This is a genomic window from Aeromonas media (genome assembly GCF_000819985.1).
In the GTDB taxonomy this organism is placed as follows: domain Bacteria; phylum Pseudomonadota; class Gammaproteobacteria; order Enterobacterales; family Aeromonadaceae; genus Aeromonas; species Aeromonas media.
The window spans coordinates 920-48,779 of record NZ_CDBZ01000006.1 but is presented as its reverse complement, the minus strand read 5'-3'; the positions used below and the strand labels follow the sequence as shown (position 1 = coordinate 48,779).

Annotated in this window: 41 protein-coding genes and 1 riboswitch; of the genes, 26 read left to right on the top strand and 15 right to left on the bottom strand. The window is 60.9% G+C overall.

Annotated features, from left to right (window positions below; genetic code table 11):
- Nucleotides 1-288: 288 nt before the first annotated feature.
- From BN1127_RS00480 to BN1127_RS00465, 4 genes are all read left to right on the top strand, one after another.
- Nucleotides 289-738, top strand: a complete 450-nt coding sequence (locus tag BN1127_RS00480; protein ID WP_041206375.1) for an early set domain-containing protein — start codon at nucleotides 289-291, stop codon at nucleotides 736-738.
- Nucleotides 739-945: 207 nt separating this feature from the next.
- Nucleotides 946-3,093, top strand: coding sequence for an adenosylcobalamin-dependent ribonucleoside-diphosphate reductase (locus tag BN1127_RS00475; protein ID WP_005323871.1), 2,148 nt, complete (start codon nucleotides 946-948; stop codon nucleotides 3,091-3,093).
- Nucleotides 3,094-3,102: 9 nt separating this feature from the next.
- Nucleotides 3,103-3,786, top strand: a complete 684-nt coding sequence (locus tag BN1127_RS00470; protein WP_005323870.1) for a TSCPD domain-containing protein — start codon at nucleotides 3,103-3,105, stop codon at nucleotides 3,784-3,786.
- Nucleotides 3,787-4,008: 222 nt separating this feature from the next.
- Nucleotides 4,009-5,379: a PhoH family protein gene (locus BN1127_RS00465; RefSeq protein WP_041206373.1), complete on the top strand. Its 1,371-nt coding sequence runs from the start codon at nucleotides 4,009-4,011 to the stop codon at nucleotides 5,377-5,379.
- Between the two features lie 69 nt (nucleotides 5,380-5,448).
- On the opposite strand, the gene thiQ is transcribed toward BN1127_RS00465, so the two are convergent.
- The 3 genes from thiQ to thiB form a co-directional block, all read right to left on the bottom strand.
- Entirely contained in the window at nucleotides 5,449-6,153 is a 705-nt protein-coding gene (thiQ, locus tag BN1127_RS00460) for a thiamine ABC transporter ATP-binding protein (RefSeq protein ID WP_005323866.1), read from the bottom strand.
- Nucleotides 6,154-6,231: 78 nt separating this feature from the next.
- Nucleotides 6,232-7,860: a thiamine/thiamine pyrophosphate ABC transporter permease gene (thiP, locus tag BN1127_RS00455; protein ID WP_082029904.1), complete on the bottom strand. Its 1,629-nt coding sequence runs from the start codon at nucleotides 7,858-7,860 to the stop codon at nucleotides 6,232-6,234.
- Nucleotides 7,836-8,816 (bottom strand): thiamine ABC transporter substrate binding subunit, encoded by a 981-nt coding sequence (gene thiB / locus BN1127_RS00450; RefSeq protein ID WP_005323861.1) that lies wholly within the window; start codon nucleotides 8,814-8,816, stop codon nucleotides 7,836-7,838. Before thiB ends, thiP begins: the two co-directional genes overlap by 25 nt.
- 99 nt (nucleotides 8,817-8,915) lie before the next feature.
- A riboswitch (TPP riboswitch) is annotated at nucleotides 8,916-9,006 on the bottom strand.
- A 91-nt stretch (nucleotides 9,007-9,097) separates the two neighbouring features.
- Here thiB and BN1127_RS00445 point away from each other — a divergent pair.
- Nucleotides 9,098-9,388 carry a PilZ domain-containing protein gene (locus BN1127_RS00445; RefSeq protein WP_005323856.1) on the top strand — a complete coding sequence of 97 codons (291 nt, stop codon included), beginning with the start codon at nucleotides 9,098-9,100 and terminating at the stop codon, nucleotides 9,386-9,388.
- A gap of 104 nt (nucleotides 9,389-9,492) precedes the next feature.
- Here the strand turns inward: BN1127_RS00445 and BN1127_RS00440 are convergent, their stop codons facing one another.
- The 5 genes from BN1127_RS00440 to leuA form a co-directional block, all read right to left on the bottom strand.
- Nucleotides 9,493-10,419 (bottom strand): transglutaminase-like domain-containing protein, encoded by a 927-nt coding sequence (locus tag BN1127_RS00440; protein WP_005323854.1) that lies wholly within the window; start codon nucleotides 10,417-10,419, stop codon nucleotides 9,493-9,495.
- A gap of 112 nt (nucleotides 10,420-10,531) precedes the next feature.
- Entirely contained in the window at nucleotides 10,532-11,131 is a 600-nt protein-coding gene (leuD, locus tag BN1127_RS00435; protein ID WP_005323852.1) for a 3-isopropylmalate dehydratase small subunit, read from the bottom strand.
- 12 nt (nucleotides 11,132-11,143) lie between these two features.
- Nucleotides 11,144-12,541 (bottom strand): 3-isopropylmalate dehydratase large subunit, encoded by a 1,398-nt coding sequence (gene leuC / locus BN1127_RS00430; protein ID WP_005323850.1) that lies wholly within the window; start codon nucleotides 12,539-12,541, stop codon nucleotides 11,144-11,146.
- Between the two features lie 32 nt (nucleotides 12,542-12,573).
- Complete coding sequence (gene leuB / locus BN1127_RS00425; RefSeq protein WP_005323847.1) at nucleotides 12,574-13,659, bottom strand: 3-isopropylmalate dehydrogenase; 1,086 nt, start codon at nucleotides 13,657-13,659, stop codon at nucleotides 12,574-12,576.
- A gap of 198 nt (nucleotides 13,660-13,857) precedes the next feature.
- Nucleotides 13,858-15,420, bottom strand: coding sequence for a 2-isopropylmalate synthase (leuA, locus tag BN1127_RS00420; protein ID WP_005323845.1), 1,563 nt, complete (start codon nucleotides 15,418-15,420; stop codon nucleotides 13,858-13,860).
- A 406-nt stretch (nucleotides 15,421-15,826) separates the two neighbouring features.
- Here leuA and BN1127_RS00415 point away from each other — a divergent pair, with 406 nt between their 5' ends.
- From BN1127_RS00415 to ilvN, 6 genes are all read left to right on the top strand, one after another.
- A complete protein-coding gene (locus BN1127_RS00415; protein ID WP_005323843.1) occupies nucleotides 15,827-16,450 on the top strand; it encodes a TetR/AcrR family transcriptional regulator in 624 nt (207 codons plus the stop codon).
- A gap of 140 nt (nucleotides 16,451-16,590) precedes the next feature.
- Entirely contained in the window at nucleotides 16,591-17,094 is a 504-nt protein-coding gene (locus tag BN1127_RS00410; protein WP_005323841.1) for a phosphatase PAP2 family protein, read from the top strand.
- On the top strand, nucleotides 17,091-18,200 hold the full coding sequence (locus BN1127_RS00405) for an MJ1255/VC2487 family glycosyltransferase (protein ID WP_005323839.1): 1,110 nt from the start codon (nucleotides 17,091-17,093) through the stop codon (nucleotides 18,198-18,200). The genes BN1127_RS00410 and BN1127_RS00405 overlap by 4 nt, the downstream gene beginning before the upstream one ends.
- A gap of 35 nt (nucleotides 18,201-18,235) precedes the next feature.
- Nucleotides 18,236-18,388, top strand: a complete 153-nt coding sequence (locus BN1127_RS20970; protein ID WP_005323837.1) for a hypothetical protein — start codon at nucleotides 18,236-18,238, stop codon at nucleotides 18,386-18,388.
- 389 nt (nucleotides 18,389-18,777) lie between these two features.
- Nucleotides 18,778-20,496, top strand: a complete 1,719-nt coding sequence (locus tag BN1127_RS00400; RefSeq protein WP_005323836.1) for an acetolactate synthase 3 large subunit — start codon at nucleotides 18,778-18,780, stop codon at nucleotides 20,494-20,496.
- Nucleotides 20,496-20,990: an acetolactate synthase small subunit gene (ilvN, locus tag BN1127_RS00395; protein WP_025328160.1), complete on the top strand. Its 495-nt coding sequence runs from the start codon at nucleotides 20,496-20,498 to the stop codon at nucleotides 20,988-20,990. Before BN1127_RS00400 ends, ilvN begins: the two co-directional genes overlap by 1 nt.
- A 399-nt stretch (nucleotides 20,991-21,389) precedes the next feature.
- Here the strand turns inward: ilvN and pta are convergent, their stop codons facing one another.
- Entirely contained in the window at nucleotides 21,390-23,543 is a 2,154-nt protein-coding gene (pta, locus tag BN1127_RS00390) for a phosphate acetyltransferase (RefSeq protein WP_041206371.1), read from the bottom strand.
- A 69-nt stretch (nucleotides 23,544-23,612) separates the two neighbouring features.
- Nucleotides 23,613-24,815: an acetate kinase gene (locus tag BN1127_RS00385; RefSeq protein WP_005323830.1), complete on the bottom strand. Its 1,203-nt coding sequence runs from the start codon at nucleotides 24,813-24,815 to the stop codon at nucleotides 23,613-23,615.
- Between the two features lie 302 nt (nucleotides 24,816-25,117).
- On the opposite strand from BN1127_RS00385, the gene yfbV reads away from it, so the two are divergent.
- Nucleotides 25,118-25,558, top strand: a complete 441-nt coding sequence (yfbV, locus tag BN1127_RS00380; protein WP_042648098.1) for a terminus macrodomain insulation protein YfbV — start codon at nucleotides 25,118-25,120, stop codon at nucleotides 25,556-25,558.
- Nucleotides 25,559-25,603: 45 nt separating this feature from the next.
- On the opposite strand, the gene BN1127_RS00375 is transcribed toward yfbV, so the two are convergent.
- From BN1127_RS00375 to BN1127_RS00365, 3 genes are all read right to left on the bottom strand, one after another.
- Nucleotides 25,604-26,104: a YfbU family protein gene (locus BN1127_RS00375; RefSeq protein WP_005323826.1), complete on the bottom strand. Its 501-nt coding sequence runs from the start codon at nucleotides 26,102-26,104 to the stop codon at nucleotides 25,604-25,606.
- Nucleotides 26,105-26,323: 219 nt separating this feature from the next.
- Nucleotides 26,324-26,788: a thioredoxin-dependent thiol peroxidase gene (bcp, locus tag BN1127_RS00370; RefSeq protein WP_005323824.1), complete on the bottom strand. Its 465-nt coding sequence runs from the start codon at nucleotides 26,786-26,788 to the stop codon at nucleotides 26,324-26,326.
- 23 nt (nucleotides 26,789-26,811) lie between these two features.
- Nucleotides 26,812-27,345 (bottom strand): glycine cleavage system transcriptional repressor, encoded by a 534-nt coding sequence (locus tag BN1127_RS00365; RefSeq protein WP_025328154.1) that lies wholly within the window; start codon nucleotides 27,343-27,345, stop codon nucleotides 26,812-26,814.
- Between the two features lie 199 nt (nucleotides 27,346-27,544).
- Here BN1127_RS00365 and dapA point away from each other — a divergent pair, with 199 nt between their 5' ends.
- The 3 genes from dapA to BN1127_RS00350 all read left to right on the top strand — a co-directional run bounded on the left by dapA (nucleotide 27,545) and on the right by BN1127_RS00350 (nucleotide 30,822).
- Entirely contained in the window at nucleotides 27,545-28,432 is an 888-nt protein-coding gene (gene dapA, locus BN1127_RS00360) for a 4-hydroxy-tetrahydrodipicolinate synthase (protein ID WP_041206370.1), read from the top strand.
- Nucleotides 28,425-29,549: an outer membrane protein assembly factor BamC gene (gene bamC, locus BN1127_RS00355; RefSeq protein ID WP_081805774.1), complete on the top strand. Its 1,125-nt coding sequence runs from the start codon at nucleotides 28,425-28,427 to the stop codon at nucleotides 29,547-29,549. The genes dapA and bamC overlap by 8 nt, the downstream gene beginning before the upstream one ends.
- A gap of 169 nt (nucleotides 29,550-29,718) precedes the next feature.
- Nucleotides 29,719-30,822, top strand: a complete 1,104-nt coding sequence (locus BN1127_RS00350) for a phosphoribosylaminoimidazolesuccinocarboxamide synthase (RefSeq protein WP_041206365.1) — start codon at nucleotides 29,719-29,721, stop codon at nucleotides 30,820-30,822.
- A gap of 127 nt (nucleotides 30,823-30,949) precedes the next feature.
- Here the strand turns inward: BN1127_RS00350 and BN1127_RS00345 are convergent, their stop codons facing one another.
- Nucleotides 30,950-31,552 (bottom strand): short chain dehydrogenase, encoded by a 603-nt coding sequence (locus BN1127_RS00345; RefSeq protein WP_005323815.1) that lies wholly within the window; start codon nucleotides 31,550-31,552, stop codon nucleotides 30,950-30,952.
- 98 nt (nucleotides 31,553-31,650) lie between these two features.
- Between BN1127_RS00345 and BN1127_RS00340 the strand changes: the two genes are divergently transcribed.
- The 4 genes from BN1127_RS00340 (at nucleotide 31,651) to BN1127_RS00325 (ending at nucleotide 34,573) form a co-directional block, all read left to right on the top strand.
- Nucleotides 31,651-32,550, top strand: coding sequence for a LysR family transcriptional regulator (locus BN1127_RS00340; protein WP_005323813.1), 900 nt, complete (start codon nucleotides 31,651-31,653; stop codon nucleotides 32,548-32,550).
- Nucleotides 32,551-32,627: 77 nt separating this feature from the next.
- A complete protein-coding gene (locus tag BN1127_RS00335) occupies nucleotides 32,628-33,242 on the top strand; it encodes a DUF2057 domain-containing protein (RefSeq protein WP_005323812.1) in 615 nt (204 codons plus the stop codon).
- 70 nt (nucleotides 33,243-33,312) lie between these two features.
- Nucleotides 33,313-33,759 (top strand): HIT domain-containing protein, encoded by a 447-nt coding sequence (locus BN1127_RS00330; protein WP_041206363.1) that lies wholly within the window; start codon nucleotides 33,313-33,315, stop codon nucleotides 33,757-33,759.
- Nucleotides 33,760-33,877: 118 nt separating this feature from the next.
- Entirely contained in the window at nucleotides 33,878-34,573 is a 696-nt protein-coding gene (locus BN1127_RS00325; RefSeq protein ID WP_005323808.1) for a DUF3334 family protein, read from the top strand.
- A gap of 68 nt (nucleotides 34,574-34,641) precedes the next feature.
- Here the strand turns inward: BN1127_RS00325 and BN1127_RS00320 are convergent, their stop codons facing one another.
- On the bottom strand, nucleotides 34,642-35,640 hold the full coding sequence (locus BN1127_RS00320; protein ID WP_005323806.1) for a DUF2860 family protein: 999 nt from the start codon (nucleotides 35,638-35,640) through the stop codon (nucleotides 34,642-34,644).
- A 202-nt stretch (nucleotides 35,641-35,842) separates the two neighbouring features.
- Here BN1127_RS00320 and arcB point away from each other — a divergent pair, with 202 nt between their 5' ends.
- The 7 genes from arcB to BN1127_RS00285 all read left to right on the top strand — a co-directional run.
- Nucleotides 35,843-38,155 carry an aerobic respiration two-component sensor histidine kinase ArcB gene (gene arcB, locus BN1127_RS00315; RefSeq protein ID WP_005323804.1) on the top strand — a complete coding sequence of 771 codons (2,313 nt, stop codon included), beginning with the start codon at nucleotides 35,843-35,845 and terminating at the stop codon, nucleotides 38,153-38,155.
- Between the two features lie 33 nt (nucleotides 38,156-38,188).
- The gene (dgt, locus tag BN1127_RS00310; RefSeq protein WP_041206361.1) at nucleotides 38,189-39,559 is read left to right on the top strand and encodes a dGTPase; all 1,371 of its coding nucleotides are present in this window, start codon (nucleotides 38,189-38,191) and stop codon (nucleotides 39,557-39,559) included.
- Nucleotides 39,560-39,851: 292 nt separating this feature from the next.
- Nucleotides 39,852-40,055 carry a hypothetical protein gene (locus BN1127_RS20965; protein WP_005328210.1) on the top strand — a complete coding sequence of 68 codons (204 nt, stop codon included), beginning with the start codon at nucleotides 39,852-39,854 and terminating at the stop codon, nucleotides 40,053-40,055.
- Nucleotides 40,056-40,968: 913 nt separating this feature from the next.
- On the top strand, nucleotides 40,969-41,634 hold the full coding sequence (locus BN1127_RS00300; protein ID WP_148304712.1) for an EAL domain-containing protein: 666 nt from the start codon (nucleotides 40,969-40,971) through the stop codon (nucleotides 41,632-41,634).
- Nucleotides 41,635-41,851: 217 nt separating this feature from the next.
- Nucleotides 41,852-46,117 carry a transporter substrate-binding domain-containing protein gene (locus BN1127_RS00295; RefSeq protein WP_042648096.1) on the top strand — a complete coding sequence of 1,422 codons (4,266 nt, stop codon included), beginning with the start codon at nucleotides 41,852-41,854 and terminating at the stop codon, nucleotides 46,115-46,117.
- Nucleotides 46,110-47,321 carry an EAL domain-containing response regulator gene (locus tag BN1127_RS00290; protein ID WP_041206355.1) on the top strand — a complete coding sequence of 404 codons (1,212 nt, stop codon included), beginning with the start codon at nucleotides 46,110-46,112 and terminating at the stop codon, nucleotides 47,319-47,321. Before BN1127_RS00295 ends, BN1127_RS00290 begins: the two co-directional genes overlap by 8 nt.
- Before the next feature lie 37 nt (nucleotides 47,322-47,358).
- Nucleotides 47,359-47,860: MCP four helix bundle domain-containing protein (locus BN1127_RS00285; RefSeq protein WP_042648095.1), on the top strand; the 502-nt coding region annotated here is incomplete at its 3' end.

The window sequence follows — 47,860 nt, the reverse complement described above, 5'->3', positions numbered from 1 at the left end:
GACACTGCCAGGCACCCAATACAAGAAACCCCGCTCAATGAGCGGGGTTTTTTATTTCCTGAAAATTAGCGCATTGACTGATAATTGACCTCTAACTTTGACGGCATGTTCCCTCGGTCCAAAAACCTCGACCATCTTCTGTTCGATATTTATCCATTATCACCACGTGCTGGATATAAAAAGCACAGAATGTGATGACTCTACCTTTCTTGTGATGCCTGCTCTGCTTTAATTCGTCTGCCCACGTTCGATGGGCCAAGGAATCACAATAATCTGAGGAATGGACACATGTTCAAAAGAACAGTAACGATGATGCTGGCGGCGGGAACCCTGGTATTAGGCGGTTGCGCATCCAATGGTGGTGCAGAGCAGGCGGCAGACAACAGCGACTTCGACGGCAAGTCCATCTACCTGCGCGGTGAGATGAACGACTGGATGGCGACCGATGAGAGCAAGGTGGTCAAGGTGGCAGACAAGCTCTACATGGCCAAGGGCACGCTCAAGAAAGAATGGGCTCCCTACAAGTTCAAGTTCGCCGATTCCGGCTGGAGCTGTGGTACCAACTTCGGCTACAAGAGTCCGAGTGACGGCGTTGCCGTGCTGGGCGGAGAGCCTGTGCCGGTCAACCCCTGCTCCAAGTATGAGGACATGAAGTTCTCGCCGGATGCCGACGGTGTCTACGAGTTCTATCTGAACATGGCGGGTGAGACGCCGAGCGTGTACGTCAAGAAGCCCTGAGAACTCACCTCCCGTTAAATTCATCGGGAAATGAACCGGTTAAATGCCCTGGCCCAAATATCTGCTGGCCGGGGCATTTTTTTAGGATAGAATCGGCGCCCCGTGAGAGAGATACTATATATAGTGTTATCTGGTTTATATGAAACCTATTAGTTGTGTTTTTAACTCTGTCATGACGTTGTTGCATTCACATAAGGTGGCTTGAAAATGGCTAAATCCAACCCTGTTCTGGAGAGTGGACCCGGTTCTGCCCTCATCCCCATGCAGGAAACCTCCCTCGAGATCTGGGACAGCAAGTATCGCCTCAAGAGCAAGGATGGGGCGCCCATCGATGGCACCATAGACGAGACTTATCAGCGGGTTGCCCGTGCGCTGGCGGCCCAGGAGAGCGAGCCCGATGCCTGGTATGAGCCCTTCCTGTGGGCCCTGCGCAATGGCGCCATCCCGGCGGGTCGCATCACTTCCAATGCCGGGGCCTTCGAGCACAAGCCGGCCACCTCGACCATCAACTGCACCGTCTCCGGCACCATCGAAGATTCGATGGACGACATTCTCGGCAAGGTGCACGAGGCCGGCCTGACCCTGAAAGCGGGCTGCGGCATCGGCTATGACTTCTCGACCCTGCGCCCGCGCGGTGCCTTCGTCTCCGGCGCCGGGGCCTATACCTCGGGCCCGCTCTCCTTCATGGATATCTACGACAAGATGTGTTTCACCGTCTCGTCAGCCGGTGGTCGTCGCGGCGCCCAGATGGGCACCATGGATATCCGGCATCCCGACGTGATCGAGTTCATTCAGGCCAAGCGGGAAGATGGTCGCCTGCGCCAGTTCAACCTCTCCCTGCTGATCACAGAAGAGTTCGTCAAGGCGGTGAAGGAGGATGCTCCCTGGCAGCTGATCTTCCCCTACACCGCCAAAGAGGTGGAGCAGGACGGCATAGCCCTGGATGATCCCGCTCAGGTGCTCTGGGCCGACTGGCCGAACAAGGAAGGAGTGGTGATCAATGCACTGGGGCAGGTGGCCTGCAAGGTCTACAAGACCCTGCCAGCGCGCAAGCTGTGGAACGTCATCATGACCTCCACCTATGACTATGCGGAGCCCGGTTTCATCTTGATCGACAAGGTGAACCAGATGAACAACAACTGGTTCTGCGAGGAGATCCGCGCCACCAACCCCTGTGGTGAGCAGCCCTTGCCCCCCTATGGCGCCTGCCTGCTGGGGTCGGTCAATCTGACCAAGTTTGTCCGCGAGCCCTTCACCGAGCGTGCCGCCTTCGACTGGCAGGCGTTTCGCAAGGTAGTGGCCATATTCACCCGCATGCTGGACAACGTGGTGGAGATCAATCAATTGCCGCTCCCTAAGCAGCGCGAGGAGATCACCGCCAAGCGCCGCCACGGCATGGGCTTCCTCGGCCTGGGATCGACCCTCACCATGCTGCAGATAAAGTACGGCTCTGCCGCTTCTGTCGCCTTCACCGAGCAGGTCTCCCAGGAGCTGGCGATGACCGGCTGGCAGGAGTCCCTGGCGCTGGCGAAAGAGAAGGGCCCGGCTCCCATCATGGAGCAGGAGTTCGAGGTGACCGGCAAGATGCTGCGGCTGCGCCCCGAGATGGTGGCCGATGGCATCAAGCTCGGCGACAAGGTGAAGGGCAAGGTGCTGCATGCGCGCTACAGCCGCTACATGCAGCAGGTGGCCGAGGTGGCTCCCGCCCTGGTGGCCGCACTGGCCGAGGTGGGTGGGCGTTTCACCCACCACAGCAGCATAGCGCCGACCGGTACCATCTCCCTGTCGCTTGCCAACAATGCCAGCAACGGCATAGAACCGAGCTTCGCCCATCACTACAGCCGCAACGTCATCAAGGCGGGCAAGAAGAGCAAGGAGAGCGTGGATGTCTACTCCTTCGAGCTGCTGGCCTACCGGGAGCTCATCAATGCTGGCGCCATGCCCTACACCGAGGATGAAGCCTGCCGTCTGCCGGATTACTTCATCACCGCCGACGACATCAGCCCGGCCCAGCACGTGGACATTCAGGCCGCGGCCCAGCGCTGGATAGATTCGTCCATCTCCAAGACGGCCAACGTACCGACCGACTTCCCGTTCGAGCAGTTCAAGGACATCTACATGTATGCCTCGGACTCCGGCCTCAAGGGCTGCACCACCTTCCGCTTCAACCCTGAGGCCTTCCAGGGGGTGCTGGTGAAGGAGAAGGATCTGGAGAACACTCAGTACGAGTTCACTCTGGAGGATGGCTCCGTCATCACGGTGAAGGGGAACGAAGAGATCGAATACGATGGCGAGCTGCACACCGCCGCCAACCTCTACGACGCCTTGAAAGAAGGCTATTACGGTAAATTCTGAGAACAGATTATGGTCAAGAAGATCGACAGGAAAATCGTCGCCTACAAGGTGAAAACCCGGGATGAGCCGCAAGAAGCGCCGGCTCCTCAGGATGACGTGGTGCACATGCACGAGACGGTACTGCGTCCGGAGCGGCTGATGGGCACCACCTACAAGCTGAAGACGCCGGAGCATGTCTCCGAGCACTCGCTGTTCATCACCATCAACGACATCATTCTCAACGAGGGCACGGTCCACGAGACGCGCCGTCCGTTCGAGATCTTCATCAACTCCAAGAGCCTGGAGCACTACCAGTGGATAGTGGCGCTGACCCGCATCATCTCTGCGGTGTTTCGCAAGGGTGGAGATGTCACCTTCCTGGTGGAGGAGCTGAGGTCCGTGTTCGATCCCAAGGGGGGTTATTGGAACAAGGGCAAGTATGTGCCGTCGCTCATCGCCGAGATTGGCAATGTGATCGAGACCCATCTCACCGAGATAGGGATGCTCAAGGCCACCGGGCTGGATGAGCACCAGCAGGCGTTTCTGGCCGAGAAGCAGGCACAGATCCAGGCCGAACAGGAGGCTGACGTCCAGCAGGCAGGCAGCGGCTTCCCGGCCAGTGCGGCGCTCTGCTACAAGTGCCACACCAAGGCGCTGGTGCAAAAGGATGGCTGCATGACCTGCCTAAACTGTGGCGATTCCAAGTGTGGCTAGCAGGTGCGGTTAGTCCGAAAAGCAGTGTGAAAAGACCGGCCTGTGGGCCGGTCTTTTCTATTGGGTATTTTCTGTTCAGTCAGTCGCGGGAGCCAAAGGGATTTGTTGCACGCTGGTAAAATCGGGCGTAGCGTTGGGGGTAATAAAACTGTCACGGCCGTGTGGTTTCAATGACATCTGAGATTCACACACGTGGCACCTTCAGTGCCAAGGAGGATGCTTATGGACAACACGGACCGAAAGCTGTTTATCCTGGATACCAACGTTCTGCTTCACGAACCCCTCGCCATCTACTCCTTCAAAGAGCACGACGTGCTCATTCCCATGACGGTGCTCGAAGAGCTCGACAACATCAAGGATCGCCAGAAAGACGTCAGTCGTGATGCCAGGGTCGCCATCCGGGCGCTGGAAGACGTGTTTCGCGACGCCAACCCCGAGCAGATAGTGCAGGGGGTGGCCCTGGCCGGTGAGGCAAGCGGTCATATCTCCATCTTCAGCGATCATCATCTGCCCCAGGATGCCGAGGTGTTCACCGACAAGGAGGCGGACAACCGCATCATCAACGCGGCCCTCTACCTGCAAAAACACGAGATGAAACGCCAGGTGGTGCTGGTCACCAAAGACATCAACATGCGCCTCAAGGCCAAGGGGGCGGGCCTTGCCCATGTGGAGGATTATCGCAGCGACCAGCTCATCGACGACATTCGCCTGCTGGCCAAGGGTTTCCAGGTGGTGCCCGGCAGCTTCTGGGAGCGGGTCGGCGAGTGCGACAGCGAAACCCATGGCCGCGATACGGTGCACGTTATCGATGCCAACCTGTTGGAGGGGGTACACGTCAACCAGTACCTGCTGGACGAGGAGAACTTCTTTGCAGCCAGGGTGCTGAGCCACGATAGCAACAAGATCCGCCTCAAGGATCTGGGCCGCGAGCGGCTGATGTCACGCAAGGCCTGGGGGGTGCATCCCAAGAACGTCTATCAGGGGATGGCGCTGGATGCTCTGCTGGATCCGCACATCGACCTGGTGATCCTGACCGGCCCGGCGGGCTGCGGCAAGACATTGCTCGCCATGGCTGCGGCCCTGGAGCTGGTGATCGAAAAGGGGATCTACGAGAAGGTGATCGTCACCCGTAACACCCCGGAGATCGCCGAGAGCATCGGCTTCCTGCCCGGTACCGAAGAAGAGAAGATGATGCCCTGGCTGGCGGCGGTGACCGACACCCTGGAAGTACTGCACAAGCAGGACGAGAACATGAGCGGGTCCCTCAGCTACATCATGGAGAAGGCCAACATCCAGTTCAAATCGGTCAACTTCATGCGCGGGCGCAGCATCCAGAACACCTTCGTGCTGCTGGACGAGTGTCAGAACCTGACTGCTTCCCAGATCAAGACCATCATCACCCGCTGCGGCGAGGGGACCAAGATAGTCTGCTCCGGCAACCTGGCGCAAATAGACTCCAACTACCTGAGCCCGGTGACCTCGGGGCTGACCTACATAGTCGAACGGTTCAAGGACTTCGACGGCAGTGCCAATATCTTCCTGAACGGGGTGGTGCGCAGCCGGCTGGCCTCGTTCGCCGAGGAAAATCTCTGATTTAACTGACTATCTTCATACGGAAAAAGGGAAGCCAGCGGCTTCCCTTTTTTGATCCCGTTGCTGTCATTACCCTTGTGCACGACCAAGGTAACGTAGCAGTCCGGGGTGCTCGCTGTTCTGCAGTATGTCGGGTTTGCCCTGCAGGGCGATGCGGCCTTCGTCCACGAACAACACCTGATCGGCGATAAGCTGGGCATCTTCCGGGTTGTGGGACACCATGAGCACAGTGATGCCCTGCTCGCAGGCAAGCTTGGCCACTTCGGCCAGCATCTCCCGGCGCAGGGCGGGATCCAGGGCCGAGAAGGGCTCATCCAGCAGCAACAGCGGTTTTCCCCGCACCATGGCGCGGGCCAGCCCGACCCGCTGTTGCTGGCCGCCGGAGAGCTGCTCCGGCAGGCGGCTCAGCATGTCGCCAAGACCGACCCGCTCTGCGCCCTGCTTCACCTGCTCGCGCTGTGCCGGACTCAGGCGCAGGCCCGGGTGCAGGCCGATGGCAATGTTGTCGAACACAGACAGGTGCAGGAAGAGGTTGTGATCCTGAAACAGGGTGGTGACAGGGCGCTCGGCCGGACCGAGCGGCAGCAGATCGACGTCATCGAAACTGAGGCGGCCGGACTCTACCGGCACGAAACCCGCGATCATGCCGAGCAGGGTGGACTTGCCGGCACCGCTCGGTCCTATCAGGGCCGTGATCTCCCCTCTGGGCAGGGTGGCGCTGAAGCTGACGCGCCAATCCGGGTAGCTGGTGACCAGCTGATCAATGTTCAGCATGTTGTCGTCTCCAAGAGGCCGCTTGACCAGCCTGTCTGGCCGAATAAACGGTGAGGGTGGAGTCGTACGCTTTGTGCCTCAATGTTCAGCATTTTTTCCTCCAAGACCCCGCTCAACCAGCCAGAACAGGGAGAAACAGAGCGTGAGCAGCATCAGGGCAGTGGCGGCCGCCTCGGTCAGCCGGTAGCTGCCGAGCTGCTGATAGAGCAGCCAGGGCAAGGTGGTGAGGGCCTGGCTGCCGAACATGGCGATGGCGCCGAGATCCCCGAGGGACAATATCATGGAGAGCGCCATGGCGAGCGCCAGCGGGCGGCGCAGCAGAGGCCACTCAACCAGTCGCAGGCGGTGCAGACCGCGCACCCCCAGGCTGTCCGCCAGCCGGTCATACTGACGCACCACCAACTGCATGGGGGCGCTGAGGGTGCGCAGCACATAGGGCAGCGCCATCAGGGCGTTGACCAGCACCACCAGCCAGGGGCCCAGGGCAAAGACATCGGTGAAGGGCATGAACATGATGAACAGCCCGGTGCTCAGCACCACTGCCGGGATCATCAGGATCATGGAACCGCTGGCCTCCCACAGGGCGGCGGCCCGCCGCTTGCGCCCGCGCACCCTCAGGTGGCGGCTGGTGAGCAGCAGACTGGCGCCGAGCAGGGTCGCCAGCGACCCGGCCGCCAGGGCAATGGCCAGGGACTGGCCGCCCGCCTGCCACAGCTGGGGGGATGCCAGCGCCGTCAGCAGACCGGGGTTGAAACCGGCCACGACTATGGCTAGCAGCGGCGGCAGGAAGATGGCAAGCCCGGTGGCAAGGGCCAGCCCATCCACCAGGCCTGTCCCCGGCTGATGGCGATCCGGCCTCAGGCAGGGGCGGCGGCTGGTGAGACGGCTGGCCGGGGTGGTCTGCAGCCTGTGTTGCAGCAGGAGCAGGGCGACGGTCAGCAGCAGCTGTACCAGCGCCAGTCCGCCCGCGGTGGCGAGATCGAAATCGAAACGCAGTGCCTGATAGACGGCCACTTCCAGGGTGGTGGACTTGGGGCCGCCGCCCAGCGCCAGCACTGTGGTGAAGCTGGTGAAGCAGAGCATGAAGATGAGGCTGGCGAGCCCCGGCAGTATGCCGCGGATGAGCGGCCACTCCAGTAGCCGGAAGATATGGGAGGAGCGCATGCCGAGCTGGCTGGCGAGGCGCCAGGAGGATTCGGGGATGCTCTCTATGCTCTGCAGGATGAGTCTGGCTGCCAGCGGCATGTTGAAGAACACATGGGCCAGCAGGATACCGAACAGGCCGTACAGGTAGTTGCCGGGATCCAGCCCCAGGCCGCGCAGCAGCTGTGGCAACCAGCCCTGGCGACCGTGCACCGCGACCATGCCGAAGATGGCGATGATGACCGGTAGCACCAGGGAGAGGCCGAACAGCTTGAGCAGCAGGCGACGGCCGGGGAAGCGGCGCCGCGCCAGGGCCCGGGCGACCGGAATGGCAAGCCCCAGGCTCAGCAGGGTGGAGAGCAGCGCCTGCCCCAGGCTGAAGCCCAGCACATGGCGCAGGTAGGGATCGGCCAACAGAGTGCGGGGAGACAAGGTGCCCGCCTGCCACAGCAGGGCCGCGAGCGGCCCGAGGGACAACAGCAGGATCAGAAAGGTGGCCGCACTGCCTGGCAGCCACCAGAGAGGACGAGTGTCTGCGTTCACTGGGTGACGGCTTGCAGCCATTCGCGGATCCAGTTCTTGCGATTGGCGGCCACTTCATCAGAGGTGAAGCTCAGCGGCTTGGCGACCGTGATCATCTGCTCGAAGCCCTTGGGCAGCGGCTGGTCGCTCACCGGGTACATCCAGTTGCCGGCGGGGATCTCCTGCTGGAAGGCCGGGCTCACCATGAACTGCAGGAACTGGTCAGCCAGCTTGTCCTGGGCAGCGCTTTTCAGCTTGGCGGCCACTTCCACCTGACGGTAATGCCCTTCCGCGAAGGCGGCCGCCTGATACTGGGGTTTGTTCTCGGCGATCAGGTGATAGGCGGGGGAGGTGGTATAGGAGAGCACCATGTCCGCCTCGCCGTCGAGGAACATGCCATAGGCCTCCGACCAGCCCTTGGTGACGGTGACCGTCTTTTTGGCCAGCTGTTCCCAGGCGGCGGGGGCCTGATCGCCATAGACAGACTTCATCCAGAGCATCAGCCCCTGACCCGGGGTGGAGGTGCGGGGATCCTGATAGATCACCTTGAGATCCTGGCGTTCCACCAGCTCTTTCAGGCTCTTGGGGGGCTGCTTGAGTTTGTCCTTGTCGTAGACGAAGGCGAAGTAGCCGTAGTCATAGGGGACGAAGGTGTTATCCTGCCAGCCACCCGGTACCTTGAGGGCGTCGAGCCTGGTGTGATGGGGGGCGAACAGGCCGCTCTGCTTGGCCTCGCTGACCAGGGCATCGTCCAGCCCCAGCACCAGGTCTGCCTTGTTGTGCTGGCCTTCCAGCCGCAGCCGGTTGAGGATGGCGACACCGTCTTCCAGGGCCACCAGATTGAGGGTGCAGCCGCACTCCTTCTCGAAGGCCTGCTTGATCTTGGGACCCGGGCCCCATTCTGCGGCGAAGGAGCTGTAGGTGTAGACGGTGAGGGTGTCGGCGGCAAATGCCTGGGCAGAGAGCAGGCCGGTCGCGAGCAGCAGCAGGGTCTTCATCAATGGCACTCCTGTGAGTACTGAGGTGCCATGGGCAGCGGTCTGCGCATCAATGGCACCTCTCTTGTGGTGAGGGCCAGCGGATGAGGGCGCAAAAACGCGCGCCATGCCTCAAATTCCTCCGCCAGCATTATCTGGATCAGGTTCACGGGTATAATCTCAGCGGTAAACCGCACCCCGTTTGAGCAACGAACCGCATTGTATTGACCTTCTTTGGGGGAGGCCAGCACTATGTTTCACGGGCCGCGCCGTGCGAGCCACCACCAAGGAGGATGCCCCCAGTGATCACCAGCACCAAGGAAAGACGTGCCTTCCAGCGCATGGTCATCAACGCCCCTGTCACCCTGTTCCAGCACCAGCAGGTGCTTGAAGGAGTCTGCCGGGATCTCAGCGCCAATGGCATGGGGGTCGAGGTGAACGAACACGGGTTTGATCTGGCCCAACCCATCCGGGTGAGCCTGGCCACCAGCAGCAACCTGCTGCCCCCCTTCGAGGCTCAGGCCCGCATAGTGCGGGTGCTGGAGGAGGAGGGTGGACTCTTGCTGGCCCTGGAGTTTCTGCCGCTGACCTGAGTCCGCACGCCACCCTGTTCCATCGACCAGCCACCGGCTGGTCGATGCATTTTCGGCCCGGGCCAACCTTGCCTTCCCGCCCGGATCTCCGCTCCGGGGGCGACTCAGTGGCTGGCCAGCACGGGTTGGACGCTCAACTGCTTGCTGTCGACCAGCGTCTTGCTGGTGGCGGCGATCTGGCCCATGGGGAGCTGGGCTGGGCCGGTCGGTTCCAGCAGCAGATAGGTTTCCCCTTGCCAGCTCAGGGTCGCCTGACCCGGGCCAGCCGGCAGCGCGACTCCCAGCAGGGCATGGCCCGGCACGAACACCATGGCCTGCTTCAGCTCGGGAAAGCGCTGGGCCAGCAGGGCCGCCATCAGGGTCACCTTGCTGTCGCAGTCCCCCCGGTTCTGCTCCAGCACCTGGCGCGGGCTCAGAAAGCCCTTGCCCGATCGCCCCGACTGGCTGTCGAGCAGCTGATAAGGGATGGCCTGGATGAAGTCGAGCATGTGCTCCACCGTCTTCTGGCGCGCCTCTGTCTCTGTGGCCCCCTCCTGCTTGAGCTGTTCGGCCAGGGGCGCCAGTTCGGCGCGGCTCTCCAGGGCGATGCGTACATGATCCTGCTTGATGGCGGGGGCGCCGTCGGGTGGGGTGAAGGGCTGGAAGTAGTGCTGCTTGAGCCACTCGGCCTCCAGTCTGGCCTGCTCCGGCTTGACCCATAGCGAGGCTTCCCTGGCCTTGTCGGCGTTGCGGCTCTTGAGGCTGAGGGCGAGGCTGGGGCGAGAGAGGGAGAACTGCACCTCGGGGAACTCAAGTGCAGCCTGCCGCAGCAAGCTCTGCAACACCTCTTCCTGCATCCTGGCCGGGCGATAGGCGATGAGCGGCGGCAGTTTGCCCGCCTCCAGCCGGTAGCTGAGTTGCTGGGCCTTGCCATCCCTGTCCTGCCAGCCGACGTTGAGCTGGCCGCCGTTGCTGTTGAAGTAGGTCTGTCCGCCCAGGGCCGGGAGGCTGAGCAGCAGGCAGAGCAGTGAAAGGGCGCCCCTTGCGGACATAGGTGTCTCCTGTCGGACATGCAGAGGTGGCGGGCCTTGTACAGCGACCCGACAATAAAACAGGGAGCCTCGGCTCCCTGTTGATTCTACTCGTTTTCTTGCAGCTGGCGCGTCAGATCCAGCTCGGCTGTTTCGCCTCGAAGGCGCTGATGGCGGCCTCGTGCTGCAGGGTCAGGCCGATGGCATCCAGCCCGTTGAGCAGGCAGTAGCGGCGAAACTCGTCGATCTCGAAACTGAAGCTGAGCTCACCGGCGCGCACCTGGTTCGCCTCCAGATCCACGTCGATCTCGATACCCGGCTGGGCGGCAACCAGCTGGAACAGGGCCTCGACCTCTTCTTCTTTCAGGCGTACCGGCACCATGCCGTTGTTGATGGCGTTGCCGTAGAAGATGTCGGCAAAGCTCGGGGCAATGATGGTCTTGAAGCCGTAGTCCGCCAGCGCCCAGGGGGCGTGCTCGCGGCTCGAGCCGCAGCCGAAGTTCTCCCTGGCCAGCAGTATGCTGGCGCCGGCGAATTGCGGCTGGTTCAGCACAAACTCGGGGTTCGGCTGCTGGCCTGCATCGTCCAGGAAGCGCCAGTCGTGGAACAGGTGCTTGCCAAAACCGATGCGGTTGACCTTCTGCAAAAACTGCTTGGGAATGATGGCGTCGGTGTCGACGTTGGCGCTGTCGAGGGGGACGACGATCCCTTTATGCTGTTTGAATCCTGTCATCGCTGTTTCCTCTTAGAGTGCGCGAATGTCGGCGAAGCGGCCGGTGACGGCGGCGGCGGCGGCCATGGCCGGGCTCACCAGGTGGGTGCGGCCGGCACGGCCCTGACGCCCTTCGAAGTTGCGGTTGCTGGTGGAGGCGCAGCGCTCCCCCGGTTGCAGCCGGTCGTTGTTCATGGCCAGACACATGGAGCAGCCGGGCAGGCGCCACTCAAAACCCGCCTCGAGGAAGATCTTGTCCAGCCCCTCGGCTTCGGCCTGGGCCTTCACCTGCTCGGAGCCCGGCACCACCAGGGCCTGTACCCCGGCGGCCACCTTGCGGCCACGGGCGATGGCGGCGGCGGCGCGCAGATCCTCGATGCGGCTGTTGGTGCAGGAGCCGATGAACACCTTGTCGATGGTGACATCACAGAGCTTCTGGCCCGGTTGCAAGTCCATGTAGGCAAGCGCCTTGCGGGCGGACTGCTGCTCCATCAGGTCGGCAAACGACTCCGGCGCAGGAATGGGTTCATTGACGGCAATCACCTGGCCCGGGTTGGTGCCCCAGGTCACCTGAGGGGCGATGGCGGCGGCGTCCAGCACCACTTCGGCATCGAATCTGGCATCGGCATCGCTCTTGAGGGTTTGCCAGTAGGCGATGGCCTTCGCCAGCGCCTCGCCGGTGGGGGCGAATACCTTGCCCTGGATGTAGTCGATGGTGGTCTGGTCCGGTGCTATCATGCCTGCCTTGGCGCCGAGCTCGATGGCCATGTTGCACACCGTCATGCGCCCTTCCATGGAGAGACCCGTGATGGCATCGCCTGCGAACTCCACCACATAACCGGTACCGCCGGCAGCGCCGACCTTGCCTATGATGGCCAGCACCACGTCTTTCGCGCTGATGCCTTCGGCCAGCTTGCCGTTGACAGAGATACGCATGGTCTTGGCCCGGCCCTGCTTCAGGGTCTGGGTCGCCATCACATGTTCCACTTCGGAAGTACCGATGCCAAACGCGAGCGACCCGAAGGCGCCATGAGTGGCGGTGTGGGAGTCGCCGCAGACGATGGTGGTGCCGGGCAGAGTGATGCCGAGCTCGGGACCCATCACGTGGACTATGCCCTGGTATTTGTGGTTGAGATCGTAGAGACGGACCCCGAACTCCTTGCAGTTGGCGGCCAGAGTCTCCATCTGGATGCGGGCCATCTCGCCGGAGGCGGCGATGTCCTTGGTGGTGGTGGAGACGTTGTGATCCATGGTGGCCCAGGTCAGATCCGGGCGGCGCAGCGGGCGCTTCATGGCGCGCAGGCCGTCGAACGCCTGCGGGCTGGTCACTTCATGCACCAGGTGGCGGTCGATGTAGATGAGGGGGGTTTCCCCTTCCACTTCCTGGACCACGTGGGCGTCGAACACTTTCTGATAGAGGGTCTTGGACATTGCTCTGTATTCCTTGTTATGTGCTGCGTGGCTCAGATCCGTGCGGCTATCTGGCTGCCTATCTCGGCGGTGCTCTGCACCGGGTGCTGTGCGTTACCCTGATGCAGGTCGGCGGTGAAGTAACCCTCGGCCAGAGCCTGGGCCACGGCCTGCTCTATGGCCTGGGCGGCGGCTTCCTGGCCCAGGCTGTAGCGCAGCATCAAGGCGGCGGAGAGGATCTGGGCGATGGGGTTCGCAATGCCCTTGCCGGCGATGTCGGGGGCCGAGCCACCGGCCGGCTCGAACAGGCCGAAGCCGGATTCGTTCAGGCTGGCGGAGGGGAGCAGCCCCATGGAGCCGGTGATCATGGCGCACTCGTCGGAGAGGATGTCACCGAACAGGTTGGAGCAGAGCAGCACGTCGAACTGGGACGGATCCTTGATGAGCTGCATGGTGGCGTTGTCGATGTACATATGGTTCAGGGCCACGTCCGGATAGGACTTGGCGACCTCGCTGACCACCTCGCGCCACAGGATGGAGGAGGCGAGTACGTTGGCCTTGTCGATGGAGGTGACCCTGGACTTGCGCACCCGGGCCGATTCGAACGCTATCTTGGCGATGCGCTCGATCTCGAAGCGGTGATACACCTCGGTATCGAATGCCTTCTCCATGGCGCCTTCCCCTTCGCGCCCCTTGGGCTGGCCGAAGTAGATGCCACCGGTCAGCTCCCGCACGCAGGCGATGTCAAAACCGCGATCCGAGATGTCGGCACGCAGCGGGGAGAACTGCTCCAGGCCGGTGTAGATACGGGCCGGGCGCAGGTTGCAGAACAGCTTGAAGTGGGCACGCAGGGGCAGCAGGGCGCCGCGCTCCGGCTGATCGTTCGGTGGCAGGTGCTCCCACTTGGGGCCGCCGACCGAGCCGAACAGCACGGCATCCGCCGCTTCGCAGCCCGCTATGGTGCTTTGGGGCAGCGGGGTGCCGTGGTTGTCGATGGCGATGCCACCGACGTCGTGGCGATCATAGTCGAGGGAGAAGCCGAATTTGGCCTGTACCTTTTCCAGTACCTTGATGGCCTCGGCCATCACTTCCGGGCCGATGCCGTCCCCCGGCAATACTGCGATCCGATAACTGCTCATACTCTCTCCGTCCTGATGTTGTTTTGAGTTCCATCTGCCCAGTGACCCGGTACTGCGAGCCTATGCCTGTTCAGACTGTCTCCGTCCTGATGTTGTGATTGCATTCCATCCGTTCAGCGAGCCGCTCGCTGCTCAGACGGTTTCCGATTTGGTGTTGTTTTTATGTCCCATCTGCTCAGTGAACCGATCACTCACTGTTCAGACGGTTTCCGATTTGATGTTGTTATTGCGTTCCATCTGCTCGGCGACCTGATCGGCACGCCAGATGCTGTTGATGACATGGACCAGGGCCTGGGCCGAGGACTCTATGATGTCGGTTGCCAGCCCCATGCCATGGAATTTGCGACCCTTGTATTCGGCGACTATGTCGACCTGGCCGAGGGCGTTCTTGCCTTCCCCCTTGCCCTTGAGCTCGTACTTGTCGATGCGGATCTCGTAGCCGGTGATGCGGTTGATGCACTGGTAGACAGCATCCACAGGGCCGTTGCCGGTGGCCGCTTCGCAGATCAGATCCTGACCCACCTTGAGCTTGACCGAGGCGGTGGCCAGCACAGAGCTGCCGCTCTGCACCCCGAGGTACTCCAGCTTGAAGTGCTCGGGCTCCTCGTGGATTTGGCTGAAGAAGGCCAGCGCCTCGAGATCGTAATCGAACACCTGCCCCTTCTTGTCGGCCAGGACCAGGAATTTGCCGTAGAGGTGGTCGAGATCGTAGCTGCTCTCGGCGTAGCCCATGCTCTCCATGCGGTGCTTGATCACGTGGCGGCCGGAGCGGGAGGTCATGTTGAGGTTGTTCTGGGTGAGGCCGATGCTCTCGGGGGTGATGATTTCGTAGGTGTTCTTGGCCTTGAGCACGCCGTCCTGATGGATGCCGGAGCTGTGGGAGAAGGCGTTGGCCCCGACGATGGCCTTGTTCGGCTGCACCGGCATGTTGCACAGCTGACTGACGAGCGTGCTGGTGCGATGGATCTCGTTGTGGCGGATGTTGGTGTGCACCCCGAGCAGGTCGGCGCGGGTTTTCAGGATCATCGCCACCTCTTCCAGGGAGCAGTTGCCCGCCCGCTCGCCGATGCCGTTGATGGTGCACTCTATCTGACGCGCCCCCATCTGTACGGCACCGATGGAGTTGGCCACCGAGAGGCCCAGATCGTCGTGGCAGTGCACCGAGATGATGGCCTGGTCTATGTTCGGCACTCGGTTGAACAGGGTCTGGATGATGCCGGAGAATTCGGTCGGCACCGTGTAGCCCACGGTATCCGGGATGTTGATGGTGCGGGCCCCCGCCTTGATGGCGGCCTCCACCATGCGGCAGAGATTATCAATCGGTGTGCGGCCCGCATCCTCGCAGGAGAACTCCACGTCGTCTGTGTAGCGCAGGGCGTGCTTGATGGCGCCGACCCCCATCTCCAGCACGTCTTCGAAACTCTTCTTCAGTTTGCTTTCGACGTGGATGGAGGAGGTGGAGATAAAGGTGTGGATACGGAAGGCTTCGGCGACCCGCAAGGCTTCGCCGGCGGCATCGATGTCTTTGGGCAGGGCGCGGGCCAGGGCGCAGACACGGCTGTTCTTGATGTGGCGGGCTATGGTCTGCACCGATTGAAAATCACCGGGGGAGGAGACAGGGAAGCCCACTTCCATGATGTCGACACCGAGTCGTTCCAGCGCCTGGGCAATCTGCAGCTTCTCCTTGACCGTCAAGCTGGCCGACAGCGCCTGCTCGCCATCACGCAAGGTGGTATCGAATATGATGACTCGATCTGACATGTGACTTCCCTCTTCCTAAGTTCGGTGCGTGCATCCTGCATTGGCATAAAAAAACCCGTGCGGGGTGCACGGGTTTTTGTAAATTCCGGCTATGCCTTAGCCCGGCTACAAGGATCCCGCGCGAGAAGTCGCGATTAGGGGGAGCAGTAGTAGCGGAGCGGCAATATGCATGATGACTCAATCCTTCCAGTCGATAACGCTACTACCAATATCGAGATTTTTATGCTGTGTCAACTCGAAAGGACAGGTTCAATTCACTGTGTTATTTAATCGGATTGTAAAGGAGTGCAAATTTCCTTGTCCCATATTCGGTTCATGCCTGATTATCTGGTCGTTCCTGCTGTACTCGATCACCCGCACAATCAGATCGACTTATCAGCCCTTGCTGAATTATCTGAGGTATTCCATGGAAAAACGCAGACCTGGCCGTCCGGTCGGACGTTCCGACATTCGTGACAAGCTGCTCGCCGCCGCACGCGAACGTTTTCTCAACACCCCCTACAGCAAGGTGACGACCCGCGAGATCGCCGAGCTGGCAGGCTCCAATCTGGCGATGATCCATTACTACTTCGGCAGCAAAGAGGGCCTCTACAAGGCGGTGCTGGGGGATGTGGCCGAGCCGCTGGATCAGGCCTGGCATGACGAGAGCAGCAACCGCAGCCTGACTGATCTGCTCAATACCTACTATCAGGTGATGGCGCCAAACAGCGAGCTGACTTCCGCCATCTCCAGCGCATTATCAACCGAAAAAAGCCCAGGGCGGGATTTTGTGTTGAATCGTCTGCTGGAGCGTCAACTGCCCCAGTTCGATGCCCTGCTCGAATCCATGCGCTCCAATGGCCAGCTGGGCGACAACCTGGATCCCGAGATGCTGAAGATCTCCTTCCTCAGCATGATGTGGCAGCCCTTCGTGATGAAGGATCTCTACGAGCAGGTGTTCGGCCTGACGGTGGACGAGAGTTTCATGAGCCGGTTGGCGGCCCACAACTGCCAGTTGATGGAGAACGGCCTGCGCGGTTCCCTGAACTGAGTCTTCCCGGGTAAAAACTGAAAAAAGGGCCGCATGGCCCTTTTTTGCATAGCTCATTTCACAAATCTGTTATCTCTCCTTCAACCAAGTGTCACTCCAGCGCCCTAGTCTGCAGGCAAGACTCAGGAGCAGGAGGCGTGATGAACAAGATCCAGCAATGGGACCTGCGGGTGTGCCGCGTCTGTCTGCTTCATCCCTACAACGGGCCACAGGCCAGGATCAGCCGGCTCATCTCCCGCACCGGTGACGGCCCCCTCTACGCTGTGCTGGCCGCCCTGCTCTGGTGGCAGGGAGAGGCGCAGCGGGAAGTGGTGCAAGTCGCCCTGCTGGCCTTTGCCGCCGAGCTGCCGCTCTATCTGCTGCTTAAGAATGCCCTGAGACGTCAGCGCCCCGTGGGCTTGCCGGTCTTCATCACCCCCTCCGATCGCTACAGCCTGCCCTCCGGCCATACCGCCGCCGCCTTCCTGATGGCCACCGTGCTGGCGGCAAGTTTTCCGCTCTGGGCGCCGCTGTTGTTTCTCTGGGCCATATTGGTCGGGGCGTCGCGCCTGCTGCTCGGGGTGCACTATCTGAGCGATCTGGTGGCCGGCGCCCTGCTCGGGGGCGGCTGCGCCCTGTGGGCGCTCGGCTGGAGCCAGGGATGAGGATACTGTTCGGGGTACAGGGGACCGGCAACGGTCATATCAGCCGCAGCAGGACTCTGGCGCGCGCCCTGAAGGCCAGGGGGATAGAGGTCGACTACCTGTTCAGCGGGCGCGCCGCCGACGGCTACTTCGAGATGGGGGAGTTCGGGGAGTACCGCACCTTTCCCGGCATCAGTTTCGTCAGCCATCAGGGCTGCATCTCGGGCTGGCGTACCCTCAAGGGACTCTCTCCCCTGCGCTTCTGGCAGGACATGCGAGCGCTGGATTGCCGGGATTACGATCTGGTGATCAGCGATTTTGAGCCACTCAGTGCCCATGCAGCCCGGCGCTGGCAAAAAACCAGTCTGACCATCAGCCATCAGGCCAGCTTCGACTGGCCCATTCCGCGCTGGGGGGAGAGTGGTTTCAACCGTCAGCTGATGCGCCACTTCGCCCCGGTGAGCCGCTCTCTGGGGTTGCACTGGTTCCATTTCGGTCAGCCGCTGCTGCCCCCCATCATAGATCCCATGACCCCGGTTCCGGACAACCAGCAGATCCTGGTCTATCTGCCATTCGAGCAGACAGAGCAGATAGCTGCGCTGTTGTCGCGCTTCAGCCAGCAGCGATTCGTCTGCTTTCACCCCGGTCTTCGCAAGGCCAGTCAATGGCGCAACATCCGCTTCGAACCGGCGGCCCGTGAGGGCTTCAAGTTGGCGCTGGCCGGTTGCCGGGGTGTCATCAGCAATGCGGGGTTTGAACTGGCCTCGGAGGCGCTGTCGCTGGGCAAGAAGCTCTTGGTCAAGCCTCTGGGCGGCCAGTTCGAGCAGCTGACCAACGGCAGGACGCTGGAGTTGATAGGGCTGGCCCAGTTGATGGAGACGCTGGATGTCAATGCGGTGAGAGCCTGGCTGGAGGCACCGGCACCCGGCAGAGTGCATTACCCCGATGTGGCGGGGGCGCTGGCCGACTGGCTGCTGGCCGGTACCGAGGAAGATATTGAGTCTCTCTCCCGCCGCCTGTGGGCCAGGACCCTCTTTCCGGAGGAGGTGTGCGATCGCCTTAGCGAGTTGGCGGGCAACCCGGCATTGTCCCGTCCCTGGTTATCGCAACTCAGCGCCTTTGACTAGACTGAATTGATCCCACCAAGGAGAGGACGGACACCATGCGCTTTACCAATGAAAACGGCGACACCATGACCCTGGCAGACAATCTCACCCTGCATGAGCTGCTCGACATGGGGGTCAGCATCTCGGTCTGTGAAGAGACGGATCCGGATCAGCAGATCTGGCTGGCGGAGCCGGAAGACGAGCACTAAAACGTTATGGTTTTGACGGCCCGCCCTCTGGGGGCGGGCCATTTATTTCCATCTCTATCCTGATTGGCAGCATGATCCGCTAGTTTCCCCCCCATACTCCCCGCTTTGTTTCCGGTCTGGTGACCAAGTCACTGAATGTTAATAGCTGTTTGAAATTTATGACTGTTCTGCTCAGACAAAGCCGTGGACAAGCGTTCACAAGCGGGTTAAGTTGGTTTTTCACCCGCTTTTCGGGTGAATGATGGAAAAAACCTATTTTTCTACTATCGACGGCTCCGAACTCGCCTGGTCTGGATGCAGACAACAACAAGAGACGGATCGGCGCTGCCGGGAAGCAGCGGACTGTCGGTAGCTTTCGCTTAACGGAGCAAAGCCTGGAGGGCTTTATCATGGAGATGTTATCAGGCGCCCAGATGGTGGTTAGAGCGCTGGAAGATCAGGGAGTGGAACACGTTTTCGGCTACCCTGGTGGCTCAGTGCTCGACATCTATGACGCTCTCTTCGAAAACGGCAAGATGGAGCATGTCCTGGTGCGGCACGAGCAGGCCGCGGTGCACATGGCGGACGGTTACGCCCGCTCCACCGGCAAGGTGGGCACTGTGCTGGTGACCTCGGGTCCCGGCGCCACCAACTGCATCACCGGCATCGCCACCGCCTACATGGACTCGATCCCCCTGGTGATCCTGTCCGGTCAGGTGCCGACCAGCATGATAGGGGAGGACGCGTTCCAGGAGACCGACATGATCGGCATCTCCCGCCCTGTGGTGAAGCACAGCTTCTTGTGCAAGAAGGCCAGCGAGATTCCAGAGGCCATCAAGAAGGCCTACTACATTGCCGCCAGTGGCCGCCCGGGGCCCGTGGTGGTGGACTTGCCCAAGGACGTGCAGAACCCGAAAGAGAAATTCCCCTACCAGTATCCCGAGTCCGTTTCCCTGCGCTCCTACAATCCGACCAAGGCCGGACACAAGGGCCAGATCAAGCGTGCTGCCAAGCTGCTGACCGAGGCGAGCCGCCCGGTCATGTACGTGGGCGGTGGCGCCATCAACGCCAATGCGGATCATCTGGTGACCAAGCTGGCGGAGCTGCTGAACCTGCCGGTGACCACCACCCTCATGGGGCTGGGGGCCTTCAGCGGTACCCATCCGCAGTTCATCGGTATGCTCGGCATGCACGGCACCTTCGAAGCGAACAAGAGCATGCACAACGCGGATCTCATCTTCGCCGTGGGTGCCCGCTTCGATGACCGCGTCACCAACAACGTGAGCAAGTTCTGCCCCAATGCGACCATAGTCCACATCGACATAGACCCCACCTCCATCTCCAAGACGGTGCAGGCCCATGTGCCCATCGTCGGCTCGGTGGAAACCGTGCTGGAGCAGATGCTGGAAGTGATCCGCGAGTGCGGCTTCGACAACGACAAGCAGGCGCTGGCGGACTGGTGGAGCCAGATCGATCAGTGGCGCTCCCGCAACTGCCTGGCCTACGAGACCCACCCCACCCTGATCAAGCCGCAGCAGGTCATAGAGGCGCTCTATAAGGTGACCAAGGGGGAGGCCTTCGTCGCCTCCGACGTGGGCCAGCACCAGATGTTTGCCGCCCTCTACTACCCGTTCGCCAAGCCGCGCCAGTGGATCAACTCCGGCGGTCTCGGCACCATGGGCTTCGGCATTCCCGCCGCCATGGGGGCCCAGTTTGCCAACCCGGATGCCGTGGTCTGCTGCGTCACCGGCGACGGCTCTGTGCAGATGAACATCCAGGAGCTCTCCACCTGCATGCAGTACGGGGTGCCCATCAAGATCATCTCCATCAACAACCGCGCGCTGGGCATGGTCAAGCAGTGGCAGAAGATGTTCTACGGCGGCCGTCACAGCCACTCCTACATGGAATCCCTGCCGGACTTCGTCAAGCTGGCGGAAGCCTATGGCCACGTCGGCATCGCGGTGAGCGATCCGGCCGAGCTGGAGAGCGCCATGGAGAAGGCGTTCGCCATGAAGGATCGGCTGGTGTTCATGGACATCTCGGTCGACCCGGATGAACACGTTTATCCGATGCAGATAAAGTTCGGTGCCATGGACGAGATGTGGCTGAGCAAGACGGAGAGGACCTGATGAGACATATAATTTCCGTTCTGCTGGAGAACGAATCCGGCGCCCTGAGCCGTGTGGTGGGCCTCTTCTCCCAGCGCGGCTACAACATCGAGACCCTGACGGTGGCCCCCACCGAGGATCCCACCCTGTCGCGCATGACCATCGTCACCATGGGTGACGAGCGGGTGCTGGAGCAGATCCAGAAGCAGTTGCACAAGCTGGTGGACGTGCTCAAGGTGTGCGATTTGAGCGAAGGGGAGCACATCGAGCGGGAGATCGCCCTGGTCAAGGCACGCGCCGCCGGTGGTGCCCGCGACGAGCTGAAACGGCTGGCGGATATCTTCCGTGGCCAGATTGTGGACGTCACCCCCGAGCAGTACACAGTGCAGCTGGTGGGCACCAGCGAGAAGCTGGACGCCTTCATCAAGACTGCCGCCCAGACCAACGAGATCATCGAGGTGGTGCGCTCTGGTGTCTGCGGTATCTCCCGTGCGGACAAGTCCCTGCGTCCCTGATATCAGGGGCTGGTAATCTATCCAAAAGGGGCTCTTCGGAGCCCCTTTCTCATGGTCGCTCTAGGGAGGGGAAGTGCTGACCGGAACTGTCATTTTCTTTCAAATGATCGGTAAACTATCCACAAAAGCTGTGGAAAACTCTGTAGATTAGCGGTGTGTCTGACGTTAGTTTGCTGATCTTAAAGGGATATTCTGATTTGATCCTGACTGGATCGCAATTGTGCAATCCCCCTGCGCGGGTGTGAGTGTTTGCTTATCGCCCGCGCCTTGCCAGATGAGCCCCAGCGTCAGATCGGGGGATCTGCCCAGGATCCTGATTTGATCTTGTGGATCAACATCTCGCCGCCATAAAAAAACCCGCCGGAAGGCGGGTTTTTCACAGGGCCAGCGCGGGCGATATTACTCGGCCTGGGCTGCCTGGATACCGGTCAGGGCGATGGTGTAGACGATGTCGTCTACCAGGGCGCCACGGGAGAGGTCGTTGACCGGCTTGCGCATGCCTTGCAGCATGGGGCCGATGGAGACCAGCTCGGCGGAGCGCTGTACCGCCTTGTAGGTGGTGTTGCCGGTGTTGAGATCCGGGAACACGAACACGGTGGCTTTACCCGCGACCGGTGAGTTCGGTGCCTTGGACTTGGCTACGTTCTCCATGATGGCCGCGTCGTACTGCAGCGGGCCGTCGATGATGAGGTCGGGGCGCTTGGCCTTGGCCAGCTCGGTCGCTTCACGCACCTTCTCGACGTCCGCACCGGCGCCAGAGGTACCGGTGGAGTAGGAGATCATGGCGACGCGCGGCTCGATGCCGAAGGCGGCAGCGGAGTCGGCGGACTGGATGGCGATCTCGGCCAGCTGTTCGGCGCTCGGATCCGGGTTGATGGCGCAGTCACCGTACACCAGTACCTGATCAGGCAGCAGCATGAAGAAGATGGAGGAGATGAGGGACGAACCCGGGGCAGTCTTGATGATCTGCATCGGCGGACGAATGGTGTTGGCGGTGGTGTGCACGGCGCCGGAAACCAGACCGTCCACTTCGCCACGCTCCAGCATCATGGTGCCCAGCACCACGTTGTCTTCCAGCTGTTCGCGGGCGACCACTTCGGTCATGCCCTTGTTCTTGCGCAGCTCGACCAGACGCGGCACATAGCGCTCGCGTACTTCCAGCGGGTCGATGATCTCGACGCGATCGGTCAGTACCACACCCTGCTGTTCGGCGACGCGACGGATCTCTTCCGGGTTGCCAAGCAGCACCGGACGGGCGATGCCACGTTCGGCACAGATGGCGGCAGCCTTGATGGTGCGCGGCTCTTCCCCTTCCGGCAGCACGACGCGCTTGTTGGCCTGACGGGCCAGCTCGGTCAGCTGATAGCGGAACGCAGGCGGGCTCAGGCGACGGGAGCGGGTGGACTTGGCAGAGAGAGACTCGATCCAGTGCTTGTCGATGTGGCCAGCCACATAGTCCTGCACCAGCTCGATACGCTCGCGGTCATCTTCCGGGATGTCGACGTTGAAGTTCTGCAGGCTGACGGCGGTCTGCCAGGTGTTGGTGCCGGTGATCATGATCGGCAGGCCGGTAGCCATGGCCTGTTGGCACAGGGCGATGACTTGCGGCTCAGGGTGGTAGTTGCCGGTCAGCAGCAGGGCACCCAGCTTGACGCCGTTCATGGCGGACAGACAGGCGGAGACGATGACGTCGGAGCGGTCGCCTGAGGTGACCAGCAGGCTGCCCGGACGGAAGTGCTCGATCATGTTGTGGATGGAGCGGGCACAGAAGGTCACGGTCTGCAGGCGACGGCTGTCCAGCTCACCCCTGTGCAGGATCTTGGCGGCCAGGTGCTTGGCGAGATCCTTGGCGCGCGGGGCGATCAGCTGGGTGTTCCAGGGGATGCAGCCGAGGATGCGCAGCGGGCTCTTGCCGAACACCTGCAGCACTTCCAGGTTGTGGGCGGTGTCGGAGGTGTGGTGATGGGCCTCGAACATCTCGGTCAGATCGGGGCGGGTCACGCCGTGCTCGTCAACCGGTGCACCCACCTTGTTGATGACGCAGCCCACGATGCGCGGGTTGCTGACGCCACCGAAGTTGGAGCAGGCCAGTTCGATGCGCTCTTTGAGCTTCTGGCTGGAGTCGTTGCCCGGATGGGTCACGAACACCATGTCGGCATCCAGCGCCTTGGCGACGTCGTAGTTCAGCTTGTTGGCAAAGGGTTGCTTGTCGGTCGGCACCAGGCCTTCGATCACCACCACTTCGGCACCGCTGGTCTTCACGTGCTCTTCGAAGCGGGCCACGATCTCTTCCAGCAGGATATCGGTGTTGCTGGAGGTGATCATGTTCTCGGCGTAGGAGAGGGCGAACGGCTCGGGTGGGTTGATGTTGGCGGCGGCGCGGATCACGGCGGTGGAGCGCTCGGTACCGGTTTCACCCGGGCGCGGCTGAGCAACCGGTTTGAAGAAGCTGACATTGACACCGTGACGTTCCATGGCGCGAACGACGCCAAGACTCACGGAAGTTACGCCGACACCAGTGCCGACCGGGATGAGCATAATAGTGCGTGCCACTTATTACCCCTTGTTCATTTTTGGGATCAGGAAAAGGCCGCCCTGGGGCGGCCTTGCTCTACAGCTAATTTATGCGCCGACCAGTTCCAGCGCGTCGTGGGCGATGACCCACTCTTCGTTGGTCGGGATAACCAGGGCCTTGGTGGAGCCAGCCTTGGTGATCTCGCCACCCTTGCCGAAACGTGCCTTCAGGTTGGCGTCGTGGTCGACGTCGAAGCCCAGCAGGCCCAGCTTGCCCAGGGTGATCTCGCGGATCGGGGCGGAGTTCTCGCCGATGCCGCCGGTGAAGACCACGGCGTCCAGACGACCGTCCATGGCGGCGGCGTAGGCGCCGATGTACTTGGCCAGACGGTAGCAGTACACGTCCATGGCGCGCTTGGCTTCTTCCTTGCTGTCGTAGTTGTCTTCAACGAAACGGCAGTCGGAGGTGACTTCGGTCAGACCCAGCAGGCCGGATTCCTTGGTCAGCATGGTGTTGATCTCGGCGACGCTCATGCCCAGCTTGTCGTGCAGGAAGAAGATGATGGCCGGATCCAGATCACCGGAACGGGTACCCATCACCAGGCCTTCCAGCGGGGTCAGGCCCATGGAGGTATCGACGGATTTGCCGTTCTTGATGGCGCAGACGGAGCCGCCGTTGCCCAGGTGGCAGTTGATGATGTTGAGCTCTTCCACCGGCTTGTTCAGCTGCTTGGCGGCTTCCAGGCTGATGTAGTAGTGGCTGGTGCCGTGGGCGCCGTAGCGACGGATGCCGTTCTCTTTGTAGAGTTTGTACGGCAGGGCGTACAGGAAGGCTTCTTCCGGCATGGTCTGGTGGAACGCGGTGTCGAACACGGCGACGTTCTTCTCGGCCAGCTCAGGGAAGACCTTCAGCGCGGCACGGATACCGATCAGGTGAGCGGGGTTGTGCAGCGGAGCATAAGGAATGGCGGCTTCGATACCGGCGATCACGTCATTGCAGATCCGCACGGAAGAAGTGAATTGCTCGCCGCCGTGTACCACGCGGTGGCCGATGGCGATCAGGTTCTTGGACAGTTCCGGGTTGAGCGGCAGGATCTTGTGGACGATGAAGTCCAGCGCTTCCTGGTGAGCGGCACCGGCACCCAGATCGGCGCTACCCTTTTCGCCGTTGAGCTTCCACTTGATGCGGGCGTCGTCGAGGTTGAAGCACTCGGCCAGGCCGGACAGCAGATCATCACCGGTGGTTGCGTCAATGACAGCAAACTTCAGGGACGAGCTGCCACAGTTAAGAACAAGAACCAGCTTACTCATGAATAAATCCTATCGCAGATTGGGTTGGGTTGGAGGATGCGCCGGACGCGGTGCGTCCAAAAACTATCAACTTATCCTTATGAGGGTTGGCAATCTGTTGCTTGCCCCTTGTATAGTGATACAAGACCCGGAATTCTGACGTCCCTGACAGGCCAGCAGCAAACCACTGGCGTAAAAATTGGGCGTACAAAGGATAACCTGATTGTTGAAAAATAACAAAGTCATCCTCAACCTTTGTTATCGCCTCTCAAATATTGTCGAGGTTTTGCCGTTAATACGTTCAAAAAGAGCTCGGAGGTAGTATGAGCATGAACATTTTTGGAACTAAATTACAGCAAGGCCGTCATTATATGACTCTTTGGCCGCGCCGTCCCGAGCTTAATTCCATGTTCCCGGAGAATCGGGTGATCAAGGCCACCGAGTTCGCTCTCAGGGTCATCCCGGCACTCGCCGTGCTCAGCGTCATGCTGCAGTTCCAGTTCGGCGAACTGCACTACTGGCCCTCCGTGATGGCCTCCGTGCTCTTCCTGCTCAGCCTGCCGCTGCAAGGCTATTACTGGCTCGGCCAGCGTGCCGATACCCGTCTTCCCCCCTCCCTTGCCAATTGGTACAGGGAGATCAACGGCAAGATGAACGAGCAGGGCGGTCATCGTCAGCTGGTGGCCTGCCCCCGTTACGAGGAGCTGGCCGATACCCTCAACGCCGCCTTCAAGCAGCTGGACAAATCCTTCCTCTACGAATAACCCCGGCAGGGGAGCAAAAGGCGCCATCAGGCGCCTTTTTCACATTCAGGCGGCCAGCACCTTGCTGATCTCCTGAATGGAGAGCTTGTACTGACGGGGGCACTGACGCCAGGCCGCCAGCATGCGCTGGTACTTGTCGCGCATGGCGATGTCGCTGGAGAGCTCGTCGCAGGGGCAGGGCAGTTCGGGGAAGCGCTTGTCCACCTCCAGCAGGAAGCAGACATAATCCGCCAGTTCCCGCTCCTGGCTGCGGCTGTAGCCGTTGAAGGCCAGGCGACTCTCGTTCACCTCGGCCCGGGTACCGGCGTCGAGGTTGCCCCAGGAGATGGCCAGCGCATGATGCAGCTCCAGGGTGTCCAGCACCTCCTGGCAGGTGGCGAGATCCAGGTGGCCGAAGCTCTTCTCCAGCTCGAGGATCTGCAGGCAGTAGCCACGCTCGACTATGGTGCTGGCCCGCTGGTAAAACGCCGCCTTCTCCGGATTGAGTTTGGCCAGGATCTCGTACTGGTTGCTCAGGATCAGGCGTTCGGTATGGCTCATGTTCATGGGCTGTCTCGCTGGAAAATGAATCTGGGGTCACGTTAACCCATATCCAGGATGAATTTTTTGATCTGATAGGGGAGGTTGGCGAGAAAAACGGGAAGGAGGGTCCAATAGGGGAGCTGCATTTGGCAGGACATCCCCGGCTCTTGCATGGCAGAGTTGGGTGCAAACGAACAGGGCCTGCATCTGCAGGCCCTGTTGTCGTGTCTGAACTGGCGGGGCTCAGCCCTTGACGAGGTCGAGCACTACCTGATGGTGATCGCTGGTCTTGAACTTGTCGAAGCGATGGGCCACTTTGCCCTCCTCATCGATGAGGAAGCTCAGCCGATGGATGCCGTCATACTCCTTGCCCATGAACTTCTTCGGGCCCCAGACGCCAAAGGCATCGGCCACGGCGTGATCCTCATCGGCCAGCAGCCGGAAGTTCAGGCTGTCGCGTTCCTCGAATTTTTTCAGGCGCTTGGCCGGATCCGGGCTGATACCGAGCACCACCACGTTGAGGGCGGCCAGCTCTGCATTGACGTCGCGCAGGCCGCAGGCCTGGGTGGTGCAGCCCGGGGTCATCGCCTTGGGATAGAAATAGATGAGCACCTTCTTGCCCCGCAGGGAGGACAGACTGACCTGCTGACCATCCTGATCGGGGAGGGAAAAATCGGGGGCCTGAGTACCAACTTGTAGTGGTTGCATGGGGTCTCCTCGGATAAACGCCGTCAGGCGTATTTGTGATTGACGATGAACTCGAATGACTCGGCACCCAGTTCACGACAGAAATCGGCGAAGGCCGTCTTCGAGTCGGCCGCCTCGCCCTGCTTGGCCTGATTGAGCTGGAAATTGGCCTTGAGCAGGTTGAAGGGTTGCTGCTCGAGCGTGACGGTCTGCATGGCCTGGATATCCCAGCCGTGATCGCTGAAGAACTGGGTGCACTGGCTTACGATGCCCGGCTGATCCCGGATCAGCACCTCGGCGCTGGCGCTGATGTCATATTGCAGAGAGTGGTGGCGCTCGGTGCGCTTCATCATGGTGATGAGATCCCACTCCTGGCTGCGCAGGGGGAGGCTTATCTCAAGCTGCATCAAGCTGTTCCAGTCACCGGACAACAGCATGATGAAAGTGAATTCGTTACCGAAGATGCCAAGACGGCTGTCGACAATGTTGCAACCGCAGCCACTGACGTGACGGGTAACCTCATTGACGATGCCAGGCCTGTCCGTGCCGATGGCCGTTACGACCAGGTAGTGAGTCATAAATCGTCTCTCGTCCATTTATTGCGAATGCGGTGAAAGCGAGCGCTTGGCGGGCATGACGCCCTGCTCCGGGCTCTTTCCTGCCCTCGTGCATCCATACGTTTTGTGGCGGATGGTAACACGGCTTGTCCCTTGCCTCCCTTGTTTTTCAAAAGGGGCAGCTTTACCATTACGCCCCTGAAAATCGGGAGAAATATCCATGTTACGCGGTAGTATTGTTGCGCTCGTTACCCCCATGCTGGCCTCGGGTGACATCGATTGGACCAGTCTGGCGGCCCTGGTGGAGTATCATGTCGGCGCCGGTACCAGTGCCATAGTCGCGGTGGGCACCACGGGAGAGTCGGTCACCCTGAGCGAGCAGGAACATATCGCCGTCGTGGAAAAAGCCGTCGAATTCGCCGCTGGCCGCATTCCGGTCATCGCGGGCTGCGGCTCCAACAGCACAGCCCATGCCATCGCCCTCTCCAGGCGTTTCGCCCAAGCCAGCGTGGTGGCGGGTCTCTCGGTGACCCCTTATTACAACAAACCCACCCAGGAAGGTCTCTATCGTCACTATTGTGCGATCGCCGAGGCTAGTGGTCTGCCTCAAATTCTCTATAATGTGCCCGGTCGCACCTGCTGCGATCTCAAACCGGAGACCGTGGCTCGTCTGGCCAAGGTTCCCGGCATCATCGGTTTGAAGGAGGCGACGGGGGATTTGAGCCGCACCCCGCTGCTGCGCGAGTTGTGCGGGCCGGATTTCGCGCTTTATAGTGGCGATGATGCCAGCGGATGTGATTTTATGCTGCAAGGGGGCGATGGCGTCATTTCGGTCACCACCAATATTGCGGCGCCCCAGATGGCCGACATGTGTCGTGCTGCGCTGGCCGGTGATGCCGGGCAGGCTCATGACATCAACAATCGATTGATGCCGTTGCATCAGACTCTGTTCTGCGAACCGAGTCCCATTCCGGTCAAGTGGGCCTGTGCCCGACTGGGATTGATGGCGACGGCGACCTTGCGCCTGCCGCTGACCGACCTCACCCCCGAGGGGGAACAGGCGATGGCGCGAGCACTGACGACTGCGGAGTTGATGGCGAGTGTTTAAAGCAAATGGAAAGGGAAATGCAGTGCGCCTGGTGCTGAGTGTCGCGACTGTTGCCGTGTTGGCAGCCTGTAGCTCACCCCAGGATCGCAAGATGGCCAACCGTGGCTTCGAGTATGAAGAGAGCCGCCTCGAAGGTCGCGCCTTCCTCGTGCCCGCCGGGTTGAGTACCCCCGCCTTTAACAGTAATTTCGACATCCCGGCCCTGCCGGAGAGCAGCCGCGAAGGTGCCATCGGTGCCAAGGTGGACGTGCGTCCGCCAGCCCAGCTGCTGACGGTGGTCCCTGGCAGTCAGGTGGTGGCCAAGGCCAGCGAACCGACCCTGGTCTTCTATGCCCTGAGCACCAGCCAGAGCGTGGAGCGCGATACCTGGGCCTTCCTGATGAACTTCCTGGCCCAGCACAAGGTCACCACAGAGAAGCTGGATCAGCAGGCCGGCGTGTTGCAGACCGGCTGGTTTGACAACTCCGCCGCCCTCGATGGCTGGGCGGAGGAGGACGACGACTTCCGTATCCGTCAACGCTACCAGTTCACCCTTAGCAACGATGTGCAGCGTCACGCCGTCAACATGTCGGTACGGGTGCTGGAGCATGAAGAGACCATCGACGGCGAGACCAGCACAGTGCTGACCCCGGCCGATGCCCAGCGCTATGCGACCCGGGCACTGAACCAGTTCTCCCTCTACTACGACAAGCAGCTCAAGGCCCGCGAACAACACAAGTCCAACGATGGCATGGGTCTGGAGCTGGGTCTGGACAACAACGAGCTGAGTGCCTGGATCGCCGATGGTTCCTTCGAGCAGGTCTGGCGCCGCCTCAACCAGGTGCTGCCAGCCTATGGTTTCACCATCAAGGATACCCAGCAGTCCCTGGGCTGGATCGACGTCGAGTATGACGAGCCCGATGCCGAGTTCTGGCAGGCCAAGGGGGCCGAGCCGTTCAAGCTGGAGGAAGACCAGTACCGCTTCCAGTTGGGCGAGATGGCCGGGGGCAAGACCTCCATCACCCTGTTCGACAAGGACAAGAAGCCGGTCGCATCCGGTGTCATCTCCCAGATGTATATCAGCCTGTCCGAGGCGTTTGCCAAAGGCGTGGCTGATCAGGCTGCGAAAGCAGAATAGAAACAGGGGCCTGGTGCCCCTGTTTTGTTATGTGGAGTCCGCGCAGAGGCCCTCTTGGGAGCCTGCCCCGGCAGAGAGGCCTGGCGCTGCTTCGCTTGAATGAATCCCTCGTAGGCAGGAGCCTGATGCGCCTGTCTTGTCAGTCCCACAACAGGAAGTGTTATTAGCCATGAGTCTTGCAGATCAAGTATTGGCGGTGAATGACGATTTGCCGATCCGTACCGATAAACCTGTCCATTCCGGCAAAGTGCGCAGCGTCTACTGGTTGACCCCCGCAGACAGTGCCCGGCTCATAAGAGAGAAAGGCTATGATGTGCCGGCCGATACGCCGCTCGCCCTCATGGTGATCAGCGACCGCATTTCGGCCTTCGACTGCATCTGGCAGGGTGTGGATGGCTTGAACGGCGTGCCGGGCAAGGGGGCTGCACTCAATGCCATCTCCAGCCACTGGTTCAAGCTGTTCAAGGAGAAGGGGTTGGCGGACAGCCACATCCTGGACATACCGCACCCCTTCGTCTGGATAGTGCAAAAGGCCCGCCCGGTGATGATCGAAGCCATCGCCCGCCAGTACATCACCGGCTCCATGTGGCGTGCCTACAAGGACGGCGAGCGCGAGTTCTGCGGCATCACGTTGCCGGAAGGGCTGAAGAAGGATCAGAAGCTGCCCGAGATCCTCATCACCCCCTCTACCAAGGGGATCCTCAAGGGGCTGGATGGCGTGCCGGAAGCGGACGACGTCAACGTCTCCCGTGCCGACATAGCGCGCCACCATCAGGCCTTCGGTTTCCGCTCCCCGGCGGACATCGACCGCTACGAGACGCTGCTCAAGGATGGTTTCAACGTCATCAGCGAGGCCCTGGCCGCGCTCGATCAGATCTTCGTCGACACCAAGTTCGAGTTTGGCTATGTCCAGGATGCCGCCGGCAACGAGAAGCTCATCTACATGGATGAAGTGGGTACCCCCGACAGTTCCCGTATCTGGGACGGCGCCGCCCTGCGCCAGGGCGAGATCGTCGAGAAGTCCAAAGAGGGCTTCCGCCAGTGGCTGCTGAATCACTTCCCGGATCCGGACATCCTGCTCAACAAGAATCGCATGCCGGAACGCTTCGCCCTGGCCCGGGACAACAAGCTGCCCACCGAGGTGATGATGGACATATCCCACACCTACGTGGGGATCGCCGAGAAGGTCATTGGTCACAAGCTGGTGCGCAGTGCCAATCCCAAGCAGGAGATCATCGAGGTACTGCGGGAGCAGTACGGTCTGATCGACTGAGGCTGACTGCCTTTTTTTGCCGCCGGCGCACAAACGTTTGCTGGCGGTGAAGGCAGCAAGCTGGCAAACAGACGGGCCCTATGACGGGGCCCGTTTTTATTGGCATCTGGAGTGAGAGAGGGAGGCCTCAGCCATTGACCCGGAAGATCTGGCCGGTCTGCACTCCCAGCACCGACTTCTTGTAGGCCTGGGCCACCCGGGCGGCGGGTACAGGCACGAAGCCCGGGAAGAAGTCGGCGTACTTGTCCATGGACTCCTCCAGCACGGTGGGGCTCACCACGTTGATGCGCAGGCCCCTCGGCAGTTCGCAGGCGGCCCCCTTCACGAAGTGCTCTATGGCGCCGTTGATGGTGGTTGCACTGACCCCCCAGTTGATGGGCTCCTCGCTCAGTATGCCGCTGATGAGGGTGATGGATCCGTTGTCATTCAGATAGGGAATGGCGGCCCGGGTCAGGTTGATCTGGCCCATCAGCTTGCTCTGGAGCCCCAGTTGCCACTGCTCGTCCGTCATCTCGGTCAGGGCGTTGAAGGCCACGCTGCCGCTGGCGACCACCAGGGCATCGAACCGGCCGATGCCCGCAAACAGGGCGGCGATGGAGGCGCCATCCGTCATGTCGACAGTGGCATCCCCCCGGCTGTGGCCAACCCTGATCACTTGGTGGTCTCTGGCAAGCAACTCGCTGACGGCGGAACCTATGGTGCCGGAGGCACCCACAATCACAATCTTCATCTCTATCGCTCCTGGTTGGGATGTGTTGATGATAGCTGGATGAAAAGGGAGAAAAAGCGCTTAAGATAAACCCATTGTTTCCATATTGGAGCTAATGGATGGAGATCGCCCATCTGAGCAGTTTCTACGAGGTGGTGCAGCGGGGCAGTTTCTCCGCCGCCGCCGATGCATTGGGGGTGAGCAAGGGGATGCTGAGCCGCCACGTCAGCGCTCTGGAGTCCGCCCTCAATGCCCAGTTGCTCCAGCGCACGACCCGCAGACTCAGCCTGACCGAGGCGGGCAGAACCCTCCATGTGCAGGCGGGGCAGATCTTTGCCCTTGCCCGTCAGGTGGAGCAGGACATCCAGGCCCTGACCGAGGAGGACAGTGGTCGCCTGCGCTTCACCTGCCCGGTCAGCACGGGGGATGCCATGGTGAGCGAGTTGCTGGCGCGCTTCGCCGAGCTCTGCCCTGGGGTCGAGGTGGAGCTCAACTTCACCAACGCCATGATCGACATGAGTCAGGGGGAGAATGACATCGCCCTGCGCGCCATGGATCAGGTGCCGGACAATCTGGTGGCGCTGCCCCTCGGGCAGTTGAAAGACGTAGTGGTGGCGAGCCCTGCCCTGCTGGCACGGGAGGGGCTCCCCGCCACCCCCTATGAGCTGGGCGGGCGCCCCTGCCTGCGCCAGGGGCACAACCCGGCCTGGGAGCAGTGGCATTTTCGCAAGGCAGGGGAGGAGGCCCACATCCTGGTGCAGGGCAAGGTGCGGGCCAACCACTACAGCACAGTGCTGCAGCTGGCACGGGCGGGCATGGGGTTTGCCAAGTGCCCGCTGATGCTGGTGGAGACGAGTCTGGCCAGGGGCGAGCTGGTGGCCGTGCTGACTGACTGGCAGACCGGCCTGCACCCGCTGCATGTGCTCCATGCCCAGCAGCGCCGGGTGCCGCGCAAGATACGGCTGTTCAAGCAGGTGCTGGCTCAGTGGTTTGCCGAGCGGCCCCACTACCTGCTCTGAGAGGCAGGCTCGCGTTATTTTTCTGTCATCTTCGGCTGCTAGCCTGCGCCCATCATAGCGAGCAGAGAGAGACGGGAATGAAGGGTCATCAGGGTTGGGTTGGGGTCATGTTGTTGTGTGCTGGCGCCGTACAGGCCGAGGTCAGGGTCGAGGTCCCCGGGGATTTCCAGATCCTGGCGGTGAGCGACGGCAAGGTGCAGGACGAGCGGCATGGGGTGTTGGCCGACGGGGCGCAGCAGTTGCTGGTGCGCTATGAGGGGGTGATCCCGAGTCGCAACAGCAGCGACAACGATCGCCAGATCCGCTCCGAGCCCCAGGTGATCCGCTATGAGGCCAGCGGCCAGTCGGTGCGCCTGCAGGCCGCGGTGCCCACCGACGAGAAAGGCATGGAGCGCTACGCCAAGGCGCCGGTCGTGAGTCTGCTGGCGGGGGACAAGCCCCTGAAGGTGCAGCAGGAGGCCCTGGTGGTCAACGGCATGCAGATCGGCATGGACTGGCACGCCAGGCTGATGGAGTACAACCGCGGCACGGGCAAGGCGGTGCTGGCGACCGGCGCCGTGGCGACCACGGCAGCGGTCCAGGCCCCGTCAGTACCCGCCAGCGAACTGGAGGGGCAGTTGCAGCAACTCTTCCTGCGGGCGGATCCCGAACTTCGCAAGCGCTTCATCGGTTGGGCCGTGCCCCGGCTTTAAGTTTGCCCCTCGTTGCAGTAACGTGGGCACACTCATCTCCTGACGTGCCCATGTTGACCAGCGAGGCCCCATGTTTGCATTGCACCCCCGCCTGCAGGCGGATACCCAGATACTCGGGGATCTCCCCCTTTGCCGCGTGCTGCTGGCCAAAGACAGCCAATATCCCTGGCTCATCCTGGTGCCCAGGGTCGCCGACCTGCGTGAAATCCACCACCTGGCCCCCGCGCAGCAGCAACAGCTGATGCAGGAGTCCTGCGCCGTCGCCACCCTGATGGAAGAGGCGCTCAATCCGGACAAGATCAACGTGGCGGCGCTCGGCAACCTGGTGCCTCAGTTGCACCTGCATCATGTCGCCCGCTTCAGCTCGGATGCCGCCTGGCCCGGTCCCATCTGGGGAGCACATCCCACCATCCCCTATCAGACACAAGATTTGCGACAGCAGGCCGATAACTGGCGAGCCCGGTTGGCCACCCTGGGTGGATTCCAGCCGTTTCTGACTGACAATACGGTCAAGTGAGAGGCGGCTCGCGGTTTCAACACCGGGATCACGCAATCTGTTAGCGTATCGGACGTGCGCGTGATGACATGGGCGGTGAGACAGACAAGCCTATTTTTTCGATCAGCAGGAAGGTTCCATGATAGTGACAAGATCCGAGGATGATGCCGTATTGACCACAGAGGACGTGCTGCTGAGCCTGTGCAATTCGGTGACGAGCGTATTGAGTGCGGCGACCCAGACCCAGGTGCGCTTCTCCGGCATGGTGCAACGGATCAGCAAGACCTGCCTCAAGCCGGACATCGGCTGCTTCGTGCTGTTTGACGGGGGCTTCTCCGGGCTGGTGGTGATCAACTTCTCCGCCGCTGCCGCCATGGAGCTCTACGAGCGTTACATGCTCAGCATGGGGCTCTCCAAGGAGGATCTCGCCATCTCCCATACCTCGGATGAGGTGAGCAACGTCATGGGCGAGCTGATGAACCAGATCGTCGGCAGCTTCACCACCAAGGTGGGACGCGAGTTGCAGACCCACATCACCCAGAACCAGCCCAAGATGCTGGCCCTCAACAAGCAGGTGATGCTGAGCGTCGACACCAACCTCGACAACCCCGAGACCCGCAGGGTCACCTTCTTCACCGCCAGCAACAACATCTTCTATCTGGAGCTGGCCATGGACAGGACAGAGTTTATCCGGATCCACGATGGTGGGGTGCAGGAGGAGGTCGATCCGGACGAGCTGATCGCCCAGGCCAAGCTGGCGGCGACCAAGCCGGCCCAGGCGGTCGCCCCGGCGAGCAACGAGCACGACGATCTGCTCGACTCCCTCGGCATCTAAGGCAGTCAGGAAGCGAAAAAAACGAGGCCACCTCTGGGGTGGCCTCGCTGTTTTCGACAGGGTTTGGCTTAGAAGTTGTAGAGCAAGCCGGTGCTGAAGCGGGTGGCCTGGGTATCGTAGAAGTCGATGTCGGAGTCGGCGCCTGAGTAAGCTGCGGTGAAGGTCGCGGCCAGGGCCTTGACCCCGAACAGGTTGTGCCAGAAGAAGGTGCCGTTGATGGCAAACTCGTCTGCATCGGCACGCTGGCCGAACAGGGGATTCGCCTCGTCATACTTGCGCTTGCCGGCATAGAGGTTGCTGACGATGGACCATTGCGGGCCCCGCTTGGCGTAAGTCAGCTGCAACCCTGTGTTGTCGAAGCTCTCGGCACTGCCGTCGAGCCTGGCCTGCTTGTAGAGGATCGCCGGCTCCAGCAACTGGTTGCCGCCGAAGTGGAACTGGTAGGAGAGCGCCATGTCGTGCACCTTGCCGTTGCGATTCAGCATGGCGGCATACTGGGTGCCGTGGGTCTGGTCATACTGCTGACCGCTGCGCTCCTCGTCCAGATCCACTTCCCGGGTGGTGAGGGTGCCGTAGAAGTGGCTGCCCCAGATCTTGTCCCAGGCAAAGCGCACGCCCTTCGACTTCACGTCGGTCGAGCTGCGATCTACCTTGGTGGCGAAGGGATCGCTCCACAGCTCCACCGGCATGGCGTTGAACACCAGGGAGGTGGCCACTATGCCCTTGTCGCCCATCTCCTGGCGCAGGCCCAGCTGCTGGGTGAAGTCGAAGCGCACCGCATCCTGGATCAGGTTGCCGAGGAACACCTGGGTGCGGGTGTCGGCGAAGGTGTAGCGGATGTCGGCGTTGATGAGCGGCGTCAGGCCGCTCTCGCTGTCGGGAGAGCCGAGGTCGTTGATACGACTGTGGTTGTCATCGCCGGCGTAGAAGTTGGACTCGTAGCTGATCACATTGACCCCGCCGAGCAGGAAACCGGACCAGCCGGACTCTCTGGGGATCTCGCCAAGATCGGCGTGGGCGGCATTGGCGGCTAGCAGACCAAGACTCAACAGGACATGATTGCGCATGGGGTGTGCTCCTGACACAAGGGATGACAAGGGGGGCAGTGCGGCTCGGGATCCTTTGCTGAACCGGAGCTGACTGACTCATGGCAGGCATGCTACCCCAGTCGGAGTGTGACGTTAATCAATAATTTAAGGTGCAACGGGCAAGAGTTCAGGGCGCCGTACTGGTATTCTGTTTGCGCAATAACGGGGAGAAAACAACGAGATGAAGCAAATCAAATCCTGGGCGCAATACTATGTCGACCTGATGACCAAGCTGGGACTGGTGCGCTTCAGCATGTTCCTGGCGACCGCCATCATAGTGCTGGCGGTCTCCATCCAGATGGGGGTGACCCTGTTTCTGCGCGGTACCGTGGACATCGTCGACCTGGTGCGCTCTGTCTTCTTCGGCCTGCTGGTGACCCCCTGGGCCGTCTATTTCCTCTCCATCGTGGTAGATCAGCTGGAGGACTCCCGCCAGCGGCTGACCCGCATGGTGCGCAAGCTGCAGGACATGCGCGAGCGCGACCTCGAGCTCAACAGCCAGCTGCAGGAGAACATCAGCCGCCTCAATGCCCAGATAGCCGAGACCAACCGGGCCGAGACCCTGCGCCAGCAAGCCATAGAAGATCTGGAGAACGAGGTGTTCCAGCGGGAGAAGGCCCAGTTGCACCTGGGGGAGCGTACCGCCCTGTTGCGCTCCTTCATCGACTGCTCTCCGGACCTGGTCTACTACCGCAACGAGGACGAGCAGTTCTCCGGTTGCAACCGCGCCATGGAGGAGCTGACCGGCAAGGTGGAGGCCGAGCTCATCGGGCTGACCCCGTTCGATGTCTACAAGCACGACATCGCCAGCAAGGTGGTGGAGACGGACAAGCAGGTCTTCGCCAGCAACGAGCCCCTCACCTACGAGCAGTGGCTGGAGTACCCGGACGGCCGCAAGGCCTACTTCGAGCTGCGCAAGGTGCCCTTCTTCGACCGCTTCGGCAAGCGGCTCGGCCTGCTCGGCTTTGGCCGCGACATCACCGAGCGCAAGCAGTATCAGGACAAACTGGAGAAGGCGAGCCGGGACAAGACCACCTTCATCTCCACCATCAGCCATGAGCTGCGCACGCCGCTCAACGGCATAGTGGGACTGAGCCGCATGCTGATGGACACGCCGCTGGATGCCAAGCGGCAGCAGCAGCTCAAGACCATCCACCTGAGTGCGGTGACGCTCGGCAACATCTTCAATGACATCATCGATCTCGACAAACTGGATCGCCGCCGCCTCGAGATAGCACCTGCCCCCATGGACCTGCCCGCCTTCCTCGACGAGCTGGAGATGCTGTCGCGCATCCAGGCGGAGCAGAAGGGGCTCTACCTGCATTTCGACCGGGATGGCGACATGCCGCAGTTCGTGATGGCGGACGGCACCCGGCTGCGCCAGGTGCTGTGGAACCTGGTGGGCAATGCGGTCAAATTCACCGACGAGGGTGGCGTGACGGTGCGCTGCCTCGCCCACGCCGCCGATGAACCGGGCAAGCTGGCGCTGCACTTCGAGGTGGAAGACACCGGGGTCGGCATCCCGCGCGCCCAGCAGGAGAAGATCTTCGCCATGTACTATCAGGTGCAGGGCAAGAAGCACGCCACCGGCACCGGCATAGGGCTGGCCGTCTCCCGTCAGCTGGTGCAGGCCATGGGCGGCCAGCTCTACGTGGACAGTGACCCGGGTGAGGGTTCCTGCTTCACCGCCGAGCTGGAGGTGGATTGTGTCGAGCCGCAGGTGACCCCGCAGGAGCCCGAGATGCCCTCCCTGGATATCCTGCTGGTGGAGGATGTGGAGCTCAACGTCACCGTCGCCTGCGCCCTGCTCAACAAGCTGGGTCATCAGGTGCAGGTGGCGCGGGACGGTACCCAGGCGCTGGCCATGGCCAACCCGGATGACTTCGATCTCATCCTGCTGGACATCCAGCTGCCGGACATGACTGGCTTCGACGTGGCGGCCCAGTTGCTGGCGCGTTATGGCGACAGCCTGCCCCCCATGGTGGCGCTCACCGCCAACGCCACCGGCGATCGCCAGTACTACCGGGATCACGGCATGCAGGATGTAATCAACAAGCCGCTCGGCTCCAAGGCCGTGCGGGAGGTGATAGGTCATCTGTTTGCGGATCTCGCCGACGACGAGGCCTTTGATCAGGCGGACGCGGGCAACCAGGATGCACTGCTGGATCTGCCCTTCCTCACCGATTACGCCAGTACGGTCGGCAAGCCGGTGCTGCTCTCCAGCGTGGATCTGTTCGAGAAGATGATGCCGGACTACATGGCGGTGCTCGATTCCAACATGATTGCCAGGGATCAGGCCGGCGTGGTGGAGGAGGCGCACAAGATAAAAGGGGCTGCGGGCTCCATCGGCCTGCGCCGCCTGCAGCAGACAGCCCAGCTTATCCAGAGCCCGGATCACCCCGCCTGGTGGGAGAACGTGGAGGACTGGATTGAGACGCTGCGCCGTGAATACCCCGGCGATATCGCCCGCTTGCGGCGCTGGTTGTTGTCGTGAACCTGACGGACGCCGCTGGCAAGGAGCCGCACCATGTATAGCCGTTTGATTACCCCGGCGCGCATTCACCCCTGGGGCAGCGAAGAGCTGCTGGAGGCGACCGAGCAGGATCGCGCTCGCATCGTGCAGGCCGCGCCGGTGCGCCGCCTGCAGCAGAAGACCCAGGTCTTTCCGCTCGATGTGAAGGCCTCGGTGCGCAGCCGTCTCACCCACTCCCTGGAGGTGCAGGAGACGGGCCGCCAGATCAGCAGGCGCATCCTGGCGGCCCTGCCGGCGGGCACCGTCTGCGAAGGCGCCTTCATCAACCTGGTGGAGATGGCCTGCCTGCTGCACGACGTCGGCAACCCGCCGTTCGGCCACTTCGGCGAGCAGGTGATGAGCCAGTGGCTGGCACAGTCGCTGGATGAGCTGTTTGCCCGCGCCCATGATCAGTTGCCGAGCCCGCAGTGGGCCGAGCTTCGCCAGGACCTGCTGGTGTTTGACGGCAATGCCCAGAGCCTGCGGCTGGTGCACAGCCTGCACGAGATGAACCTGACCCTGGGCCAGTTAGCGGCCCTGTGCAAATACCCGCAGCAGCCCCTGTTGCACCATCCCCAGGGCTATGGCCAGCACCATGGCTGGACCAGCAAGCGCGGCATCTTCTTCAGTGAGCAGCCTCTCTATCGCGCCCTCGGCCAGAGTCTGGGGTTGGCGCCGGGATGCCGGCATCCGCTGGTCTACATCATGGAGGCGGCGGACGACATCTCCTACTGCATCGCCGATCTGGAAGACGCGGTGGACAGGCGCATCCTCAACCAGGGCGAGCTGCTGGTGGCGCTGCGCGGTGCCGATGAGGGGGACTACATGGCCAGCCTGCTCGAGGAGGCGCTGGCCTCCGGCAGGGGCTTCTTCCCCCATTTCCGTCAGCATCTGACCCGGGATCTGGTGGCGCTCGCGGCCCACACCTATGTGAGCGACCACGAGGCCATCCTGAGCGGCGCCTACCCCAGGGCGCTCTTGCACGGTCAGGCACCGGCTGCCAGAGTGCTGGATACCCTCAAACGTGTGGCCCGCGAGCAGGTATTCATGCGCCCCGAGGTGGAGGCGCTGGAGCTGGAAGGCCATGCCGCCCTGCGCGGGGTGCTTTCCACTTATTCCTGCCTGCTGGCACTGCCGGCCGCGCAGTTCGAGCGGTTGCTGGCCGGCAACGGCGGGAGTGAGCTGTTCTTTGCCCGGCGGCTGTTCCACCGCTTGTCGGCCCGCCATCTCAAGGCATACCGGCTGGCGGTGGCCAGCCGGGATCCGCGCTTCGACAAGTGTAGCGAGCAGGAGTGGTACTACAGGGTGCGGCTCTTGCTCGACTACGTCAGCGGCATGACGGATACCTATGCGCTGGAGGAGTTCAGGCTGTTGTCCGGGATTTGACCGGGGCCGGCTGTGGCCGCATTCCACCCATATGGGTGGGGGTGATATTGCGTAAAATTCGGTGTTTTTTTAGACTGTGGCAACTTGTTCAACTTTCACACGGTAAGGAGACGATCATGCAACATTCCATGTTCAACGTTGCGTTCGCTCGCTGCAATGGCAGCGCGAAGACTCGTGCTCTTTATTTACCGCGTGGAGGGAACAGGTAACACCTGCCTTTTCATCACCCGCGGTTGTCCCGCAGGGTGATGTCCTCTCTCCGGGAGAACCGCACGTTCAACTGGAGAATATTATGTCTATCGAACTCGCCCTGCTGCGCCACGTCGAAACCCTGGTTCAAAAACGGATCACCCGGCTGGAGCGTCGCGTCAGCTATCTGCATCTCTCTCCCGCCCTGCTCAAAGACATCGGGCTGGAAGGGCACAATGTGCAGGTCGCTCATGTCCGTGAGCGGGAGTTTCAAACCGGTTTCCGACTCGGGAATCGAATAACCTGAGGCGAGGGGCTTCGGCCCCCGACTTGTGGATGGCAGGCCCGGGCCTGCCATTTTTCTTTTCTGATAGAAGTCGTCATCATTCGCAGCACGGCCCAAATCGGTATAAAGCAATCTCAGAGGAAGATAAATCTTTCGGTGAGATATACATCGCTATGAAATTCATTCCGATCGCAGATGATGGTTTCCAGAATGACCTCTTCAAACCATGTGACACCGACAAGTATCGAGTGCGCTCACTGTTGTATTTATGTTTCGTAATGCGGGTAACTCTTTAACAAAAGGTTTTTTATACTTTCAATACTTGGTTTTCAGATTATAAATTCGTCTCGTTCGGGTCTTTTTTCTGTTTGATTTTCATTTATGCATTTGTTTTTTATCGACATTTTAAATTTTTTGTTGTTTTGATTTCTTTGTCATTTAAATTGGTGTGAATTATGTGGATCATAATGCATCTTTTCTATTCAGGGTCGCCATCTGGTCATTCGTTCAGTTTCCGTACAGTGGTTTGCTCGAATGATGAGCATCCCTTTGCATGGTTCGAGGGCACTCAAGGTCGGAGAAAAGCGTTGTACTTGAAGAATACAGAAAAACATTGTCATCGACTTGAGAAGTCACGTGATGTTATCCAGTGAATATGCCGGCGGGTTGTACCACCGCATCATAAATATGGAAACAGAGAAATGAATTAGCTCATATCTTTGACAAGAAACCGTGGCTACCTGATTTTCAGAGACACATTGCCAATCCATCTCAGGCGTGAACTAACCGCATCTGAAGATACGGTGCAGGTGCCCCTTTCTGGGATCAGGAGCATAGTGATAAAAACGGACCTTGATTGCCGGTATATAGTTACCTTGGTCAAGTCGAGGCATGTTTTATCCACGTCTTGCAAGGTTTGAGATGGAGGAATTTGATGACTATGGCAATCAGTCAATGTCCTGGCTCTGTTAGGCATACATTAACACCGATAGTTAATTTCAATAGCGGCGATGTTTTTTCTTTTGAAATCAAGCAACGCATCCTAAAAAACAATGGGAGTGTGCTCAACAATCATAGCGATGAAAGAATGTCTTTTATGCGACAACTGGAGTTCTTTCAAAAATTGAATCGGCAGGATGCGTTGTCCTATCGAGGGTTGTTTATTGATGCTGCGGCTAGTTTGCTGGATAGCAGATCGGCATGGAAAGACTTTATTCCATTTGTTTTTCAATTCAGAGTCAATGTCGGCGTGAAGATGCAGGCGATCATGAACGAGTCGTCCGGCATTGCGCTGGATAATATTATAAAACTCAAGTCATTAGGTGTGCGATTCTGGATGATTGCTGATGATGAATGGCCTTCATTGCAGATGTCAAAATCCTTTCACCCATATATTGATGGGGTAAAGATAGACAGCAATTTTTTTGAAGCTGCATTTAGCAGGGAGGATGCTACTGAGCTAAGACGCATACTCAATGCATGGGGCGGTGAGCAAACCATAGTGCATGGTCTTGAACATAAAGAGCATTTCGCCTTCGCTGTCAGCAATGGATTTATGTTGGGTCAGGGAACGTATTGCTGTGCCCATCCCTGTCACTGAATATGGCAATCTCCTGGATTTTTGATATCAAGAAACCACTCATGCGGCACTGCTGCCTGGTAGTATTGTAACAATGCTCAGGGAAGGACCCCTGACCTGCGCGAAAACGCGACATTTTCAAGCAAGGTAAGAGCCTGGCTTTATTTTTACTCGCAGTGTTCTCACCCTGCCCTGAGATTCTGACCTGCTATCGCCCTCGCTTTATTAGGAACTAACAATGTTTTACCGTCTCATCCTGTTGTGCTGGTTGACCTGCTGTAGCCTGGTGGTGATGGCGGCCTCGACGCAACTGGACAGAAGCACCTTCACGCCAGCCGAACAGCAGTGGCTCGCCGTCCATGACGAGCTGGTGGTCGGCATGCCGGCGACGGCCTGGCCTCCCTATGTCTATACCGATGGCCGGGGCAACTTCACCGGCCCTCTGGATGAATTTGCCTCGCAGATAGCAAGCAGGCTGGGGCTCAAGCTGCGCTACCAGGCCTATGCCAACAATGCAGGTGTCCAGCAGGCATTGCTGGATGGCAAGGTCGACATGGTGATCGGCGTGGCACCGAGCCCGACACGCAAGCTGCAGATGCTGTTTACCTCTGCGTTGATGGTGCTGCCGCGCGCCGTCCTGTTGACCGGAGGACGGGACAGTCTCTCCCTGGAGGAGGCCTATGGGGTGCGTTGGGTCTGCGTCTTCGGTGTCAGCGCTTGCGATGAGTTGCTGCGACTCGGCATCTCGAACCTGGTGACGGTGGACAGCCGGGATGAAGCGATCTTCATGCTCAAGGAGGGGCAGGCGGACGCCTATCTGGCCGAGTTGCCCATGCTGAGCCGCCTGCAAGCCATGGCGGGCATGACGTTGACCACGGTGGACTGGATGAGGGATACCTCGCTCGCCATGGCGGTCGCCCCTGGGGGCGAGGTACTGCAGGGGCTGCTGGACCGGGCCCTTGAGGACATATCCCCGCTGGAGCGTCGCGGCATCCTGGAAGCTGGCGGCATCGTCGACTATGCCCTGGTGAAAGGGAACAGGGAGATTGTCTTCAACGCGCAGGAGCAGGCGTGGCTGCAAGCGCATCCGGTGATCAGGTACGGGGTCGCCCCTGACTGGCCCGGCATGAGCGAGATTGACGATCGGGGCAGGCTCAAGGGGCTCATTGCCGATCTGCTGGCGATGATGAACCAGCGCGCGGGTCTACAGTTCACCCTGGTACAGACCCGAAGCTGGGCCCAGACCCTGGATCTGTTTCAGGCTCGCAAGCTGGATGTCATCCCGGCCATGACACCGACCGCCGAACGACAGCAGTTTGCCCGTTTCACGCCGAACTATGCCTCTCTCAACCGGGTGATAGTGGCGAGGCGAGGCATGGCCGAGCTGACCAACCCCAGGGCGTTGAAGGGACACCGGGTGGGCATGGTGGGGGGCTCGGTGGAAAAAACGCTGCTGACCGAGGTGGGGGCCGAGCCCGTTGCGGTCGCGAGCGATCCCGAGTTGCTGCCCCAGCTGGATCGGCAGCAGGTCGACTACGTGCTGATGAGCATGACCACCCTGGAAGAGTCGTTGAAGAAGGGATTCAGCGACCGTTATCAGGTGGTCTTCTCCGGCAACGAACTGCGGGTTCCCATCGCCATGGCAACCCATCTGCAGGATCCCATGTTGCAGCAGATCCTGACCAAGGTGTTGCTCTCCATTTCGCCGGCGGAGCTGACCGCCCTGGAGAAGAAGTGGCTCTCCCTGACCATACAGACGGGGCTGGATCCCGACAAGGTGCTGCTCTGGTCCACCCTAGGCGGGGGCATCTTCGTGCTCTTTCTGCTGCTGTTCGTGGGCTGGAACCGGACCCTGCGCCGCCAGATCAGCCAGCGGCGGGAGGCGGAGCGGCGGCTCGAAGAGCAATTGATGTTTGTCCAGATGATGCTCGATGCCCTGCCTAATCAGGTGGTGCTGACCAATGAGCGCTATGAAATTGCGATGACCAATCTGGCGTATCGGCAGATGTTCCTGGGGGGCGAGAACCTGAACGGCTCGTATGAGCGATTGCTCCAGGACAGGCTGCCGGAGTCCATCCGGGCCAGGGTGATCGAGGAGGATGCCAGGGTCTGGGAGAGTGGCGAGGAGCTCCATGGCCGCGGCGAGATCCAGCTTGCCAACGGTGTCGAACATCAGATGATCTACACCAAGCGCCTGTTCGTCGGCCCCGGCGGCAAGCGACTCGGGATCCTGACCGTGCTGACCGATGTGACCGAGCTGGAACAGGCGCGGTTCGCGGCCCAGGAGGCCCAGACCCGACTCACCCAGATCACCGACAGCATGCCGGGCCTGGTTTACCAGTACCATTGGCTGGGGCCGGGCAATGGGCACTTCCTCTACACCTCCCAGGGCCTCAGAGAGATAGTGGGCTATGAAGATGAACCGGTGCAGACGGCAAGCACCGGAGCCACGATTCTCGGGTTGGCGGGGCAGGCCCATCAGGACTTCGTTGACACTGTCGAGGAGCATGCCAGGGCCATGAAACCGCTGGATCTCGAGGTGGAGATCCAGCGCCAGGGGCAATCGGGTTACCTGCAGATCCGGGGTCACTTCGTGCGACAGGAGGGGATCGAGGGCGTCATCCTGAACGGGGTGGTGCAGGACATCACGAACCTGAAACGCCAGGAGCTGGAGCTGCGCCAGGCGAGGCGGGTGGCGGAGGAGGCGACCCGGGTGCGCAGCCGGTTCCTCGCCACCATGAGCCACGAGTTGCGCACCCCCATCTCCGGCATGCACGGCATGCTGGAGCTGTTGCAGATGAGCCATCTCGATGACGATCAGCGCTACATGCTGCGCAACATCTCGACCTCCACCAATCACCTGCTCTATCTGGTGAACGACATCCTGGACTTTTCCAAGATGGAGGCGGGGCAGTTGCAATTGCACCCCCATCCTTGCCGACTGACCTCGGTCATCTGTGACGTCATCCGGGGGCATGCCGCCCTGGCCTATGGCAAGGGACTCAATGTGGCGCTGACGTGGGGGCGGGAGGTGCCGGATCAGGCGAGCATGGATGCGGTGCGGGTGGGCCAGGTTGTCTCCAATCTGCTGAGCAATGCGGTGAAGTTTACCGAGGCGGGGGAAATTGCCATCCGGGTGAGCTACCACGACCATCGATTGAGCTTGCAGGTACGGGATACGGGAATAGGCATCGCCCGGGAGAAGCAGGACAACCTGTTCATCCCGTTCAAGCAGGTGGAGTCCGACATCAACCGGCGCTTTGGCGGCACCGGGCTTGGGCTCGCCATCTGCCATCAGCTGACCCAGAAGATGGGTGGTAGCCTGACGCTGGCGAGCGAGGCGGGGGTGGGCACCACGGTGACTTTCGCGATGCCCCTGTCCGAGTGTCAGTGGGATGCGCCGCCGCTGGCCGGCCAGGTGTGGTGGTGGTGCGGTGAGGACGAGGTGGTGCAGTCGGTGATGGAACAACTCGGCGCCAGACTCCACCGACTGACCGCCGACCAGTGGCACCAGCCTCTGGATGGCTACCTGCTGGCGCAAGAGGGTCATATGGAGCAGATTTTCGGTGGTGGCTGGTTGCAGTATTTGCAGCAGTCTTCGCTCAAGGGCATAGTACTCTCCCCCCACGAAGCACTGCGCGGCCGTATGGACAGCGACGCCTGGTGGCGGCTCGGCCAGTCGCCCATCTATCCCGACCTGCTGCTGGAGACCTGTCGCCAACTGTCGAGCGAGCGATCCCGTCGGCCGATACAGATACAGGGGGATAAGCTCAAGGGCAGAGTGCTGGTGGCGGACGATCATCCCGTCAACCGTGCGCTGCTGACCCGTCAGCTCGCCATCCTGGGGCTCGAGTCCGAGGTGGTGGATGATGGGGAACAGGCGCTTCGCGCCTGGCAGGGGCAGGGATTTACCCTGTTGCTGACCGACTGCCACATGCCGGTGATGGATGGTTATACCCTGACACGCACCCTGCGGGCGGCCGGTGACGAGGCGCCCATCATAGGCGTCACCGCCGACACCTCGGAGGAGGCCGGTCAACAGATGCGGGAGGCGGGCATGAACGACATGTTGTTCAAGCCCTACAGCCTGGAGACCTTGCGTCAGACTCTGGCTCGCTGGTTGCCGGCTCTGGCGCTGCAGCATGAGTCAGTGGCCCCCCTACAAGCCAGGGCCCAGGCGTCGGGCATCAGCTGGTTGACCCTGTTTGGGGAGGAGGCGGTGGCTCGCAGCATGGCCAGCGAATATCTGGAGGCCAATCGGCAAGATGGTGAGGACATGATGCTGGCTTTGGCCCGACAGGATACCCAGGCGCTGGTGGAGACGGCGCATCGCATCAAGGGGGCCGCTCGCATGGTGGGACAGCAGGCATTGGCGGAGGAGGCTGCCCGACTGGAGGCGGCGGCCAGGTTGAAGCAGCTGGACAGGCTCGGCGAGCTGAGTCAGACGGTACAGGCATTGATGGACTCTATCAGAGGTGAAACGGGGTTATGGCTCGATGAATAGTGCACGGCATGAGTGGGTGATCATGGTGGTGGAGGATCACAACTTCCAGCGCAAGGCCCTGATGCATCAGATCCGCGGACTTGGCTACGCTAACCTGCTGGAGGCTCAGGACGGGGAGGAGGCACTGGCCCAGTGCCAGCACCACCAGGTCGACATCCTGTTTTGCGATTTGCGGATGCCCGGCATGGATGGCATGGCCCTGCTGCGTCGCCTCTCTTTGGGCGGTTTTCGCGGCGGCATAGTGCTGTGCAGCGCACTGGAGGACGATGTGGTCGACGCCGTACTGCGCATGAGCCGTGCCTACGGCCTGCAGGTGCTGGGGCGTATCGACAAACCTGCGAGCCATCAGCAGATCGCGCAGTTGATCGGCGCCTGGCAGCCCCAGCAGGTGCGCAGCCAGGAGGAGGACGGTCACAACCTGAGCCTGGATGAACTGTGTCGGGCCCTGGAGCATGATCAGTTGCTGCCCTGGTATCAGCCCAAGGTGAGCTTTGAAAATGGTCAGTGGGTCGGCATGGAGGCGCTTGCCCGCTGGCAGCATCCCGAATATGGGCTCATCTCGCCGGCCCGCTTCATCCCGCTGGCGGAGCACAACGGGCTCATGGATCCGCTGACCGAGGTGATCATCGGCAAGTCCCTGCGCGACGGTCATCTGTGGGAGAAGACAGGACTCTCCCTCAACCTGTCGATGAACCTCTCCACCACCTCGCTGATCGAGGGGGATCTGTGCAATACCCTGCTCAATCACTGCCAGCGCTGGAGCATCAACCCCGAGCTCATCACACTGGAAGTGACAGAAAGTGCCTTCGTCAAGGATCTCGGCAAGTCGCTGGAGGTGCTGACCCGCTTGCGGATGCACGGCTTCGGCCTCTCCATCGACGACTTCGGGACCGGCTACTCCTCCATGCAGCAGCTCGCCCTGCTGCCGTTCACCGAGCTGAAGCTGGACAGATCCTTCGTCGATCGCTGCTATGAGGATCCCTCCCGCCTCGCCATCATCGAATCCAGTATCGAACTGGCGCGCAAGTTGGGGTTAAAATCGGTGGCAGAGGGGGTCGAGGATGAGGCCACCTGGCGGTTGCTGGCCAGGCTGGGGTGCGATCAGTGCCAGGGATTCTTCTCCGCCCGCCCCATGCCACGCGAGGAGTTGCTCGTCTGGCATGACACCTGGCGCGAACGATTGCCCGCATTGATCGGGCGCTAATCAAGGGCAGGATGCCCGCTGCGACACAAGGATGGTCATGAAAATATCAAGCAAGCTGTTGTTGAGCTTCTGTTTTATCAATCTGCTCATCATTCTCTCCTCCGCCCTTGTCTACCATCAGCTCGGCCGGATTGAAGCGTCCCAGGAGACCCTGCTGGCCCAGGCCCTGCCCGCCCTGCAACGGGACGAGGCGAGCCAGAAAGCCCTGATCGCCACCGTCTCCTCCCTGCGGGCCTACCTCATCCTCGGCAAGGATCCCGCGCAAGGTGCGCGCATCAAGCAGGAGTGGGAGCAGGCCTGGCGAGCCATAGAGCAGCAGGGGTTCACACCTGCGCTGACTCGGTCCCTCAAGACCTTCAAGGGGGCGCAGGAGAAGGTGTGGGCCCTGGCCCATACCGAAGATAACCTGCCGGCCCACACCCTGATGCTGCTGGAGGCCGGCCCCCTGGCGGAGGCGGCCCTCGATCAGCTGCAATCCATTGCCAACGAAGAGGTGGCGACCCCCCAGATGACGCTGCCCGGCGATCGCCGCCTGCTGC

What these genes read in the sequence shown, in the direction of transcription:
- BN1127_RS00470 (WP_005323870.1), top strand. Translation starts at nt 3,103, where the DNA reads ATGGTCAAGAAGATCGACAGGAAAATCGTCGCCTACAAGGTGAAAACC.
- BN1127_RS00475 (WP_005323871.1), top strand. Translation starts at nt 946, where the DNA reads ATGGCTAAATCCAACCCTGTTCTGGAGAGTGGACCCGGTTCTGCCCTC.
- leuD (WP_005323852.1), bottom strand. Translation starts at nt 11,131, where the DNA reads ATGACAGGATTCAAACAGCATAAAGGGATCGTCGTCCCCCTCGACAGC.
- BN1127_RS00295 (WP_042648096.1), top strand. Translation starts at nt 41,852, where the DNA reads ATGTTTTACCGTCTCATCCTGTTGTGCTGGTTGACCTGCTGTAGCCTG.
- ilvN (WP_025328160.1), top strand. Translation starts at nt 20,496, where the DNA reads ATGAGACATATAATTTCCGTTCTGCTGGAGAACGAATCCGGCGCCCTG.
- dapA (WP_041206370.1), top strand. Translation starts at nt 27,545, where the DNA reads ATGTTACGCGGTAGTATTGTTGCGCTCGTTACCCCCATGCTGGCCTCG.
- BN1127_RS00385 (WP_005323830.1), bottom strand. Translation starts at nt 24,815, where the DNA reads ATGAGTAAGCTGGTTCTTGTTCTTAACTGTGGCAGCTCGTCCCTGAAG.
- BN1127_RS20965 (WP_005328210.1), top strand. Translation starts at nt 39,852, where the DNA reads ATGTCTATCGAACTCGCCCTGCTGCGCCACGTCGAAACCCTGGTTCAA.
- dgt (WP_041206361.1), top strand. Translation starts at nt 38,189, where the DNA reads ATGTATAGCCGTTTGATTACCCCGGCGCGCATTCACCCCTGGGGCAGC.
- BN1127_RS00290 (WP_041206355.1), top strand. Translation starts at nt 46,110, where the DNA reads ATGAATAGTGCACGGCATGAGTGGGTGATCATGGTGGTGGAGGATCAC.
- BN1127_RS00325 (WP_005323808.1), top strand. Translation starts at nt 33,878, where the DNA reads ATGATAGTGACAAGATCCGAGGATGATGCCGTATTGACCACAGAGGAC.
- BN1127_RS00410 (WP_005323841.1), top strand. Translation starts at nt 16,591, where the DNA reads ATGAACAAGATCCAGCAATGGGACCTGCGGGTGTGCCGCGTCTGTCTG.
- thiB (WP_005323861.1), bottom strand. Translation starts at nt 8,816, where the DNA reads ATGAAGACCCTGCTGCTGCTCGCGACCGGCCTGCTCTCTGCCCAGGCA.
- BN1127_RS00365 (WP_025328154.1), bottom strand. Translation starts at nt 27,345, where the DNA reads ATGACTCACTACCTGGTCGTAACGGCCATCGGCACGGACAGGCCTGGC.
- BN1127_RS00335 (WP_005323812.1), top strand. Translation starts at nt 32,628, where the DNA reads ATGAAGGGTCATCAGGGTTGGGTTGGGGTCATGTTGTTGTGTGCTGGC.
- thiP (WP_082029904.1), bottom strand. Translation starts at nt 7,860, where the DNA reads ATGGCTGCAAGCCGTCACCCAGTGAACGCAGACACTCGTCCTCTCTGG.
- yfbV (WP_042648098.1), top strand. Translation starts at nt 25,118, where the DNA reads ATGAGCATGAACATTTTTGGAACTAAATTACAGCAAGGCCGTCATTAT.
- BN1127_RS00320 (WP_005323806.1), bottom strand. Translation starts at nt 35,640, where the DNA reads ATGCGCAATCATGTCCTGTTGAGTCTTGGTCTGCTAGCCGCCAATGCC.
- BN1127_RS00415 (WP_005323843.1), top strand. Translation starts at nt 15,827, where the DNA reads ATGGAAAAACGCAGACCTGGCCGTCCGGTCGGACGTTCCGACATTCGT.
- BN1127_RS00480 (WP_041206375.1), top strand. Translation starts at nt 289, where the DNA reads ATGTTCAAAAGAACAGTAACGATGATGCTGGCGGCGGGAACCCTGGTA.
- BN1127_RS00340 (WP_005323813.1), top strand. Translation starts at nt 31,651, where the DNA reads ATGGAGATCGCCCATCTGAGCAGTTTCTACGAGGTGGTGCAGCGGGGC.
- BN1127_RS00440 (WP_005323854.1), bottom strand. Translation starts at nt 10,419, where the DNA reads ATGTCCGCAAGGGGCGCCCTTTCACTGCTCTGCCTGCTGCTCAGCCTC.
- BN1127_RS00350 (WP_041206365.1), top strand. Translation starts at nt 29,719, where the DNA reads ATGAGTCTTGCAGATCAAGTATTGGCGGTGAATGACGATTTGCCGATC.
- BN1127_RS00465 (WP_041206373.1), top strand. Translation starts at nt 4,009, where the DNA reads ATGGACAACACGGACCGAAAGCTGTTTATCCTGGATACCAACGTTCTG.
- thiQ (WP_005323866.1), bottom strand. Translation starts at nt 6,153, where the DNA reads ATGCTGAACATTGATCAGCTGGTCACCAGCTACCCGGATTGGCGCGTC.
- arcB (WP_005323804.1), top strand. Translation starts at nt 35,843, where the DNA reads ATGAAGCAAATCAAATCCTGGGCGCAATACTATGTCGACCTGATGACC.
- BN1127_RS00330 (WP_041206363.1), top strand. Translation starts at nt 33,313, where the DNA reads ATGTTTGCATTGCACCCCCGCCTGCAGGCGGATACCCAGATACTCGGG.
- BN1127_RS00375 (WP_005323826.1), bottom strand. Translation starts at nt 26,104, where the DNA reads ATGAACATGAGCCATACCGAACGCCTGATCCTGAGCAACCAGTACGAG.
- BN1127_RS00400 (WP_005323836.1), top strand. Translation starts at nt 18,778, where the DNA reads ATGGAGATGTTATCAGGCGCCCAGATGGTGGTTAGAGCGCTGGAAGAT.
- leuA (WP_005323845.1), bottom strand. Translation starts at nt 15,420, where the DNA reads ATGTCAGATCGAGTCATCATATTCGATACCACCTTGCGTGATGGCGAG.
- leuB (WP_005323847.1), bottom strand. Translation starts at nt 13,659, where the DNA reads ATGAGCAGTTATCGGATCGCAGTATTGCCGGGGGACGGCATCGGCCCG.
- BN1127_RS00405 (WP_005323839.1), top strand. Translation starts at nt 17,091, where the DNA reads ATGAGGATACTGTTCGGGGTACAGGGGACCGGCAACGGTCATATCAGC.
- BN1127_RS00300 (WP_148304712.1), top strand. Translation starts at nt 40,969, where the DNA reads ATGACTATGGCAATCAGTCAATGTCCTGGCTCTGTTAGGCATACATTA.
- BN1127_RS20970 (WP_005323837.1), top strand. Translation starts at nt 18,236, where the DNA reads ATGCGCTTTACCAATGAAAACGGCGACACCATGACCCTGGCAGACAAT.
- leuC (WP_005323850.1), bottom strand. Translation starts at nt 12,541, where the DNA reads ATGTCCAAGACCCTCTATCAGAAAGTGTTCGACGCCCACGTGGTCCAG.
- BN1127_RS00345 (WP_005323815.1), bottom strand. Translation starts at nt 31,552, where the DNA reads ATGAAGATTGTGATTGTGGGTGCCTCCGGCACCATAGGTTCCGCCGTC.
- bcp (WP_005323824.1), bottom strand. Translation starts at nt 26,788, where the DNA reads ATGCAACCACTACAAGTTGGTACTCAGGCCCCCGATTTTTCCCTCCCC.